At 72.5% G+C, this 57,524-nt stretch carries 48 protein-coding genes and 3 tRNA genes (1 of these 51 running past the window's edge); 42 read left to right on the top strand and 9 right to left on the bottom strand.

Annotated elements, in window-relative coordinates:
* The 4 genes in view from mreC to rodA are tightly spaced (at most 52 nt apart) and all read left to right on the top strand, a layout consistent with a single transcriptional unit that may run on beyond the window.
* On the top strand, window positions 1–569 hold the 3' portion of the coding sequence (gene mreC, locus ABT048_RS35080) for a rod shape-determining protein MreC (protein ID WP_350525650.1). Its footprint begins 367 nt before the window's first position; 569 of the gene's 936 nt are visible here — the last part of the coding sequence; the start codon falls outside the window, past its left edge; its stop codon occupies window positions 567–569.
* 3 nt (window positions 570–572) lie between these two features.
* The gene (gene mreD, locus ABT048_RS35075) at window positions 573–1,211 is read left to right on the top strand and encodes a rod shape-determining protein MreD (protein WP_350525649.1); all 639 of its coding nucleotides are present in this window, start codon (window positions 573–575) and stop codon (window positions 1,209–1,211) included.
* Window positions 1,212–1,263: 52 nt separating this feature from the next.
* Window positions 1,264–3,648, top strand: a complete 2,385-nt coding sequence (gene mrdA, locus ABT048_RS35070) for a penicillin-binding protein 2 (protein ID WP_350525648.1) — start codon at window positions 1,264–1,266, stop codon at window positions 3,646–3,648.
* Window positions 3,645–4,844, top strand: a complete 1,200-nt coding sequence (gene rodA / locus ABT048_RS35065) for a rod shape-determining protein RodA (RefSeq protein ID WP_350525647.1) — start codon at window positions 3,645–3,647, stop codon at window positions 4,842–4,844. Before mrdA ends, rodA begins: the two co-directional genes overlap by 4 nt.
* 138 nt (window positions 4,845–4,982) lie before the next feature.
* Here rodA and ABT048_RS35060 read toward each other — a convergent pair whose 3' ends face one another.
* Window positions 4,983–6,284, bottom strand: coding sequence for a M14 family zinc carboxypeptidase (locus ABT048_RS35060; protein WP_350525646.1), 1,302 nt, complete (start codon window positions 6,282–6,284; stop codon window positions 4,983–4,985).
* A 491-nt stretch (window positions 6,285–6,775) separates the two neighbouring features.
* Between ABT048_RS35060 and ABT048_RS35055 the strand changes: the two genes are divergently transcribed.
* Window positions 6,776–8,719 (top strand): TIGR03960 family B12-binding radical SAM protein, encoded by a 1,944-nt coding sequence (locus tag ABT048_RS35055; protein WP_350525645.1) that lies wholly within the window; start codon window positions 6,776–6,778, stop codon window positions 8,717–8,719.
* Between the two features lie 325 nt (window positions 8,720–9,044).
* Here the strand turns inward: ABT048_RS35055 and ABT048_RS35050 are convergent, their stop codons facing one another.
* From ABT048_RS35050 to ABT048_RS35040, 3 genes are all read right to left on the bottom strand, one after another.
* Window positions 9,045–9,857: an SAVMC3_10250 family protein gene (locus ABT048_RS35050; RefSeq protein WP_350525644.1), complete on the bottom strand. Its 813-nt coding sequence runs from the start codon at window positions 9,855–9,857 to the stop codon at window positions 9,045–9,047.
* A 169-nt stretch (window positions 9,858–10,026) separates the two neighbouring features.
* The gene (locus ABT048_RS35045) at window positions 10,027–10,740 is read right to left on the bottom strand and encodes a creatininase family protein (protein WP_350525643.1); all 714 of its coding nucleotides are present in this window, start codon (window positions 10,738–10,740) and stop codon (window positions 10,027–10,029) included.
* Window positions 10,741–10,765: 25 nt separating this feature from the next.
* Complete coding sequence (locus ABT048_RS35040; RefSeq protein WP_350525642.1) at window positions 10,766–12,040, bottom strand: NsdA family TPR-like regulatory protein; 1,275 nt, start codon at window positions 12,038–12,040, stop codon at window positions 10,766–10,768.
* 221 nt (window positions 12,041–12,261) lie between these two features.
* Between ABT048_RS35040 and ABT048_RS35035 the strand changes: the two genes are divergently transcribed.
* The 7 genes from ABT048_RS35035 to ABT048_RS35005 all read left to right on the top strand — a co-directional run bounded on the left by ABT048_RS35035 (window position 12,262) and on the right by ABT048_RS35005 (window position 16,170).
* Window positions 12,262–12,675 (top strand): ATP-binding protein, encoded by a 414-nt coding sequence (locus tag ABT048_RS35035; protein ID WP_350525641.1) that lies wholly within the window; start codon window positions 12,262–12,264, stop codon window positions 12,673–12,675.
* 208 nt (window positions 12,676–12,883) lie between these two features.
* Entirely contained in the window at window positions 12,884–13,147 is a 264-nt protein-coding gene (locus ABT048_RS35030; RefSeq protein WP_350525640.1) for a hypothetical protein, read from the top strand.
* Entirely contained in the window at window positions 13,144–13,431 is a 288-nt protein-coding gene (locus ABT048_RS35025) for a hypothetical protein (protein WP_350525639.1), read from the top strand. Before ABT048_RS35030 ends, ABT048_RS35025 begins: the two co-directional genes overlap by 4 nt.
* A 161-nt stretch (window positions 13,432–13,592) precedes the next feature.
* Window positions 13,593–13,877 (top strand): hypothetical protein, encoded by a 285-nt coding sequence (locus ABT048_RS35020; protein WP_350525638.1) that lies wholly within the window; start codon window positions 13,593–13,595, stop codon window positions 13,875–13,877.
* Window positions 13,878–13,988: 111 nt separating this feature from the next.
* Entirely contained in the window at window positions 13,989–14,309 is a 321-nt protein-coding gene (locus ABT048_RS35015; protein WP_350525637.1) for a hypothetical protein, read from the top strand.
* A complete protein-coding gene (locus tag ABT048_RS35010; protein ID WP_350525636.1) occupies window positions 14,309–15,664 on the top strand; it encodes a putative T7SS-secreted protein in 1,356 nt (451 codons plus the stop codon). Before ABT048_RS35015 ends, ABT048_RS35010 begins: the two co-directional genes overlap by 1 nt.
* Window positions 15,665–15,681: 17 nt before the next feature.
* Window positions 15,682–16,170 carry a SitI3 family protein gene (locus ABT048_RS35005; RefSeq protein WP_350525635.1) on the top strand — a complete coding sequence of 163 codons (489 nt, stop codon included), beginning with the start codon at window positions 15,682–15,684 and terminating at the stop codon, window positions 16,168–16,170.
* Window positions 16,171–16,665: 495 nt separating this feature from the next.
* Here ABT048_RS35005 and ABT048_RS35000 read toward each other — a convergent pair whose 3' ends face one another.
* Window positions 16,666–17,433, bottom strand: a complete 768-nt coding sequence (locus ABT048_RS35000; protein WP_350525634.1) for a GntR family transcriptional regulator — start codon at window positions 17,431–17,433, stop codon at window positions 16,666–16,668.
* Window positions 17,434–17,683: 250 nt separating this feature from the next.
* Here ABT048_RS35000 and ABT048_RS34995 point away from each other — a divergent pair, with 250 nt between their 5' ends.
* The 4 genes from ABT048_RS34995 (at window position 17,684) to ABT048_RS34980 (ending at window position 21,331) form a co-directional block, all read left to right on the top strand.
* Window positions 17,684–18,037 (top strand): SCO3933 family regulatory protein, encoded by a 354-nt coding sequence (locus tag ABT048_RS34995; protein ID WP_350525633.1) that lies wholly within the window; start codon window positions 17,684–17,686, stop codon window positions 18,035–18,037.
* A 201-nt stretch (window positions 18,038–18,238) separates the two neighbouring features.
* Window positions 18,239–19,546: an FtsK/SpoIIIE domain-containing protein gene (locus tag ABT048_RS34990; protein WP_350525632.1), complete on the top strand. Its 1,308-nt coding sequence runs from the start codon at window positions 18,239–18,241 to the stop codon at window positions 19,544–19,546.
* Window positions 19,546–19,737 carry a hypothetical protein gene (locus ABT048_RS34985; protein WP_350525631.1) on the top strand — a complete coding sequence of 64 codons (192 nt, stop codon included), beginning with the start codon at window positions 19,546–19,548 and terminating at the stop codon, window positions 19,735–19,737. Before ABT048_RS34990 ends, ABT048_RS34985 begins: the two co-directional genes overlap by 1 nt.
* Before the next feature lie 157 nt (window positions 19,738–19,894).
* Window positions 19,895–21,331, top strand: coding sequence for a replication initiator (locus tag ABT048_RS34980; RefSeq protein ID WP_350525630.1), 1,437 nt, complete (start codon window positions 19,895–19,897; stop codon window positions 21,329–21,331).
* Window positions 21,332–21,544: 213 nt separating this feature from the next.
* Here ABT048_RS34980 and ABT048_RS34975 read toward each other — a convergent pair whose 3' ends face one another.
* Window positions 21,545–23,158, bottom strand: coding sequence for a recombinase family protein (locus ABT048_RS34975; RefSeq protein WP_350525629.1), 1,614 nt, complete (start codon window positions 23,156–23,158; stop codon window positions 21,545–21,547).
* A 393-nt stretch (window positions 23,159–23,551) separates the two neighbouring features.
* On the opposite strand from ABT048_RS34975, the gene ABT048_RS34970 reads away from it, so the two are divergent.
* From ABT048_RS34970 to obgE, 5 genes are all read left to right on the top strand, one after another.
* Window positions 23,552–24,352 (top strand): TIGR03936 family radical SAM-associated protein, encoded by an 801-nt coding sequence (locus tag ABT048_RS34970; RefSeq protein ID WP_350525628.1) that lies wholly within the window; start codon window positions 23,552–23,554, stop codon window positions 24,350–24,352.
* Between the two features lie 395 nt (window positions 24,353–24,747).
* Window positions 24,748–28,296 (top strand): Rne/Rng family ribonuclease, encoded by a 3,549-nt coding sequence (locus ABT048_RS34965; RefSeq protein ID WP_350525627.1) that lies wholly within the window; start codon window positions 24,748–24,750, stop codon window positions 28,294–28,296.
* A gap of 228 nt (window positions 28,297–28,524) precedes the next feature.
* Window positions 28,525–28,842, top strand: a complete 318-nt coding sequence (rplU, locus tag ABT048_RS34960) for a 50S ribosomal protein L21 (protein ID WP_030233759.1) — start codon at window positions 28,525–28,527, stop codon at window positions 28,840–28,842.
* Window positions 28,843–28,856: 14 nt separating this feature from the next.
* Window positions 28,857–29,114 carry a 50S ribosomal protein L27 gene (gene rpmA, locus ABT048_RS34955; RefSeq protein ID WP_030058248.1) on the top strand — a complete coding sequence of 86 codons (258 nt, stop codon included), beginning with the start codon at window positions 28,857–28,859 and terminating at the stop codon, window positions 29,112–29,114.
* 117 nt (window positions 29,115–29,231) lie between these two features.
* Window positions 29,232–30,710, top strand: a complete 1,479-nt coding sequence (gene obgE, locus ABT048_RS34950) for a GTPase ObgE (protein WP_350525626.1) — start codon at window positions 29,232–29,234, stop codon at window positions 30,708–30,710.
* An 85-nt stretch (window positions 30,711–30,795) separates the two neighbouring features.
* Here the strand turns inward: obgE and ABT048_RS34945 are convergent, their stop codons facing one another.
* The gene (locus tag ABT048_RS34945) at window positions 30,796–31,614 is read right to left on the bottom strand and encodes a hypothetical protein (RefSeq protein WP_350525625.1); all 819 of its coding nucleotides are present in this window, start codon (window positions 31,612–31,614) and stop codon (window positions 30,796–30,798) included.
* 314 nt (window positions 31,615–31,928) lie between these two features.
* Here ABT048_RS34945 and proB point away from each other — a divergent pair, with 314 nt between their 5' ends.
* The 5 genes from proB to ABT048_RS34920 all read left to right on the top strand — a co-directional run bounded on the left by proB (window position 31,929) and on the right by ABT048_RS34920 (window position 37,011).
* Complete coding sequence (proB, locus tag ABT048_RS34940; protein WP_350525624.1) at window positions 31,929–33,065, top strand: glutamate 5-kinase; 1,137 nt, start codon at window positions 31,929–31,931, stop codon at window positions 33,063–33,065.
* A gap of 172 nt (window positions 33,066–33,237) precedes the next feature.
* Entirely contained in the window at window positions 33,238–33,762 is a 525-nt protein-coding gene (locus ABT048_RS34935; protein WP_502894108.1) for a DUF8830 family protein, read from the top strand.
* A 79-nt stretch (window positions 33,763–33,841) separates the two neighbouring features.
* Entirely contained in the window at window positions 33,842–35,164 is a 1,323-nt protein-coding gene (locus ABT048_RS34930; protein ID WP_350525623.1) for a glutamate-5-semialdehyde dehydrogenase, read from the top strand.
* 102 nt (window positions 35,165–35,266) lie between these two features.
* Window positions 35,267–35,839 (top strand): SCO2584 family spore wall biosynthesis protein, encoded by a 573-nt coding sequence (locus tag ABT048_RS34925; protein ID WP_502894109.1) that lies wholly within the window; start codon window positions 35,267–35,269, stop codon window positions 35,837–35,839.
* A 110-nt stretch (window positions 35,840–35,949) separates the two neighbouring features.
* The gene (locus ABT048_RS34920) at window positions 35,950–37,011 is read left to right on the top strand and encodes an SCO2583 family membrane protein (protein WP_350525621.1); all 1,062 of its coding nucleotides are present in this window, start codon (window positions 35,950–35,952) and stop codon (window positions 37,009–37,011) included.
* A 110-nt stretch (window positions 37,012–37,121) separates the two neighbouring features.
* Here ABT048_RS34920 and ABT048_RS34915 read toward each other — a convergent pair whose 3' ends face one another.
* On the bottom strand, window positions 37,122–38,219 hold the full coding sequence (locus tag ABT048_RS34915) for a M48 family metallopeptidase (RefSeq protein WP_350525620.1): 1,098 nt from the start codon (window positions 38,217–38,219) through the stop codon (window positions 37,122–37,124).
* 251 nt (window positions 38,220–38,470) lie between these two features.
* On the opposite strand from ABT048_RS34915, the gene ABT048_RS34910 reads away from it, so the two are divergent.
* From ABT048_RS34910 to ABT048_RS34875, 8 genes are all read left to right on the top strand, one after another.
* A complete protein-coding gene (locus tag ABT048_RS34910; RefSeq protein WP_350525619.1) occupies window positions 38,471–38,617 on the top strand; it encodes a hypothetical protein in 147 nt (48 codons plus the stop codon).
* A gap of 238 nt (window positions 38,618–38,855) precedes the next feature.
* Window positions 38,856–39,011: a hypothetical protein gene (locus ABT048_RS34905; protein ID WP_350525618.1), complete on the top strand. Its 156-nt coding sequence runs from the start codon at window positions 38,856–38,858 to the stop codon at window positions 39,009–39,011.
* Between the two features lie 146 nt (window positions 39,012–39,157).
* Window positions 39,158–39,790 (top strand): nicotinate-nucleotide adenylyltransferase, encoded by a 633-nt coding sequence (nadD, locus tag ABT048_RS34900; protein WP_350525617.1) that lies wholly within the window; start codon window positions 39,158–39,160, stop codon window positions 39,788–39,790.
* Window positions 39,791–39,804: 14 nt separating this feature from the next.
* A complete protein-coding gene (locus ABT048_RS34895; RefSeq protein ID WP_350525616.1) occupies window positions 39,805–41,676 on the top strand; it encodes an LCP family protein in 1,872 nt (623 codons plus the stop codon).
* A 205-nt stretch (window positions 41,677–41,881) separates the two neighbouring features.
* Window positions 41,882–42,340: a ribosome silencing factor gene (gene rsfS / locus ABT048_RS34890; protein ID WP_350525615.1), complete on the top strand. Its 459-nt coding sequence runs from the start codon at window positions 41,882–41,884 to the stop codon at window positions 42,338–42,340.
* Window positions 42,337–42,987 carry a histidine phosphatase family protein gene (locus ABT048_RS34885; protein WP_350525657.1) on the top strand — a complete coding sequence of 217 codons (651 nt, stop codon included), beginning with the start codon at window positions 42,337–42,339 and terminating at the stop codon, window positions 42,985–42,987. The genes rsfS and ABT048_RS34885 overlap by 4 nt, the downstream gene beginning before the upstream one ends.
* Window positions 42,988–43,295: 308 nt before the next feature.
* Window positions 43,296–43,368 (top strand) — tRNA-Ala (locus ABT048_RS34880).
* Between the two features lie 43 nt (window positions 43,369–43,411).
* Window positions 43,412–43,484 (top strand) — tRNA-Ala (locus ABT048_RS34875).
* Window positions 43,485–43,635: 151 nt separating this feature from the next.
* Here ABT048_RS34875 and ABT048_RS34870 read toward each other — a convergent pair.
* The gene (locus ABT048_RS34870) at window positions 43,636–44,535 is read right to left on the bottom strand and encodes a helix-turn-helix transcriptional regulator (RefSeq protein ID WP_350525614.1); all 900 of its coding nucleotides are present in this window, start codon (window positions 44,533–44,535) and stop codon (window positions 43,636–43,638) included.
* A 103-nt stretch (window positions 44,536–44,638) separates the two neighbouring features.
* On the opposite strand from ABT048_RS34870, the gene ABT048_RS34865 reads away from it, so the two are divergent.
* From ABT048_RS34865 to ABT048_RS34830, 8 genes are all read left to right on the top strand, one after another.
* Window positions 44,639–46,078 carry an MFS transporter gene (locus tag ABT048_RS34865; protein ID WP_350525613.1) on the top strand — a complete coding sequence of 480 codons (1,440 nt, stop codon included), beginning with the start codon at window positions 44,639–44,641 and terminating at the stop codon, window positions 46,076–46,078.
* 255 nt (window positions 46,079–46,333) lie between these two features.
* A tRNA-Ala gene (locus tag ABT048_RS34860) sits at window positions 46,334–46,406 on the top strand.
* A gap of 96 nt (window positions 46,407–46,502) precedes the next feature.
* Window positions 46,503–47,798 (top strand): NsdA family TPR-like regulatory protein, encoded by a 1,296-nt coding sequence (locus ABT048_RS34855; RefSeq protein ID WP_350525612.1) that lies wholly within the window; start codon window positions 46,503–46,505, stop codon window positions 47,796–47,798.
* A gap of 350 nt (window positions 47,799–48,148) precedes the next feature.
* On the top strand, window positions 48,149–51,037 hold the full coding sequence (gene leuS, locus ABT048_RS34850; RefSeq protein ID WP_350525611.1) for a leucine--tRNA ligase: 2,889 nt from the start codon (window positions 48,149–48,151) through the stop codon (window positions 51,035–51,037).
* Between the two features lie 383 nt (window positions 51,038–51,420).
* Complete coding sequence (locus ABT048_RS34845; RefSeq protein WP_350525610.1) at window positions 51,421–52,206, top strand: hypothetical protein; 786 nt, start codon at window positions 51,421–51,423, stop codon at window positions 52,204–52,206.
* A gap of 199 nt (window positions 52,207–52,405) precedes the next feature.
* Window positions 52,406–53,251 (top strand): DegV family protein, encoded by an 846-nt coding sequence (locus ABT048_RS34840; protein WP_350525609.1) that lies wholly within the window; start codon window positions 52,406–52,408, stop codon window positions 53,249–53,251.
* Window positions 53,252–53,558: 307 nt separating this feature from the next.
* On the top strand, window positions 53,559–54,653 hold the full coding sequence (locus ABT048_RS34835; RefSeq protein WP_350525608.1) for a ComEA family DNA-binding protein: 1,095 nt from the start codon (window positions 53,559–53,561) through the stop codon (window positions 54,651–54,653).
* Window positions 54,654–54,694: 41 nt separating this feature from the next.
* Window positions 54,695–57,349 (top strand): ComEC/Rec2 family competence protein, encoded by a 2,655-nt coding sequence (locus tag ABT048_RS34830; RefSeq protein ID WP_350525607.1) that lies wholly within the window; start codon window positions 54,695–54,697, stop codon window positions 57,347–57,349.
* Window positions 57,350–57,524: the final 175 nt, after the last annotated feature.

Genomic DNA, 57,524 nt, shown 5'->3' with positions numbered 1-57,524 from the left:
TCGCGATCGGCCCGGCCCAGGGCTTCTCCTGGACCATCACCATCGACGCCGGCAGCGACGACGGCCTCACCCGCGACATGACCGTGATCAACGGTCAGGGCCTGGTCGGCCGGATCACCACCGTCGGCCCGACCACGGCCACCGTGCTGCTCGCCTCCGACCCCGGCTTCTCGGCCGGCACCCGCCTGGAGGGCACCGGCGAGATCGGCTTCGCCTCCGGCGGCGGCGACAGCCCCATGAAGGTCTCCCTGCTCAACGGCAAGGCCCAGGTCAAGCCCGGCGACCGGCTGGTCACCTTCGGCTCGCAGAGCGGCCGCCCGTTCGTGCCCGGCGTCCCCATCGGCAAGGTCACCGAGGTCCAGGCCAACGCGGGCCAGCTCACCAAGACCGTCCTGGTCGAGCCCTTCGTCCAGTTCACCCGGCTGGACCTGGTCGGTGTCGTGGTCGTACCGCCGCGCGCCGACCCCCGCGACGCCGTGCTGCCGCCGGCCCCCGCCGCGCCCGCCCCGGGCCAGGCCCCGGCCACCGCGCCCGCCGCCCCGCCCGCCAAGCCCAATGGGGGGAACTGAGCCATGCGCCTCGCCCGCATCCCCGTCTCCGTCGGCCTGATCCTCTTCGGCCTGATCCTCCAGGTCAGCGTCTTCGGCCGGCTCCAGCTCCCGGGAGCCACCCCGGACATACTGCTGCTCGTCGTGGTCGGCCTCGCCATGGTCTACGGACCCACCGGCGGCTGCCTCGTCGGCTTCGCGGGCGGCCTGCTGGCCGACCTCGCGCCGCCCTCCGACCACGCCATCGGCCGCTACGCACTGGTGCTCTGCCTGATGGGCTACGCCGCCGGACTGCTGCGCCCCGAGCACGGCCGCCAGCGCTCCGTCTCCAGCGCGCTCCTGGTGGTGGGCGCCGCCGCGGTCGCCTCCACGCTGCTGTACGCCCTGGTCGGCGCCCTGGTCGGCGACACCGCCGCCCGGCACGTCGGCCTCGGCGGCCTGGTGATCAGCGCCCTGCTGTACGACCTGCTGCTGGCGCCGTTCGTGGTGCCGCTGGTGATGCTGCTCGGCCGCCGCTTCGGGCGCGACCCGGTGGCCGCCGCCGACGACGACCAGGGCGGCCCGGGCCTGGGCACGCTGGCCCGCTACCGCACCACCCGCGAGGTCTCCTCCGGCCCCTCCTACAAGAAGCGGCGCGTACCCGGCTTCGCCCGCCGCCCGTAACCGGTCCGGCCCCGACCTCCCGACCTCCCCCGCATCCTGGAGCGCACGAGACGTGAGCAACATCCCCGAGACCGGCCGCACCCGGCGGGTGACGATCCGTCTGGTGGTGCTGCAGATCCTGGTGCTGTCGCTGCTCGCCACCCTCGGCGGGCGGCTGTGGTACCTGCAGATCCGCAACGCCAAGGAGTACACCGCCAAGGCGACCGGCAACCACATCCGCGAGGTGGTCGAACCGGCCGTCCGCGGCGAGATCCTGGACGCCTCCGGGCGGGTGCTGGCCGGCAACGAGACCCGGCTGGTGGTCTCGGTCAGCCGCACCTCCCTGCTGCAGCAGAAGGACGGCGGCAAGGGGGTGCTGTCCCGGCTGGCCGAGGTCCTGGGGATGCCCGCCAAGGACGTGCAGGAGAAGGTCCGGCTCTGCGACGCCAAGACCCCGCAGCCCTGCTGGAACGGCTCGCCCTACCAGCCGATCCCGGTCACCAAGGAAGCGACCACCCAGCAGGCGATGCAGATAATGGAGCGCCGCGAGGACTTCCCCGGGATCACCGCGCAGCCCACCGCCGTGCGCCGCTACACCGGCGCCGAGGGCGCCAACATGGCCCAGGTGCTCGGCTACCTCTCGCCGGTCACCGACGAGGAGGTCAGCAAGACCGCCGACAAGAGCGGCCTGGACCGCTACCTGCCGGCCGACCAGATCGGCCGGGCCGGCCTGGAGTCGGTGTACGACCGCGACCTGCGCGGCACCGCCGGGATCACCAAGCTGGAGGTGGACAACCTCGGCCGGGTGATCGGCACCGCCGGCGCCGTCGCCCCGAAGACCGGCGACAACCTGGTCACCAGCATCGACGCCCGGGTGCAGAAGGTCGTCGAGGACAACCTGGCCCAGGCCATGTCGGACGCCCGGAACACCTTCGACAAGGTCACCAACCGCAACTACGAGGCCGACTCCGGCGCCGCCGTCGTGATGGACGTGCACACCGGCCGGATCATCGCCATGGCGAGCGCCCCGACCTACGACCCGAACCTCTGGGTGGGCGGCATCACCGGCAAGGACTACCAGTCGCTGACCAGCAAGGACTCCAACTTCCCGCTGCTGAACCGCGCCATACAGGGTCAGTCCGCCCCCGGTTCGACCTTCAAGGTCATCTCCACCACCGCCGCCGTGCAGGCCGGCTACCCGCTGGACGGCACCTACCCGTGCCCGAAGAGCATGACCATCGGCGGTCGCGAGTTCAAGAACTTCGAGAGCGAGAGCTTCGGCTCCATCACCCTGGAGAAGGCGCTCGAAGTCTCCTGCGACACCGTCTTCTACGGCCTGGCGAACGACCAGTGGCTGAAGGACGGCGGCATCAAGCCGAAGAAGGACCCGGCCGACTGGTTCTTCAAGACCGCCCACGAGTTCGGCCTCGGCGCCAAGACCGGCATCGACCTGCCGGCCGAGGTGACCGGCCGCGTCCCGGACCGGCAGTGGAAGCAGTCCTTCTTCGACAACAACAAGGACGCCTGGTGCGCCCAGGCGAAGAAGGGCGGCAACAGCTTCTCCGACCAGATCGCCAAGGAGAACTGCGTCGACGGCTACCAGATGCGCGCCGGTGACGCCGTCAACTTCGCGATCGGCCAGGGCGACACGCTCGTCACCCCGGTCCAGATGGCCCGGATCTACTCGGCACTGGCCAACGGCGGCACGTTCTACCGGCCGACCATCGCCAAGGCGGTGATAAGCCCGGGCGGGGAGCTCGTGCGCGAGATCGCCCCGCAGGCGGACGCCAAGTTCCCCGGCGACCAGAAGCTGCTCAGCTACATCGACCAGGCCACCGCCGGCGTCATCACCAGCGGCACCGCCGCCTGGAAGTTCGCCGGGGCGGGCTGGCCGCAGGACAAGATCGCGCTGCACGCCAAGACCGGCACCGCCGAGGTCGAGGGCAAGCAGACCACCTCCTGGCTGACCACGTACAGCAAGGACTACGCGATCGTCATGACGATAAGCCAGGGCGGCACCGGCTCCGGCGGCTCCGGCGACGCCGTCCGCCGGATCTACCAGGCGCTGTACGGCGTGGACGACAAGGGCAACGTCGACAACGGCAAGGCGCTGCTGACCGCGCCGCAGGCCGAGCTGCCGAAGTTCAACCCGGACGGCACCGCGATCATCAAGCCGGCCGCCTTCACCGCCGGCACGACCCCGGCCGTCGGCGCCCCGGTCGGCCCGGTCACCGTGCCCGCCGGGGCCACCGTGCCCGCCGCGTCGGCCTCCGCGCCGGTCCCGGCCTCCGCCACGGCCTCCGCGCCGCTGCCGACGCTGCTCGACCCGGCGCAGGCCGCCCCTGCCCCGGCGGCGGCCTACCTCGACCAGGCACCGCCGACCGACCGCCCGGCGTCGTACACCGCGGCCGACGCCGCGCTCGAACCCGGCCGCGGCCCGGGAAGGGGACGGGCATGACCTCCTACGGCTCCTACCGGCAGCTGCGGCTCGCCCCGCAGCGCAACGGGGTCTCCAAGGCCCTCGCCAAGGACTCCACGCTCTGGCGGCTGGACTGGATACTGCTGCTGGCCGCGCTGGCCCTCTCGGCCGGCAGCTCGCTGCTGGTCTGGTCGGCCACCCGCGGACGCGACTCGCTCACCCACGGGGACCCGCAGTACTTCCTGTACCGGCACCTGACGAACTTCGTGGTCGGCCTGGTGCTGTGCTCCGTGGTGATAGCGATAGGGAGTCGCCGCTTCCGCACCATCGTCCCGTTCCTGTACGTCGGCGTGCTCATGCTGCTGCTGGCGACGCTCAGCCCGCTGGGCTCGACCATCAACGGCGCGCACTCGTGGATCCAGCTCGGCGGCGGCTTCTCCATCCAGCCCGCCGAGTTCGCGAAGCTCGCGATCGTCCTGGCGATGGCGGTCGTGCTGTCGGACCAGGTGGACGCGGGGGAGCGGGAGTTCCCCTCGCACCGGGCCGTGTTCCGCGGCCTGCTCTGGGCCGGGGTGCCGATGGGCATAGTGCTGCTGATGCCGGACGCCGGCTCGGTGATGGTGATGGCCGCGATCGTGCTGGGCATCCTGCTCGGCTCCGGGGCAGCGAACCGCTGGGTCCTCGGACTGCTGGTGGCGGGCGCCGCCGGGTGCGTGGCGATCTGGAAGTTCGGGCTGCTGAGCAAGTACCAGATCGACCGCTTCGCCGCCTTCGCCAACCCGCAGCTGGACCCGAACGGCGTCGGCTACAACACCGCGCAGGCCCGGATCGCGATCGGCTCGGGCGGGCTGACCGGCAAGGGCCTGTTCCACGGGACGCAGACCACCGGGCAGTTCGTGCCGGAGCAGCAGACCGACTTCGTGTTCACCGTCGCCGGTGAGGAACTGGGCTTCGTCGGCGCGCTGGCGATCATCCTGCTGGTCGGCGTGGTGCTGTGGCGGGCCTGCCGGATCGCCCGGCAGGCGACCGACCTCTACGGCACGATCGTGGCGGCGGGGATCATCGCCTGGCTGGCCTTCCAGGCCTTCGAGAACATAGGGATGTGCCTGGGCATCATGCCGGTCGCGGGCATCCCGCTGCCGTTCGTCTCGTACGGCGGGTCCTCGATGTTCGCGAACTGGATGGCCGTCGGGCTGCTCCAGGCGGTTCGCAGCCAACGGCCGATAGCGGCCTGAGCGGGTGCACGGCGGGGCCGGTCCGGGGACTCCCGGGCCGGCCCTTCGTCTTGCCCTTCGTCTGCCCGCGCGGCGCTCGGCGGCGGTCGACGGCGATCGGGGTGGCCGTGAGGGCGGCCGACGGCGGTCGGCGGCGCCTCAGGGCGTCTGGAGCAGGCAGTCGGCGGCCGTGAGGACGGCCCTCGACTGGTGCGCCAGCTGCTCCTGCACCGGCACCCAGCGGGCGCCGAAGCGGTGGCGCAGCCGGTCCAGGCTGTCGGCGACCACGGCGCGGGCACGCTCGCGGGCCGCCTCCGCGCCCGGGCCCCGGGCGTCCGCCAGCAGGCGCAGCAGGATCGACCCCGCCCGCAACGGCAGCCGGGCCGCCACCAGCCCGGCGGTCGTCACCCGCGAGCAGGAGAGCGGCTCGGGACGCCAGCGCTCCAGCCACTCCTGTGCCACCCGCGGTGCCACCGCCAGGCTGAACTCCGCGGTGCGCAGCAACGGGCCGTACGCCTCGTGGCCGTGCGCGGGGACGCGGGCGAGCAGGGCGGTGAGCTCCTCGGCGCGCGCGGTGAGGTCGCGGGCGGCGGAGGTGAGGGCCTGCGGCCCGGCCGGGTGGGGGCGGGCGTCACCGACCGCGTCCACGGCCCACATCGGGACCTCCAGGACGGCGGTGACGGCGCCGAGCCGGGCGGCGTAGGCCCAGGTGGACAGCTCGGGCTCGTCCGGCAGCGCCCGGGAGACCCCGGCGCTGTCCGGGGCCGGCATCAGGTACGTGCCGGGGGCGGGGCTGGCCCAGCCGATCGCGTCGTAGGAGTCCACGTCGAGCGGGAGGCCGGCCCGTTCGGCGGAGCGGGCGAAGCGCTCGGACAGTCCGGGCACCGGGCCGGTGAGCTGGACGAAGGCGCCGCCGAAGTCCACCCCGTGCAGCGAGCACTGCAGGAACGGGCGCAGCTCGTCGATGAGGTCGGTGAGCGCCAGGCTCTCCGGCATCGGCGGGCGGCCCGTGCCGGGGGCGGGCAGCAGCTCGGGCTGCTCCTCGAAGGCCGGGCGGAAGAAGTGCTCGTAGTGGCGGCGCATGGTGAGCGGGCCGTCCAGCCAGCCGGCGTTGAGCGCGGCGCCGTCCGGGTCGAGGCACAGCAGCAGGTGCCAGGAGAGGCCGGGGCGGGCGGGGCGGTCCAGCAGCAGCTCGGCCAGCCGGACCGCCCCGGCGGTGCCGACCGGCTCGTTGGGGTGCGGGCCGCCGACCACGAGGACGGCGCGCGGGCCGCGGTCGACCGAGAGCAGCAGCAGCGGTCGCCCGGCCCGGGAGCGGCCCACCTCGCGCAGCCGGCAGCGGTCCGGGTGGCGCAGGGCGAGCCGCCGGGCGGCGCACTCGGCCTGGGCCGGCGTGGGGTAGCGGGCCGGCCGGGCGTCGAGGGTCCGGAGGGGGCGGATCCGCCGACCGGTGTCGGTCATGGTTCTCCTTGCGCCGGTCGCACGGCTCGCACGGCCGCCGGAGCGCGGGAACGCCGGTGCGCCGCCACGCACGGGGTGCGGGCGGGGGACGGGGCACCGCGGGCCGGGGACGGCGGCCGGGCGGACACGGGACGGGCCTGGTGAGGGTGGACTGGGCCGTGTGCGGGGGGAGGGAGAGGGCAGCGCCGGGGGAACTCCGACGAGGGCCGAGCGTACGACCCAACTCCCTTGTCCGGAAGGGGCACAGGGCTTCTTGGCGGAGCCCTGTCAGTACCGCACGGGCCGTCCGGGCGTGTCAACGGCGGACGGTACCGGGCGGCGGGCGCGCACTGCGCGTGCCGGGGCGGGCGCCGAAATGCCGGGTCGCGCCGGAGCGCGGAGGGCCCGTGCTCCGGGGCAGACGGCCCGATCCCCGGATTGGGCTACCCTTGAGGGTCACCCCTCCCGTGCCGACTCGCGGCACCGAATCACGTCGTAAGGGTTCCTAGTACATGACTGTCGAATCGGTCTTCCCACGCCTGGAGGCCCTCCTCCCGCACGTCCAGAAGCCGATCCAGTACGTCGGCGGCGAGCTCAACTCGACCGTCAAGGACTGGGACGCCTGCGACGTCCGCTGGGCGCTGATGTACCCCGACGCCTACGAGGTCGGGCTGCCCAACCAGGGCGTCATGATCCTCTACGAGGTGCTGAACGAGCGCGAGGGCGTGCTCGCCGAGCGCACCTACAGCGTCTGGCCGGACCTCGAAGCGCTGATGCGCGAGCACGACGTCCGGCAGTTCACCGTGGACGCCCACCGCCCGGTGAAGGCCTTCGACGTGTTCGGCCTGTCGTTCTCCACCGAGCTCGGCTACACGAACATGCTCACCGCGCTCGACCTGGCCGGCATCCCGCTGGAGGCCAAGGACCGCACCGACGAGGACCCGATCGTCCTGGCCGGCGGCCACGCGGCCTTCAACCCGGAGCCGATCGCGGACTTCCTGGACGCGGCGGTGGTCGGTGACGGCGAGCAGGCCGTGCTCGACATCACCGAGATCATCCGCGCCTGGAAGGCCGAGGGCCGCCCGGGCGGGCGCGACGAGGTGCTGCTGCGGCTGGCCCGCACCGGCGGCGTGTACGTCCCCAGGTTCTACGACGTGGAGTACCTGGCCGACGGCCGGATCGGCCGCGTCGTGCCGAACGCCCCGGGCGTGCCGTGGCGGGTGTCCAAGCACACCGTGATGGACCTGGACGAGTGGCCGTACCCGAAGCAGCCGCTGGTCCCGCTCGCGGAGACGGTGCACGAGCGCATGTCCGTGGAGATCTTCCGCGGCTGCACCCGCGGCTGCCGCTTCTGCCAGGCCGGCATGATCACGCGCCCCGTGCGGGAGCGAAGCATCACCGGCATCGGCGAGATGGTCGAGCGCGGGCTGAAGGCGACCGGCTTCGAGGAGGTCGGCCTGCTGTCGCTGTCCAGCGCCGACCACACCGAGATCGGTGACATCGCCAAGGGCCTGGCGGACCGCTACACCGAGGACAAGATCGGCCTGTCGCTGCCGTCCACCCGCGTCGACGCCTTCAACATCGACCTCGCCAACGAGCTGTCCCGCAACGGGCGCCGCTCGGGCCTCACCTTCGCCCCCGAGGGCGGCAGCGAGCGCATGCGCAAGGTGATCAACAAGATGGTGTCGGAGGAGGACCTGATCCGCACCGTCGCCACCGCGTACGGCAACGGCTGGCGCCAGGTGAAGCTGTACTTCATGTGCGGCCTGCCGACCGAGACCGACGAGGACGTGCTCCAGATCGGCGAGATGGCGAAGAACGTCATCCAGAAGGGCCGCGAGGTCACCGGCCAGAACGACATCCGCTGCACCGTCTCCATCGGCGGGTTCGTGCCCAAGCCGCACACCCCGTTCCAGTGGGCCCCGCAGCTGTCCGCCGAGGCCACCGACGCCCGTCTGGCCAAGCTGCGCGACTCGATCCGCGGCGACCGCAAGTACGGCAAGAACATCGGCTACCGCTACCACGACGGCAAGCCGGGCATCATCGAGGGCCTGCTCTCCCGCGGTGACCGCCGGGTCGGCGCGGTCATCCGCGCGGTCTACGACGACGGCGGCCGCTTCGACGGCTGGCGCGAGTACTTCTCGTACGACCGGTGGATGGCGTGCGCCGAGAAGGGCCTGGCCGGCACCGGCGTCGACGTCGACTGGTACACCACCCGCGAGCGCACCTACGAGGAGGTGCTGCCCTGGGACCACCTGGACAGCGGCCTCGACAAGGACTGGCTCTGGGAGGACTGGCAGGACGCGCTGGAGGAGGTCGAGGTCGACGACTGCCGCTGGACGCCGTGCTTCGACTGCGGCGTGTGCCCCCAGATGGACACGACCATACAAATCGGCCCGACGGGCAAGAAGCTGCTCCCGCTGACGGTCGTCGGCGGCGCTGACCAGCAGAAGTAGGCGGCGCGTGAGTGACACGGTGAGCGAGCTGTGTGACTTACTTCACAGCCTCTCGGAGGGTGAGCGGGAGCTCGTCCTGGGTGCGCTCGGCATGACGCGCGCCCCGGGCGGGCCCGCCCTCGCCCTCAGGGAGGCCCGGCAAGGCGGTCAGAGGACCCCTCTGCCCGCCGCCCGGAGTGCCCCGGGCATCGAGTCCTCGATCGAGTGGGTCTGAGGCCTTGAGAGCACGCGTAGAGCCCTCCCCGAATCTTTCGGGGAGGGCTCTACCGGCTTGCGGGTGGGGAAACCATGGAGACAGGGGTGCACCACCAACCGAGGACGACGCCTACCGTCGCGGCCGCCAGCGTTGCCACCACCGGGATGGCAAGGCTCTCTGCGAAACGGAAGCTGCCGGGGTGGGACGCGTGCCGGCTTCAACGAACAGCGGTGTTGCCACGATCATTCGGTGCTGCCACTGATCAGGCGGGAAGTTGCACAGCACACGGGCATACCCGTGCAGATAGGCAGGACCGTCCAGATGCCACGACAGCATCGAGTAGCAGGAGCGAGCTGCGAACTCTTGATCGCTGAAGCGCGTGGAGGCCAACCTATCGGGAAACGATGTGTCACCTCGGGCCTCCCTCTCCACGAGTTCAGCCGCAAGATCGTGGAGCCAGTCCGAACCCGATCCCGTGCGGGTGGCTCTTGCGTCGCGATGCTCCAGGACATGCTGGATAGATCCACACAGGATGAGCTCCACACCAGAGCAGGGTGCGCCTCTTTGCTGGTGGCAAGGCTCGTCCTCGATCGAGACGTACGCATACACCCCGCAATCCCTGAGACCGACGTCGCTCAGACCTCGCCCGAACCGAAAGCGCCCGGTGAACTCCATCCAGTCTCGGGTCATCAGCGACTCGCAAGAGTCGGGCACCTTGTTGTACGCCCAAGTCTTCTCCCGGAGGTGGGCCACCACTTCCTCCAGGCTGGGGGTAGCTGGAAGGTCGTTTGCTGCCCTCTCTCCCACAGACAGACGGGCGCTGGCACCAAGCATTGATGCTTCTGCTTCAACCGCCCTCCCCGTACCTCCGCGCGGGAGAGTCCTCCGAAACTCTGCAAGTTTCGCGGTCGACAGGTAGTGGAGCTCGTGAAGTTCCTGCATCGCCCCTCCACGGTTTGTAGCCGCGTCCGCCTGGCGCAGGAGGTTCCTGTGCCAGGCGGGCGATGACCCGTATGGGTCTGGTTACTCAACGATGTGGGCGGACTGAGGCTTCGGGCGGACGCGATCCCTTTGGCGGGCTCTCCCGCCTTCGGGTGGTGGCTTGCAGCTGCTAGCTACCCCGAATGAGTGACAGATGGGCGGCGGCCGACTTGGACAGGCTCTCCAAGAGGGCTTCGCCCTTTTCTGCCGTTCCGAGCGACGGGCGGCCAATGATGCCGTTCCGGGTGTAGCCGGCCATACCCAGGGTGAGGAGGTGAGGGCGTTCCGGGGCGTCGTGGTCGTCGCCCTCGATGCCGTCGCGGACGAGGTGCGGCGCGCCGTGAAGGAGGAGGGACACCTCCAGCTCGCCGCCGTGCATGTCCTCGGCGCCGGTGCTTTCCAGGGCGGCGGCTTCGCGGGCGCGATGCCAGTCCTCGCGGACGGGGAAGAGAGCGACGCGCGGGCCGGAGGTGTTGGCCTCCTGGACCACATTCGAGAGGACGTAGTTCCCGCCGTGCCCGTTCACGATCAGCAGGCCGGGGACGCCGGACGCCCGGAGGGACTCCCATGTGTCGTTGATCACGGCGTAGAGCGTGGCCGCGCTGATGCTGACAGTGCCCGGCATGTGGGCGTGCTCGTGTGAGCAGGACAGCGTGATGGGCGGCAGAAGGAACAGGTCGTGGTCGGTGGCGATCCGCTGGGCGATCAGGCTGGCGACGATTGTGTCGGTCGTGAGCGGCAGATGATCGCCGTGCTGCTCGAAGCTGCCGACCGGTAGTACGGCGATCTTGGCGCCGCGCCGGCGTTCGTCCGCGGAGGTAGCGGCCGTGATCAGTGCGTCCATGGGCTCAGCCTCTCTCATCAGGTCATCAGCGGTCGAGAGGGGTCCCGCTGCTCATCAGGGTCAAGCGGCTGGTGAACGTGGCTACTTCGGGCACGGCGCTCCATCGTTGGAGGGCCTTGCCCGCGGCGGAGAGCTCGGACATCGCACGCGCCGACTCGGTGTCGATGGCGATCGACAGCGCGCGGTCGGCTGCAGCGGCCGCTTGCTCGGGTTCACCGGACACGGCGTAGGCCCGCGCCAGCCGGGAGAGATAGACGCCCTGGTCGTTGCGGTAGACCGGCGGCAGAACCCGGAGCTCCGCCTCGAACATGCCCACGGCCGTGTGTGGGTCGCCCAGCTCGATCAGGCAGTTCGCACGCTGCATCTCGATGTAAGTCGGCGTGCAGTACGCGAGATCAAGAGCGTCGTCGGCGTGTGAATCGTCCGGCGCGGCGGCGACCTCGTGAGCCTCGTCGAACTTCGCCTGTGCGAAGCGCGGGTTGCCCATCATCGCGTGGCCCTGCGCCTCCTGCTGCGCCGCCAGCGCCCGGATCCGGTGCGTGGCTCCGACCGACCGTTGAGCGGCGCGGGCGAGACTGACGGCCTTCTGGGCGTTGCGCTGTGCGGTGGCCTGGTTGCTCTTCCGGAAGAGCACGTAGGCGGCCATGACGTCGTCGCCGGCCTCCTGTGCCCACTCCATCGCGCGGTCCGACCAGTACAGGGCCTGCTCGAAGTGCCCGAGGTCCTGGTTCAGCCAGCCCAGGAACTCGGCGGTGCGGGCACCGATGGTGAGGAGTTCGTCGCGGGCGCTACCTCCGCTCTCCTGCTGGAGACGGTCGAGCAGCTGGACGTGCCGTGTCACCGCGTCGAGAGCGTGGTGGGAACCGAGAAGGTTTGCGGCCTTGTAGTGGCCAGGCATCGCACCGCGCAGATGGCTGACGAAGAGCTCGGGGTCGATCGGAGCATTGAGGCTCCGTCTGTCGGCAGACGGCTCGGGCAAGCAACGGCGAGGCCGCGGGATCGGCGCTTCCTGCTCCCACGGTCGGGAAGCCAGACCGAGCATGCTGCCGGGGAGACGTAGACCGTCCGCGATCCGCTCGATGAGGTCGATCTTTTCGATTCGGCGCTTCCCGGACATGACCTCGCCGACTCGGCTCGGTGTCATGTCACAGGCACGAGCGATGAGCGACGGGTAGATCCCGGCGGACTTGAGAAGTCGGAACACGGCGGGGAAGTCGCGTGCTAGACACGCAGCGATCATCTCCGGGTTGGACAACAGGCCCGCGGGAAGCCGGTCCGGTACACGTGCCTCGGCCACCATTGCCCCCGGCTGTCGATCCGTAGACGCTGCAAGCAAGTTGATTGCCTGTGAGTTTACCCACATTGGGTAATCAGCTTGGGTACGAAGTCCGCATTCCCTCCCGGCAACCTGGCGTCAAGGGCCGGAACGTCCAGGTTCGGGCCGCCCTTTGGCCATCGGGAGGCGTGCACGTGATCAGCTCGGGAGACTCCCGCGGCAGCTCCGAACCCTACGGTCCGGCCGTGGCGATACCCGCGTTCAAGGTCAAGCTCGCGCGGCACCGGAAGTCCGCCGCGGTAGCCAGAAGCCACCTGCGCGACTTCCTTGAGGACGTCCCGGGTGACGAGGCCTTCACGGGTGGCGGCCAGCTCGTGCTGAGCGAACTGGTGGCGAACGCGGTTGTGCATGCGCGGGTTTCGCCGGGGCGCGAGATCGCTGTCCGGTTCGAGATGGTGTGCGACCACCTGCGCATCGAGGTGCACGACGCGAGCAGCGAGAAACCGGCTATCCGGCGCGCCACCGGCTCCGGCGACATCTCGGGACGCGGGCTGAACCTGGTGGAAGCCCTGTCCCTGGAGTGGGGCCATTCGCCTCGGCTCGAAGGCATCGGAAAGATCGTTTGGGCCCTGATGGGCCCGGAAGGCGGTGTGGAATGAGCAGGAGGGCGTCCGGGGCGGTGTCGCGGTGCTTCTACTGCGGTGCGGGGCTGAGCAAGGCGCTGACCCGGTCCATCGTGGTGAACGGTCAGACGGTCGGCGTCCACAGGTGGCACCCGCGGCGCTCGGGGGAGGTGTCGGGTAAGTGATGCCGCTCGATGAGCACGGTGGGTCGGAGGCTGAGGCGGCCTCCCCGTATCCCTTCCCGGTGATCGCGGAAGTCCGCGGCGTCGCGGCGCCCGCGTACTTCAGCAGGCTGCCGGACGCGATGGCCGCGCTGCTGAAGACGCTCGACGCGCTTCCGCTCAGCCCGGACCAGCACGGCTACTTTGCCGAGCTGTTCGGGCCGTCGGAGACGCAGTCGGTCGGGCGCCGGCTCGCGACGCACGGCGAGGTGCGGGCCCTGGCCTTCCTCGACCTGACCCCGACCGTGGTCCGCCTGTACTCCGTCGGCCCCGGGACGTCCCGGTGATCCGGCACCTGCGGGCCTGGTGGGACCGGGTCTCGACCCGGTGGCTGCTGTACGGCCAGTTCTCCTGGCCGGCGCGGGCCGTCTCATCGAGCCGGCGGGCTGCGCACCGTGACGCGGTGGCGTGGTTCGCGGAGCCCGGGTTCGCCGAGGAGCAACGGTTGCTGCTCATGCGGCAGATCTGGCGGGAGAAGACCGGCGATGACGATCCGCTGCTCGACTTGACCGAGGCGGAGCTGTTCCGACGGATCTTCGCCTGCGAGGAGCCGAACTGGGACTGCACCTGACCTGATCAGGGACAACTGAAGACGTGCCGGACCACCCCGGAACCTTGGCGGGAGAGGGGTGGTCCGGTGGGTCGGAACCCGATGCCGATGGTATCGGGCTCCTCGGCATGTCTGTGCACGGATGGCCGGTTCGGTTCTTGACCAGGGGAGTTGAAGAACAGTTGGACGGGGACGACGACTTCGGTGCGGAGTTGGCGGCTAGCCTCGACCCGGACTCGTGGGTGTGGCTGCCGGGAGTGGACTACGCCGCGGGCTGGCGGGTCGCGAGACGGATGGCGGACGAGCTGAACTCCCTGTTTGCCACGTGTGGTGTGGACCGCCTGCAACTGCGGGCGATCGCCGATACCGATGCGCATGGTGGTGCGTTGGTTCGCCTGGAGGGCGTGCTAGAGGGGCGGATGAGCCTGCGCTACATAGCGGCGCACGTGCGCGCTGAGTCGGTCTGACCAGGGCCAGGGATGGCCATAGGCTTGTCTGCTGCCTTCTGCCTAAATCCGTCGGGCAGGTCGGATACGGTTGGTAGTCAGTTCGACGCCATCAGTTCACGGGGAGGGTCCATGGCGGCGGAAGGTTTCAAGGTCGACCTGGAGGCGCTGAAAACGGCCTCGTCGGGGATCGCCGACACGATGGTGAAGCTGAAGGTCAAGAAGGTCAGCGACCTCGACTCGAAGAAGGGCGACATCGGACACGGCCACCTGGCTGATGTCCTTGAGCACTTCTGCACCCGGTGGGAGATCGGTGTGGAGAACCTCGCAAAGGATGCGCAGGCCGTCTCAAAGCGGCTGGACGCATCGGTGAAGGCGTACCAGTCGATCGAAGGCGCGATCGTGGACGGCATGCTCGGGACTAGCAGCGGCGAGGATCCGGGGGCGAAGTAGTGGCAAAGGAACTGGGCCAGACGTCAGACCCCCACGAGCTCATTCCGGGGAACCCGGACGCGATTGATTCGACCTGCGCCTGGCTCACGGGCTACGGCGATACTCTCCACTCGGCCGGAATGGGCCTGAAGCGGATCGACACCGTTGAGGGGTGGTCGGGGCCGGCTGGTGAAGCATTCCGGAAGGCGTTCAAGGGGACACCTGGGAAATGGCTGGAGGCCGGTGACTGTTTCCATGCCGCTGCCAACGCACTGACTTCCTACCAGCATGCCCTGACTTGGGCCCAGGGGCAGGCGGCGGACGCGATCAAGCAGTGGGATGAGGCTCAGGCGGCGACAAGCACGGCTAAGGTCGAGCATGAGGAAGCCGAGAAGAACGCCGGCCACCCGGTGCAGTTCAACGACCCCGGCGACAGCAAGCGGGACGCCGCGCGACATACACTCGACAATGCGCGCAGCCAGCTCAAGACCGCTGGTGACAACGCGGCCAACAAGATTGCCAAGGCTCGCGACAAGGCGCCGGAGGAACCGGACTGGCTGGACGATGTCGGAGACTTCCTGTCCGACGCCGGCGACTTCCTGATGGACGTGGGCAAGACTGCCGCTGAAGACCTGGCTTCTGTTGGCAATGCCATGATCCACGATCCGGGGGCGACGCTTGAGGTCGCGGGGGGTCTAGGACTCGCGTTACTCGGCGCTGGCGGCGAAGTGGTGGGCACAGCTCTCGATGCCACGGGTGTGGGTGCGGTGATCGGCGTTCCGGCCAATGTGGTTTCCGCAAGTGCCATTGTCGGAGGGCTCTCTCTCGCCGGCGCCGGCATGGAACAGATCATGCAGGACGCGTCTGGGCCCGACCGGGTCAATATGCAAAGCAATGGCGGTGGCGGTGGCGGAGGGGGCATATGGAGCTCGACGCCGCCCGGGGAGACACCGCCCTCCGGGGCCGCTGATCCAGCGGCAAAGCCTACCGGGCGCGTCACCAATATTCCGAAGAATGCTGACGCCACGACACAGCGGTCCCTCGGCCGGGAGAACGAGTCGGCCGAGATCCTGGCACGGAACGGCTACAAGGTCGAACAGAATCCGAACGTCCCCGGTGCCAAGAATCCGGACTATCGTGTCGAGGGCGAAATCATGGACTGCATGTCACCCACGTCTGATAAACCCATCAATGTCACGACGGAAATGCAAAAGAAGGTCAACAAGGGCCAGGCCGACCGTATCGTCCTGAACATGCAGGACAGTCCCCTATCTCAAGCTGACATTCTGCAAGCACTGAAGGACAAGCCGGTCAATGGCCTCAGGGAGGTTAAGGTGATCGACCAGGCCGGCAACGTGGTTCACCTTTACCCCTGACCAGTAGAAGGACGAACATGGCTCTCTCTTACAGCCTCGAACTGGCGACCCCACTCTCCGTGAACGAGGTCGCCCAAAAGCTCAATGAGGTCGGCCAGTCGCTGCGACTGCTCGGCCCGACAATCGCCACCGCGGCGCTCGTCGGTGACGGCGTCGAAACGGCATATGGCACCTTGGTCTATGTCACCCCGATGACGCCGCTGCCCTGGGGCACCCCGCAAATTGGTGAGCACACCTTCTTGCCCACCATCATGGTGTCCTTCGACCTTGGGAAGGAAGGCGACATCATCGGCCAGCAGGACGACATGACACGTTTCGCTGTTGAGTTGCTCGCCCAGATCCCCGGCGACGCAGTCCTGCACTACGAATCGGAGGCCGTCTGGCTCGTGCGCCTGAACGGCGAACTGAGCTTGAGTGAGCACGGTGATATCTGGCCGCCGAACCGCCTCTCGGGTATTTCGGGGCCGTATCGCCGAAAGAACTACGAGTACTCTGTTCAGGACTGAGCGCCCGTTGTGCCCTGGGAGGGGGGCTTGTCGACCCTTTTTCCTCCTGAATAAGGCCCCCCGACACGGCTGATCTGGACACCGGGCTCCAGGGCGGTGGAGCGGTTTTGGCCGGTGTCCTGCCTGGTTTGGGGTCGAGCATGATCGGGGGGCCGTAAGCTGCTGCGACTCGGTCAGGGCTTTTGGGCCTGACCGCAGTTTGGCCGAGTGGCCCCCCGTTCTTGCTCGACGCGGGTCCCGGGCCAGGGAGGTGGGTAAAACCGTGGAGCCGCCCGGCATCAGCCATGGCGCGGCAGCCGGCGGACCGAGAGGCCGGTTTGTGCGGGTGGGCCAGGCGCCCGGCCCGGAACGGCCGCAAGGCCGCATGCCCGGCCGGGGCGGCTGGGGCCGCCCCGGCGGCGCGAATGCGCCGCCGCTTGAGTAAGTAGAGAAGGTATGCGACAGCCCCCGCGCCCGGTGTGGACGTGGGGGCTGGGTCGTGTTCGGGGCGGGTGACTAGCGGGTGGCCGTCGCGGTCCGGGGCTCGATGTCGTAGGTGAGCGCGGCGGTTTCGGCGCCGAGCCGGGTCTCTTCGAGGATGAGGGGTCGCCCGGTCGCCCGGTCGTAGGTGATGCGGTGGGCGACCAGGAGGACCGCGGCTTCCGAGAGGCGCAGGGCTTCGCGCTCGTCGGGTTGAGGGATGCGGGCGCTCACTCGCTCGTGCCAGGCGATGTCGTGTCCGGCACCGGTGAGCAGCGTGTAGGCCTCGGCCGGGGTGACGTCGGGGTGCTGGGCGAGTGGCGTGGCCTCGATGTGTTCCATCGGGAGCAGGAGGCGGTGAAGGGCGCGGCCGTCGCCGGTGGGGTCGGTGATGAGGCGGTCGCAGCCGAGCATCAGTTCGTCCTGGTCCATCTCCAGCAGCGGCGCGGTGATGGCGTCGGTGCGGGTCCGGTAGACGGTGGGCTCTTCGCCCTGCCGGAACCACGCGTCGATGGGGGTCTCGTACGCGTCGGCCTGGCAGGTGACGGTGCGTTCCAGGGAGCCGCTGGGTCCGTGGACGGCCGTACGGACGAAGGTGCCGCGGCCCTGCTTCACGTCCAGCTGGCCTTCGCTGCGGAGGGCGGCGACAGCAAGCCTGACGGTTGGTCGGGAGACGCCGTACTTCTGGGCGAGGTCGGTTTCCGTGGGCAGCTGCGTGCCGGGCGGCCACTCGCCGGCGGCGATGGACTGTCGCATCGCCGCCGCCACCTGCTTGTGCAGTGCCTCGTTCCGGATGATCGCCATAGTGTTGACCCCTTGTGCGGGCGCCGGGGGAGGGGGCCCGCCTCGTGTCGCGTGGTTGTCGAGAGTTCGTCTGTGGTCGTTTGCCCAGCTCGGGCCGCGTGTCTAGGTCAGTCGTCAGTCGGTAGCCGTTAAACGTAAGCATGAATCGCTTGCGCCGGGGCGTCAAGGAAGGGCATCATCTCGGGACCAAAGGTAAGTACGTTTGACGACTGACGTCAGATGGCCTTTGGTGCCAGAGGAGTGTGCGCTCATGCAGTCCATTCCCGTTGACGGAACCCGGCTCGGCACGATGACCTGCATCGTTGCCCCCGAAGCCCGGATCGCGAACCGCGACACCGGGGAGGTGCGCAAGGACCGGGAGGGCCAGACCGTCTACACGGTCGGGGTCGCGGTCCGCCAGGACGGCCGGCGGGCCTCGATCATCGAGATCAGCGTGTCCGGCGAACCGGTCGGAGTCGTGGAGGGCGTGCGGGTGCGCGTCACCGGCCTGACCGCCTTCTCGTGGGCGATGGGGGACCGGCACGGCCTGTCCTTCCGCGCCGACGCCATCACCCCCGTTCCGGCGGTGGCCCCGGCGGCCTCCCGCAAGGGCGGCGACGCCTGATGAGCAGCGCGACGCGCGTGAAGCTGCGCGGCATGCTGCGCGAACTCGGGGACCTGGCCAAAGAGGTCGACCCGTTCGGCCGGGACGACGAAGGCGCCCCGCTGTTCGACCACATCGCCACCATCGCGACCAGGGCCGCCGGTCAGGCCCGCGACCTGGAGACCGAGGTTCACAACACGGCCATGGAGAACGGGGGCGGCGGTGATCGTTCTCCAGCTTCTCTGGGTGGTGCTGCTGGCTGCGGTGCTGATCCTGCTCGCCACGGCTCCGGGCCTCCGGCGCAACTACCCCTACGTCTGGTGGTGCCTGCTCGGCTACCCGGTCGCGGTCGTCCGGGTCCGGGTGACGTGGCGGCGGCTGACCGTGAACCTCGGCCTCGCGGTGGCCAGGCGTCCCGGGCGAGCGCTGCTCGGAGACATGGTGGTGCGCGGTGATCCGCTGCGGCCGGTCCCGCCCCGGCTGGGCATCCCGAAGCTGAGGCGCGGCGGCCTGGACGTCGCGGTGCGGCTGCACCCGGGGCAGGTGCCGGAGCACTTCATCTCGGCCGTGGAAGCGCTCACGCACGCCTGGCGGGTCCATGCGGTTCGAGTGGCTTCGGACGAGCGCGGGTTCGTGACCCTGTCCGCGCTCGCCTGGGACCCGCTCCGGGCACCGGTCGTGCCGTACCAGCTGAAGCAGCGCGTGTTGCGGGCGGTGGTCGGCCTGCTGGAGGACGGCCGCGCCTGGGCGATCGACTTCCGGCGCGCCCCGCACTGGCTGATCGTCGGCGCGACCCGCTCCGGCAAGTCGACCCTGATCGCCTCATTGGTGAAGGAACTCGCCCCGCAACGGGTCGCCCTGTTCGGCATCGACCTCAAGGGCGGCATGGAGCTGTCGCTGTTCGAAGACCGGCTGTCGGCTCTCGCCTCCACCCGGGCGCAAGCCGCCAACCTGCTCGCGGAACTGGTCGCGGAGACCGAAGCGCGCATGGAACTCTGCCGCTCGGTCGGCGCCCGCTCGGTCTGGGACCTGCCCGCCAAGCTCCGCAAGATGCCCGTCGTCCTGATCGTGGACGAGGTCGCGGAGCTGTACCTGGTCGCGACCAGGGACGACAAGGCCGAAGTCGGGGAGATCTCCACCAACCTGCTCCGGCTCGCCCAGCTCGGCGCGGCCCTCGGCGTTCACCTGGTCATCGCCGGACAGCGGGTCGGCTCCGACCTCGGCCCCGGTGTCACCGCCCTCCGAGCCCAGTTGGCCGGCCGCATCTGCCACCGGGTGAGCGACCCCGCGACGGCGGAGATGGCGCTCGGGGACCTCAACAGGGACGCCCTCGAAGCCGCCCAACGGATCACCCTCGCCGAACAGGGCGTCGCCATCACCGCCGACACCGACGGCAGGTGGACGAGGGCCCGCTCCATCCACGTCACCCCCGACCAGGCCCGCCGAACCGCCAGGAAGCACGCCCGGCTCGCGCCCACCTGGCCCGGCCTCCACCAGACGGACGAACCGAGTGAAGGGGTCTACGTCTGATGGACATGACCGCGGTGCTGATCGCCTTCCTCGCCGTCGTCACCTATCTCCTGGTCCGCTCCGGCGAACTGCGCACCTGGCACATCGTCCTGGTCGGCCTCCTCGGCATCTACCTCGACCGCATCGGCTGGACCGACCCCGTCGTCCACGCCGTCACGTGGATCCTCCAAGGCCTCACCCACACCGCCTGAAAGACGTGATCACCGTGCCACCCCACCCAACCCCCACCGGCGGCCTGATCCCCGACCGCCGGACCGGTTCCACCCGTCCCATCGCTGCCCCCGGCCGAGCCGCCACACCCGTGGCCCGGCCGGGGCCCGGCAACCCCTGGCCCTGGAGACACCCACCATGACCCGCACCAACCCGCACAACGACCCCGCCGCACGCCGCGCCCTCCTCGACCGGGAAGCGCGGTTGCGCCAACTACCCATCATCGACCGCGATTTGGTTCGTCTCGGCGAGATGCCGGACGTCCGTCGCTGGCTGGAACAGATCCGCGCCACCGGTGGCTGCGCCGAACCCGTCTACCTCGCTGGGCACACCACCACCCTCGACTCCGCCACCGGCGAAGTCCTGCGTCACTTCACCACTGCCACCGAGCCCGGCGGCCGGCTCGCGGTCCGCTGCCGCAACCGCAGGGCCACCCGCTGCGCGCCCTGCTCGCGTGAGCACAGCGGAGACACCTTCCACCTCGTTCGCTCCGGCCTCGTCGGCGGAAAGGGCATCCCCGAGACGGTCCGGAGGCACCCGCGGCTGTTCATCACTCTGACCGCCCCCTCCTTCGGACCGGTCCATCGCGGCGGCGACTGCCACCCGGCCCGGCGCCGCCGCTGCGAACACGGTGGCCGGCATGGCTGCGGCCGAGCCCACCCGGAGACGGACCCGCTCATCGGCCAGCCGCTCTGCGCCGACTGCTACGACTACCCGGGCCACATCCTGTGGAACGCCATGGCTCCGGCGCTGTGGAAGGCCTTCCGCGACAACCTCTACAACCACCTCGCCGCCCGGGTGGGCGTCGGCAGGTCGGAGGTGCGCACCTTGGTTCGGGTATCCGCTGCCAAGGTCGCTGAGTACCAGAAGCGCGGCGCCGTCCACTTCCACGCCGTCGTCAGACTCGACGGACCCGATGGGGCCACCAGCCCACCTCCGCTGTGGGCCACGGGCGCCCTTCTCCTGGAGACCGTCCACTCGGCGGCTGCCGCTGTGGCACTGCCGGGTCCCGACTCGGATGCCTACAGCGGCGGGCGGCTCAGCTTCGGCACCCAGCTCGACGCGCACCCCCTCACCAACGGGGACGGCGGACGACTCACCGACGACGCCGTGGCCGCTTACGTAGCCAAGTACACGAGCAAGAGTGTGGAAGCTGCCGGTGCGGTCGACCGGCGCATCGAGTCCATCGCCGATATACGGGCCCTGCGAGTCAGCCGGCACGTTCGGGCGCTCATCGCCACCGCCTGGCGCCTCGGGGGGCTGCCAGAACTCCAGCACATGCGGCTCCAGGCCTGGGCTCACATGCTCGGGTACCGAGGACATTGCCTCACCAAGACCCGGGCCTACTCCACTACATATGGGCAGCTCCGGGCGGCCCGTGCCGAACACGCTCGCGGTCTGTACGCCGACTGGGACAGCGAGACCGTGGCCGAAGGCGCCTGGCGCTTCGTCGGGACCGGCCATTCCCCGGCCGAAGCACTCATCGCGGCCGGCATCGCCGAAGACCTCGCCACCAACCGGGAAGTCGCCCGCGAAGAGGCGGGCACGGTGGATCGGGACAGGGGGAGAGCGTGACAGCCCAGCGCGCTGATCTCCGACCGACGGCCGAGCCTCGGACGGCAGGATCGGTCCCGCGGCGGCAGACGGTGCCCCGGGCCCTGACCATCGAGAGCGAGATCGTCATCGTGGACGATGAGGGCCACGAAGAGCCGTACGACCGGACAAAGCACTGAGCGAATGGAAGCCCCCGGCCTCGATGACCGGGGGCTTCCGCATGGTCGCCGCTCGTCAGAGCTTGCTGGCGAAGTCGTCTTCCTTGACGATCAGCCGGTCGCGGTAGTCCTTGGGGATCATGAGCCGCAGCTTGATCGCGGGAGCACGCTGACCCTTGACCTTGGTGCGGGTGACTTCACAGCGGATTCCCACCCTCAGGAGGTCCGCGGCCATGGCCTCGGTGCCGCCCTCCTCCCACTGCTGCCGGAACGTCTTCCCGTTGGCCACGTTCACCCACCGGTCCTCGGTGGTCTCGGGATCGATCTCGCCGAGTTCAGTGATCAGCTTGTCCAGCGTCTCCTCCGCCTGCTCACGCGTGAAGCGGGTCTTGGCGTACCGGCCGCCGGGCTCCAGCTCCTTCATGTAGTAGGAGACGGACTCCTCAAGCTGCGCCACCTGGGCGCGTGCCTCTGCACCCCGGGCGTACTCGCGCACCTGCACGGGCTCATCGCCGAGGACCGACAGCACGTCGAGGACGAGCTTGGCGTTGATCACGTCGGGGTTGGGAGCGCCCAAGCCTCCGCCCTTGCAGCCCTGGCACCGCAGGTACTCGTACATCCGATCCTTGACGCGGTTCCGCTGCTCCAGCATGTTCGTCCCGCAGTCGACACAGAAGAAGACCCCGAGGAACGTCGTGGCACCACCGGGCCTGCGCTGCGGCTGGTTCTTGCTGCGCTTGTCGAGATCCGCCTGGAGCTCGTCGAACTCCTCGTCGGCGAAGACAGCCTCCGCGACCTTGATGGGCTTCCCGGCCTTGTCCAGGACGAGCTTGGACCGGCGGGCGCCGCCCTTCTTCTCCTCTTCCACCCGGTAGCCCATCAAGGCGGGGTTGCGGAGCTGGCGCAGGAGGGTCGTAGCCGTGAGGCCGTCGCTGACGAGGCTCGCGCGCTTCAACAGCCTCACCATGCGGGTAGCGGAGACGCCTCGACGGGCCATGCGTCGGCACCAGTGCAGGGCTATGTGCGCGTCGGCCTCGATGACAAGGACGACATTCCCGTTCTCGTCCTCGGCGGTGGTGTATCCGAAGGCCGGCTTGCCGACAAGCCAGGCGGACTGGGTCTTCGCGTAGTCCCAGAGGCTCGCGACGCGTGTGCTCGTGTTGGTGGCCTCGATCTCCGCGATGCCGCCGATCAGCGTCACCAGGATCTTGCCGACGACGGTGGTCAGATCGATCGAGTCGTGCTTGGAGACCAGGTTCTTCCCGTACTTCAACGCCCAGTCGATCATCGTGTGCAGGTCGGACAGCCGACGGATGAACCGGTCGAGCTTCCAGAACAGCAGCACGTCGAACTCCGGCGCCCGGTTGTTGAGCCAGTCGCCCAGCTGCTTCCGCTTCCACGGGGGCACCTTCGTGGCCGATACGTTCAGGTCGCTGGCGACGCCGACCACGCGGCAGCCCCGGTTCAGGGCCTCGCGGCGGAGGTCGAGCTCCTGGCGGACGGGGGAGGTGGTGTCTTCCGTCAGTACGGACAGCCGGACCGAGAGCAGCGCCCGTGGCGCGTCCGTCGGAAGGGTGGCCTCTGCTTTCTTCAGCTGCTCCAACAACGCCAGATCCGCGGCGGTCCATTCGGCCTCGACCGTGTACGCCTTCTGCTGCGTGGCACGTGCCGTTCGGGTGCGCTTCGCCATGTCGGTGACCCCCTCGCCAGTTTTGGGACTGCCTCCATTTAGCCGCAGATGGACACCCACATCCAGATCGGCCCCACCGGCAAGAAGATGCTGCCGCTGACGGTCGTCAACAAGTAGCCGTCGGTCGGCGGCGGCGACGTCGGCGAGTGACGGTCCCCACACCCCGGGCCCCCGGTCGGAACCTTCCGGCCGGGGGCCTCCGGTTCGCGGCTGACCACCGGCTGACCAGGCGCTGACCAGGGGCGGAGCGAGCGGGCCGGCGGGGCGCGTACCCTTTGAGGTGACAGAGTCCGGACAGTGGCGGGAACACGTCACGCCGGACGGGGACAACTGACTAAGGACTGAGCGACCCTGGCACGCCGTACGCCCGACGGTCCGCCGCCCGCGCCGACGGTGCAGCGGATCCGTCTCCGCTACACCAAGCGCGGCCGGCTCCGCTTCACCAGCCACCGCGACTTCCAGCGCGCCTTCGAGCGCGCCCTGCGCCGGTCCGCCGTTCCGATGGCCTACTCGGCCGGCTTCACCCCGCACCCGAAGGTCTCCTACGCCAACGCCGCCCCCACCGGGGTGGCGAGCGAGGCAGAGTACCTGGAGATCGGCCTGGCCGCCGTCCGCGACCCCGAGCAGCTTCGGGCGCAGCTGGACGAGTCGCTGCCGGCAGGCTTGGACGTGATCGACGCGGTCGAGGTGCGGACGCCGAACTTCGTGGAGCGCCTGGAGGCCTCCGAGTGGCTCGTCCGGCTCGACGGCGTCGAGCCGCAGCAGGCGGCCGACGCGGCGTCGCGCTTCCTCGCCGAGGAGCGGGTCGAGGTCGAACGCCTCACCAAGAACGGCGTGCGGGTCTTCGACGCGCGCGGTGCGGTGGCGGCGCTCGACGTCCTCCCGCCCCAGGTCGACGGCGGTGCGGACACGGCGACCGGAACCGACCGCGATGTTCGGACCGGCCGTCCCTGTGCGATACTGCGCCTGGTAGTACGACACGCCACACCCGCCGTACGACCCGACGACGTATTGTCCGGTCTCCGTGCGACGGCCGACCTGGCGCCGCCGGTCCCCGCAGAGGTGACCAGGCTGGCGCAGGGGCCGCTCGACGAGGGGACCGGCACGGTGACCGACCCGCTGGCGCTCGACCGCGCCGCGGCCCAGGCCGGCTCGGAGCCGGGCGCCGGGCCGCGCGCTACCGCGCCCGCCTAGCGGGCGGAGGCCGGGTCCAGTGCCTCACTGGGCCCGACGGTCCTCCAGGGTTCCCGCGGCTCCCCAGGGGAGCGAGCGTCGTCGCAGCACAGGCCTGCCACCCGGGGCCTGCCGGCAAGAAGGCCGGCGGGCCCGGGGCCCGGTCCGGGAGCCACCCGGGGTTGGGGGACGGCGCAGCTTGGGAAAACCTCAGAAGACTGGTCAGACCAGAAGACTTTCGACACCCCGCCGAGCGCGGGGCGCCGAGCGAGACTACGAGCCCCTGTGCGGCCTCGCGTCCGCACGGCGGCACCGTGAATGGGTCCGGCCCGAGCATCGTCGCGATGCCGGCCGCCCACCGGTGCCGCGCCGTGCCCGGATGCGGAGCCCGGGGGCCTGACGGGAGATCCACCCGCATGCTCGATAACACCGATCCGCAGCAGACTGCGGCCACGGAACACGACGAAACCGCCGCGACCGGCAGCGAGGGCGCGTCCGCCGCGCCGCCGCGCCGCCGTCGCCGCGCGGTCTCCCGCCCGGCGGGCACCCCGCAGGGTGCGGCCGCCGAGGCGGCCGAGACCGTCCTGCCGGCCGAGACGCCCGCGGCCGAGGCCGCTCCGGCGCCGGCCGCCGAGCCGGTCGCCGAGAAGCCCGCCCGGGCCCGTCGGACCCGCAAGCGGGCCGAGGCCCCGGCCGGGACGCCGGAGGCGACCCCGGCCGCGGTCACCGCGCCGGAGGCCGACCAGGCCCCCGCGGCCGAGGCCGCCGCCGAGACGCCGGCCGAGCCGGTCGCCGAGAAGCCCGCCCGGGCCCGCCGGACCCGCAAGCGCGCCGAGGCCCCGGCCGGTGCGCCCGCCGCCGAGGCGCCCGCTGCCGAAGCCCCCACCGCACCGGCCCCGGCCGTCGAGACCCCGGCCCCCGCCGCCGCCGAGCCGGCGGCCGAGGAGGCCCCCGCCGCTCCGGCTCGCCGCCCCCGCCGCCGTCGCGTGGTCGAGGCCGCGCCGGTCGTCGAGGCCCCGGTCGAGGAGCCGGCCGCCGAGCAGCCGCAGGCCGAGGAGCCCGCTGTCGAGGAGCCGGAGGAGGAGGCCGCCGAGGCTGCCGCTCCGGTGGCCGAGCCCGCCCCCGCTCCGGCCGCCGAGGCCGAGCCGCACCACCGGGTGCGCCGTCGCGCCGTGCGCCCGGCCACCGCGGTCTTCCAGGCCCCGGTCTTCCAGGAGCCGGCCCCCTACGTCGCGCCGACCGCGCCGCAGCAGCCCGCCGCCGCCCCGGCGCCGGTCGAGGCTCCGGCTCCGGCCCCGGTCGAGGCCGAGGCCGGGCACGAGGAGGACGAGTACGAGTACAGCGGTGTCGGCCGCCGCCGCCGGGTCCGCACCCGGGTCGAGCCGGGCCGCCGCAAGGCTGCCGCCGCCAAGCAGGCTGCCGAGAAGCCCGCCGCCAAGCCCGCCGCCGCCGCCAAGCCGGTCGCCGAGGCGCCGGTCGCCGCCGCTCCGGTCGAGGCCCCGGCCGTCGAGGCCCCCGCCGCCGGTCCGGAGACCGAGGGCGACTGGGAGGACGACGGCCGTCCGTCGCGCCGTCGTCGCCGGGGCGGCCGTCGCCGCCGCCGTGGCGAGGCCGAGGACTTCGAGGCCGCCGAGGCCGAGCAGCCCGTCGCCGAGGAGCCGGCCGAGGCCGACGACGAGGAGGGCGAGGAGGACGACGAGCTGGCCGCGGGCCTGTCCTCGTCCCGTCGCCGCCGTCGCCGCCGCCGTCGCAGCGGTGAGGCCGGCGCCGTCGAGGCCGCCGAGACCACCGAGGACGGCGTCCGCACCGTCGTGAAGGTGCGCGAGCCGCGCCGCCGCTCCACCGAGCCGTCGTTCGACCCGGACGAGGTGCAGTCCATCAAGGGTTCGACCCGTCTGGAGGCGAAGAAGCAGCGCCGCCGCGAGGGCCGCGAGCTGGGCCGCCGCCGGGTGCCGATCATCACCGAGGCCGAGTTCCTGGCCCGCCGCGAGTCGGTCGAGCGCGTCATGGTGGTGCGCCAGAACGGCCAGCGCACCCAGATCGGCGTCCTGGAGGACGGCGTGCTCGTCGAGCACTACGTCAACAAGGAGCAGGCCACCTCGTACGTCGGCAACGTCTACCTGGGCAAGGTCCAGAACGTGCTGCCGTCGATGGAGGCCGCCTTCGTCGACATCGGCAAGGGCCGCAACGCGGTGCTGTACGCCGGTGAGGTCAACTTCGGTGCGCTGGGCCACGGCGGCCCGCGCCGGATCGAGTCCGTGCTGAAGTCCGGCCAGTCCGTGCTGGTGCAGGTCTCCAAGGACCCGATCGGCCACAAGGGCGCCCGCCTGACCAGCCAGATCTCGCTGCCCGGCCGCTACCTGGTGTACGTGCCCGAGGGCTCGATGACCGGCATCTCGCGCAAGCTGCCGGAGAACGAGCGCGCCCGCCTGAAGCAGATCCTCAAGAAGATCGTCCCGGACGACGCGGGCGTCATCGTGCGCACCGCCGCCGAGGGCGCCTCCGAGGAGGAGCTGACCCGCGACGTCCAGCGCCTCCAGCAGCAGTGGGAGGACATCCAGAAGAAGGCCGCGACCGGCAACGCCCCGGCGCTGCTGTACGGCGAGCCGGACATGACCGTCCGGGTCGTCCGCGACATCTTCAACGAGGACTTCACCAAGGTCATCGTCTCCGGCGACGAGGCGTGGAAGACCATCCACGAGTACGTCTCCAACGTGGCCCCGGACCTCGCCGAGCGCCTCCAGCGGTGGACCTCCGAGGTGGACGTCTTCGCGACCTACCGGATCGACGAGCAGCTGATGAAGGCGCTGGACCGCAAGGTCTGGCTGCCCAGCGGCGGTTCGCTGGTGATCGACCGCACCGAGGCGATGGTCGTCATCGACGTCAACACCGGGAAGTTCGTCGGCCAGGGCGGCAACCTGGAGGAGACGGTCACCCGCAACAACATCGAGGCGGCCGAGGAGATCGTGCGCCAGCTGCGGCTGCGCGACCTCGGCGGCATCATCGTGATCGACTTCATCGACATGGTGCTGGAGTCCAACCGCGACCTGGTGCTGCGCCGTCTGCTGGAGTGCCTGGGCCGGGACCGGACCAAGCACCAGGTGGCCGAGGTCACCTCGCTGGGCCTGGTCCAGATGACCCGCAAGCGGGTCGGCCAGGGCCTGCTGGAGTCCTTCTCCGAGGCCTGCGTGCACTGCAACGGCCGCGGTGTGATCGTCCACATGGAGCAGCCGAGCGCCCACGTCCACGCCCCGTCCGCCCCGGCGGGCGAGGCCGGCAGCGGCAAGCGCCGTCGCCGGGGCAAGGGCGGCGCGGGCCACGAGGAGGCGCAGGTCGTCGAGGCCGTCGTGACCGAGTCGGTGGCCGAGATCGCCGAGCTGCCGGGCGAGCCGGTGCGCGAGGAGATCGAGGGCCAGCTGGCGCTTGAGGTCCCGGGCGCCGAGGCCGAGGTCGAGGCTCCGGCCGTCGTCGAGCCGGTCGTGGAGCAGGCCCCGCCGGCCGCTCCGGCGGGCCGTCCGCGCCGCCGCGCGGTGCGCAAGGCCACGGCTCCGGCGGGCTCGCCGGACACCGCCGAGATCGTGGTGCTGCAGGCGAAGGCCGAGGCGGCGCTGGAGGCGGCCCTGGAGGCCGCATCCCCGGCCGTGGCGGAAGCCGCCGCCGAGCCGGTCGTCGTCGCGCAGGCCACGGTCGTCGAGGCCCCGGCCGAGGAGGCCGTCGAGGCTCCCGCCGCCGAGGCACCGGTCGCGGAGGCCGCCACCGAGGAGGCCGCCACCGAGGAGGCCGCCGCCGAGGAGGCGCCGGCACCGAAGAAGCGGGCCGCCCGCAAGACCGCCGCGAAGAAGACCGCCGCCAAGAAGACGACCACGGCGGCCAAGAAGACCACCGCCCGCAAGACCGCGACCAAGCGGACGAGCGCGGCGGCCAAGAAGGCCGCGGCCGCCGAGGGTGATACGGCAGCCGAGTAGTGCCCACGCCCGGGGCGGGAGCGATCCCGCCCCGGGTCGTACGGGCCGGTTTGCCCCCCGGGCGGCCGGTCCGTATTCTTGACCATCGGCGTGTCTACGCCATGCTCCCGAGCACATCACCTTCCCGAGGTCGCCGCGTCCGCGCGGAGAGCCGGGGAGAGGCTCCTGTGTCCGTACCCAGGTGGCTGGCGTCGGGGGTTCCGACCGAGCAAGGAAAGCAGGTACCGCATGTACGCGATCGTTCGCGCAGGCGGCCGCCAGCACAAGGTCGCCGTCGGCGACGTGCTGGAGATCGACCGTATCGAGGCCAAGCCGGGTGACTCGGTCGAGCTCTCGACCATCCTCGTCGTCGACGGTGACGCCGTCACCTCCGACCCGTGGGTCCTGGCCGGCGTGAAGGCTCACGCCGAGGTGGTCGACCAGACCAAGGGTGACAAGATCGTCATCCTGCGTTACAAGAACAAGACCGGCTACCGCCGTCGTCAGGGCCACCGCCAGAAGCACACCGCGGTGCGCATCACCAGCATCGACTCGGTCAGCAAGTAAGGGGATAGCGAGATATGGCACACAAGAAGGGCGCAAGCTCTACCCGTAACGGCCGTGACTCGAACGCCCAGCGCCTCGGCGTGAAGCGCTTCGGCGGCCAGGTCGTCTCGGCCGGCGAGATCCTCGTCCGCCAGCGTGGCACCCACTTCCACCCGGGTGCGGGCGTCGGTCGCGGTGGCGACGACACCCTGTTCGCGCTGACCGCCGGTGCCGTGCAGTTCGGCAACCGTCGCGGCCGCAAGGTCGTCAACATCGTGGCCGTCGAGGCCTGAGTCCCAGCGGACTCCCGAGTCGTATGACTCACAGTGAAGGGTGGGCCGGAATTCTCCGGTCCACCCTTCACGCTTTACGCAGGTAGAAGCAGACTCTCGCGCACTGGAGGCACACCCATGACCACCTTCGTGGACCGCGTCGAACTTCACGTCGCCGCGGGTAACGGGGGCCACGGCTGCGCCTCCGTGCACCGCGAGAAGTTCAAGCCGCTCGGCGGCCCGGACGGCGGCAACGGCGGTGAGGGCGGCAGCGTCATCCTCACCGTGGACTCGCAGGTCACCACCCTGCTGGAGTACCACCACTCGCCCAAGCGCAAGGCCACCAACGGCAAGCCGGGCGCCGGCGGCAACCGCACCGGCGCCGACGGCCAGGACCTCGTCCTCCTCGTGCCGGACGGCACCGTGGTGCTGGACCGCAAGGGCGAGGTGCTCGCCGACCTGGTCGGGCACGGCACCAGCTTCATCGCCGCCCAGGGCGGCCGCGGCGGCCTCGGCAACGCCGCGCTGGCCTCGGCCCGCCGCAAGGCGCCCGGCTTCGCGCTGCTCGGCGAGCCCGGCGAGGCCCGTGACATCGTCATGGAGCTCAAGTCCGTCGCCGACGTGGCCCTGGTGGGCTACCCGAGCGCCGGCAAGTCCTCGCTGATCTCGGTGCTCTCCGCCGCCAAGCCGAAGATCGCGGACTACCCGTTCACCACCCTGATCCCCAACCTGGGCGTGGTCACCGCGGGCGAGACTGTCTACACCATCGCCGACGTGCCCGGCCTGATCCCGGGCGCCAGCCAGGGCCGCGGCCTGGGCCTGGAGTTCCTGCGGCACGTCGAGCGCTGCTCGGTGCTGGTGCACGTGCTGGACTGCGCCACCCTGGAGCCCGGCCGCGACCCGCTGACCGACCTGGAGACCATCGAGGCCGAGCTCGCCGAGTACGGCGGCCTGGAGGACCGTCCGCGCCTGGTCGCGCTCAACAAGGTGGACGTGCCGGACGGCCAGGACATCGCGGACCTGACCCGCGCCTCCCTGGAGGAGCGCGGCTACCGGGTGTTCGAGGTCTCCGCCGCCTCCCGCAAGGGCCTGCGCGAGCTGAGCTTCGCGGTGGCCGGGATCGTCGCCGAGGCGCGCGCCGCCAAGCCGGCCGAGGAGTCCACCCGGATCGTGCTGCGGCCCAAGGCCGTCGACGACGCGGGCTTCACCATCACCGAGGAGGACGGCGCCTACCGCATCCGCGGCGTCAAGCCGGAGCGCTGGGTCCGCCAGACCGACTTCTCCAACGACGAGGCCGTCGGCTACCTCGCCGACCGGCTGGCCCGCCTCGGTGTCGAGGACCAGCTGTGGAAGTCCGGGGCGCACGAGGGCGACACCGTCATCATCGGCCCGGACGAGAACGCCGTCGTCTTCGACTGGGAGCCGACCATGGCCGCCGGTGCCGAGATGCTCGGCCGCCGCGGTGAGGACCACCGCTTCGAGTCGCCCCGCCCGGCGGTCGACCGCCGCCGCGAGAAGCAGAAGGGCCGGGACGCGGCGGAGGCCGAGTTCCTCGCATTCGAGGCGCTGTCCAGCGGCCGCCAGGCCGCCATCGAGGGCGACGACGACGAGGACTGAGCCCGCTCGGACCGGCTGACGCGAACGGCCCCCGCCACCTGTCGAGGTGGCGGGGGCCGTTCCCGTGCTCAGGGCCGATGGTGCGTCACTTCGCCCAGGAGGCCTGGATCTTGTTGATGTCGGTCGCGTCCCCGTAGCCGACCAGCGCGGGGGTGGCACCCGCCGGGAAGCTGAAGATGTCGCAGCCCTTGAACTCGACGCCCTTCGTGGCACCCGAGAAGCTCGGGGTGCTGCACTTGGCGATCGGAGTGCCGGCGGAGTTGGCGAAGTTGGCCGGCTTGCCGTCCGTGGCGTAGAGCCGGAACTTGGAGTTCGGGGCGGCGAAGGTCAGCTTGGAGTCGCCGAGGTTCTTCATCGTCCAGCTGACGTAGAAGATCGAGCGGCCTTCCAGGCCGACGGTGGAGGCCTTGGCGTCCTGGAAGTCCTTGATGGAGCCCGGAACGATGCCGGTGACGTTGATCTCCAGCTTGGCGGCGGCCTTGAAGTCCTTGTCCGCGAAGTCCACGGTGGCCGGCTGGCCGAACTTCACCGCGGTGGGAGCCTGCGGCAGGCCCTGGCCGCCGCCGGCGCCGCCGCCGGTCGCGTCGGCCCCGCCGGTCGCGGCTCCGCCCGTGGCAGCACCGCCGGTGGCAGCACCGCCGGTGGCAGCGCCGCCCGTGGCAGCGCCGGCGGCACCGCCCGTCGGGGCGGCGGTCGAACCGCCGGTGGCGCCGCCGGTCGCGGCACCCCCGGTCGCGGCACCGCCGGTGGCGCCCGGAGCGCCCGAAGTCGGCGCCGGAGCGGCACCGGTGGAACCGCCCGACGGAGCGGCCGGGTCGGCGTTGTCCGGGCCACAGGCCGCGAGCGACAGCGCGGTGGCCGCCGCCAGGGCGGCGACGGTCAGCTTGGTGGTGTACGAACGCATGATGCGCTTTTCTCCCGGGCGCGCGACCGCGAACCGTTGCCGGCCTGCCCAGTGCGGCGCCGCCCTCTCGTGACAGCAAGGGTCGAAGACGAAATGGGTCCAGCGGGCAAGAAGCCGTCCCCCGATCTGGCTTTCGGTCAGGGACCATACCAGCCATCCGGATTGCCGGACCGGCTGTGGCAGGCCCGTGACCAGCCCGGGTCCAGCCGGTGAAACTCCCTGCGGGAGACCTGCGCGGATCGCGTAGATTTCGGGAGTGACGGCCGGGCCCGGGCCCGCCGTACCCGCACCACACCGGAAGGGCGTACAGCGAGATGAGCGAGGACTCTCTGCGGGAGGAGGTGCTGACCGCACGGCGGATCGTGGTCAAGGTCGGCTCCTCCTCACTCACCACGGCGGCCGGCGGCCTGGACGCCGACCGCGTCGACGCCCTGGTCGACGCGATCGCCAAGGTGCGCAGCCGCCCCGACGCCCCGGAGGTCGTGCTCGTCTCCTCCGGTGCCATCGCCGCCGGACTCGCCCCGCTCGGCCTGGACAAGCGACCCAAGGACCTGGCCCGCCAGCAGGCCGCCGCCAGCGTCGGCCAGGGACTGCTGGTCGCCCGGTACACCGCCTCCTTCGCCCGGTACGGCATCCGCGTCGGCCAGGTGCTGCTCACCGCCGAGGACGCCAGCCGCCGCGCCCACTACCGCAACGCCTACCGCACCCTGGACCAGCTGCTGGCGATGGGCGCGATGCCGATCGTCAACGAGAACGACACCGTCGCCACCGCCGAAATCAAGTTCGGTGACAACGACCGGCTCGCCGCGCTCGTCGCCCACCTCGTCCGGGCCGACCTGCTCGTCCTGCTCTCCGACGTGGACGGCCTCTACGACGGCGACCCCTCCCGCCCCGGCACCAGCCGGATCGCGCGGGTGAGCGGCCCGCACGACCTCGACGGCATCGAGATCGGCAGCGCGGGCAAGGCCGGGGTCGGCACCGGCGGCATGGTCACCAAGGTCGAGGCGGCCCGGATCGCCACCGGCGCGGGCATCCCGGTGGTGCTCACCGCGGCCAGCCAGGCCGCCGACGCGCTGGCCGGCCGACCCACCGGCACGCTCTTCCTGCGCACCGGCGCCCGCACCTCCGACCGGATGCTCTGGCTCGCCCACGCGAGCAGCCCGCGCGGCACCCTGCACCTGGACGCGGGCGCCGTCGAGGCGGTCGTCTCCGGCGGCGCCTCGCTGCTGCCCGCCGGGGTCACCAAGGTCGACGGGGACTTCGCCGCGGGTGATCCGGTGGACCTTCTTGCCGAAAACGGCCACATCGTGGCTCGCGGACTGGTCAACTTTGATGCGAGGGAGTTGCCCCGCCTGCTCGGCCGGTCCACCCGCGACCTGGCCCAGGAGTTCGGCGCCGCGTACGAGCGCGAGGTCGTCCACCGCGACGACCTGGTCGTTCTGCGCGGCTGACCGCTCGGCGGGCCGGCACCGGCCGCCGGCCGATCGGCGCAGTGCGGACGGCGGGCCGCTCCGTACCGGGAGCGGCCCGGCCACGGGCGAGGAGGGGCGCAGCCGTACCGGTCGGCCGAGAGGCCGACGGGGCGGTGGGGACGACACGAGATCGCCGAACAGGAGGCCGCCGGTGGAACGCAGGCGCGAGGCAGCGCTGACCGGAGGGACGGCGGGCCGGCGGCTGACCAGCATCGACGGCGGACGCGGGGACGGCCCCGCCGAGCCGACCGGTCGGCCGCCCCAGGGGCCCGCCGGGATGCGCAGGCTGCGGACCCAGCGCGCGGACGCCGCGGAGCCGCCCACCGTGCCCGAGCAGGCGCGGCTGTGGCACGTGGTGCTGAGCGTGTCCGGGGAGGCCACCCAGCTGTCCTCGCTGCGCGCCTCACTGGAGAGACTGGCGCACGACCACTCGTTCTTCCTGACCGCCCGCTACGCGGCCGACCACGCCGAGATCCGCTACTGGGAGCAGGCCCGGGACCTGCACGACGCGGCGGCGATCGCGCTGCGGCTCTGGGGCGAGCACAAGGTCACCGCGAACCTGCCGCCGTGGGAGATCGTCGGGCTGGAGGTGGTCGACCGGGCGACGTACCACAAGCGGGTGGCGGAGGGCTTCGGCGATCCGCCGCCGCACCTGGGCGGCGTGCACCCGTACTGACCGGACCGTCCCGGGCGGCCGCTGTTCGCCATGCGGAACGCGGGAGGCCCGGGCGGGCGCAGTCGCTACCCTTGGCGGCATGACCAGCGACCTCGCCACCGCCGACAGCCCCGTCCTCGCCGTAGCGCGCCGAGCCCGGGAGGCGGCCGCCGCGCTCGCTCCGCTGCCGCGCAGGGCGAAGGACGCCGCGCTGCTGGCGATCGCGGACGCGCTGGTGGCCCGCAGCGCGGAGATCGTCGCGGCCAACGCCGAGGACGTCGCCCGGGCCCGCGAGGCCGGAACGGCCGAGTCGGTGATCGACCGGCTGACCCTCACCGGGGAGCGGATCGCCGCGATCGCCTCTGACGTGCGCGACGTGGCCGGCCTGCCCGACCCGGTCGGCGAGGTCGTCCGCGGCTACACCCTGCCGAACGGCCTGGACGTGCGGCAGGTACGGGTGCCGCTCGGCGTGGTCGGCATCATCTACGAGGCCCGCCCGAACGTCACCGCCGACGCCGCCGCACTCTGCCTCAAGTCGGGCAACGCGGCGCTGCTGCGCGGCTCGGCCTCGGCCTACCGCTCCAACACCGCGCTCGTCGCCGTGGTGCGGGACGCCCTCGCCGCGGCCGGGCTGCCCGCCGACGCGGTCCAGCTGGTGCCGGGGGAGAGCCGCGACTCCGTGCAGGAGCTGATGCGCGCCCGCGGCCTCGTCGACGTGCTGATCCCGCGCGGCGGCGCCTCGCTCATCCGCACCGTGGTCGAGGGCTCGACCGTCCCGGTGATCGAGACCGGCACCGGCAACTGCCACGTGTACGTGGACGCCGACACCGACCTGGCGATGGCCGTCGGCATCCTGCTCAACTCCAAGGCGCAGCGGGTCAGCGTCTGCAACGCGGCCGAGACGCTGCTGGTCCACCAGGACGTCGCGGACGCCTTCCTGCCGCTCGCGCTGGCCGCCCTGGCCGAGGCCGGGGTGACCGTGCACGGCGACGAGGCGGTACTCAAGGCCGCCGAGGGCGGTCCGGCGACCGTGGTGCCCGCGACCGACGAGGACTGGGGCGCCGAGTACCTCTCGTACGACCTGGCCGCGGCCGTGGTGCCCTCGCTGGACGCCGCCGTCGCGCACATCCGCCGCTGGTCCTCCGGCCACACCGAGGCGATCGTCACCACCTCGCAGGCCGCCGCCCGGCGCTTCACCCAGCTGGTCGACTCGACCACGGTGGCCGTCAACGCCTCCACCCGTTTCACCGACGGCGGCGAGTTCGGCTTCGGCGCGGAGATCGGCATCTCCACCCAGAAGCTGCACGCCCGCGGCCCGATGGGCCTGCCCGAGCTGACCAGCACCAAGTACATCGTCACCGGTGACGGGCACGTGCGGGGCGAGGCGACGCAGACCGTCGGCGGGGACCCGAACGCCCGCTGAGCCGCGGCCCGCGAGCCGGCCGTCACACGTGTGACGGACCAACTGCCGGGAGCCACAGACAAAACGCCCGGCCGGTAATACGCTGAATCCGTGGCTGAGGATGTGGGGGGCTTGCCGTACCCCGACGGCGCCGACCACGGTGGTGCGGACGACGAGTTCGCCACCGTGGTCTTCGATGAGGCCTTCGTCCGGTCCGCCGCCGTGCACGAGCCGACTGCCAAGGAGCGGCAACTCGCCGCCGCCGAGGCCCGGTTCGAGCCGGACACCGCGGGCCCGGGCTGGGGCTACGACGTCTCGGCCGGGGAGGGGCTCCCGTTGGAGCTGCGCCCGTACCCGAGCGGACTCGACGAGGACCACCACTACCCGGACCCCTGGTCGGGACCGGGCCGGACGACCGACCGGCGCAGCCGGCGCCGGTGGCGGCGCGGCTACGACCCGGTGCGCGCCCGCGGCCGGTACGTGGCCCAGCAGCGCTGGCACCGGCCGGTGGCCTGGGTGCTCGCCGTGATCATGGGCGTGAGCCTGGTGGCGGTCGCGGTCGCGGCGATCTACCAGGGCGTGGGCGGTTCCTCGGACACGCCCCGCAGACCGGAGTCGGGCAGCAGCAGCGCCGGGGTGGACCCGCGCCCCGCGCCCGCCGAGCCGTCGTTGGTGGTCACCGCACCGGCGGGCTAGCCGCCGGACGCCGCACGGGCGCACGCCCCGGGGCGGGTGGTCACGGAGCGTCCCCGGGAATCTGCGCGGGGACCCTCGTGGCAGCGCCGGTGTCCGCCTACCCTGGTGTTGTGGGTGACCCGCGAGAACCTCCTGAGGGTACGCCCGAGGGCGGCTCCGGCAACGAGGACGAATTCCGGTCCGTCGTCTTCGACGAATCGTTCGTCCGGGCTGCCCGGATCCAGGAGCTGTCCGCCCGGGAGCGGCTGGCGGGCTCCTTCGGCAAGGCCACCCGGCAGCGGGTGCGGCTCGGCCCGCTGGGCACCGTGCCGCGCCAGGCGCTCGCCCTGCTGCTGCTCATCCTGCTCGCGTTCGGGGCTGCGGTGTACTTCGGGGTCAGCTCGCCGAGGGGGATCCCGGCCCGGCCCGAGGGCAGCCAACTGACGGTCAGCCTGGTCGCATTGAGCCCGGCCTCGGCCGTCCACCCGGTCGCCGACCCGGCGAACCCCTTCGCGGTGCTGCCACCCGGGTACGGGGACGGCACGGTCGGGCTGAACACCCCGACCGGGGCGGCCACCGAGCACTTCAGCCGGGTCGAGGTGACCAAGGCGCTCGACACCGTCCAGCGCTACCTGGTCGCCTCCTCGCTGGCCCCGGCCGCCCTCGTCCAGGGCGCCACCGCGGACGTGCGGGCCTTCGTCACGCCCGGCGAGCAGGCGGAGTTCGACACGGGCGTGGCGCAGCCGGTGGACGACCGGCACCACGCGGTGACCGGCTGGATGGTCCGCTTCGACCCGGCGCAGGTCGCGCTGGCCTCGGACACCGTGAAGGTGGTCGGTGCGATGCGGATCGACGAGGCGGACAGCGGGACGCTGCAGATCACCACCGACCACACCTTCGTCTACGCGCTGAAGCCGGCCGGGGCCCCGGCCGGAGCGCCGGTCACCCTGGAGACGGTGCGGCGGCAGCTCACCTTCCAGTTCGACCGGGTCGACCTGGCCTCGGCGCAACTGCGGCTGGTGGACTCGGTGCTCCAGGCCGGTCCGGCGCCCTGCGGCACCTCGATGGCGGGCTACCTGCAGCCGGTCCTGGCCACGGCGCAGGGCACGGCGGTCACGCCGCCGGCGGCCGTCGACCCCGGCAACCACGCCCGGCCGGCCTGGCAGGTGTGCGGGGTGCTGGCGGGGAGCTGAGGGCTCCGCGACGCGCGGACGGCCGGTGACCCGGGCGGGTCACCGGCCGTCGTCGGCGCTCCTCGGCGGCCATCGGCGTTCGCCGGCGGGCGGGGCCCGGGTGCCGGGGCTCAGCTGTTGTCGCGGTCGGTCCTGCCGTCGGAGCCGTTCGAGCCGTTCGAGCCCTCGGCGCCGTTCGAGCTGCCGCGGCCGGCGCCGGTGAAGGTGTCGCGGAGCTTGCCGCCCACGGTCACGGCGCCGCCGGCGACGTCCCGGATCAGGCCCATCAGCGGGTCCTTGCTCTCCTTCACCGAGGTCGCGTAGTGGTCGGCGGCCGCCTTCCACTGCTCACCGACCGAGGTGTCGGGGTCGTCCGCGCGGCGCGGGTAGGCGCCCGTCATGATCGAGCGGTACTCGTCGCTCTCCGCCCACTTCTTCAGCTGGGCGACCCGGACCACCGCGAAGGGGTGGGTCTGCGGCAGCACCTGGAGCAGCTTGAGGACGCCGTCGCGCAGGTCGCCGGCCTTCTCGTACTCCTCGGCCTGCTCCAGGAAGGCGTCGACGTTCATCTCGGCCAGGTTGTGCCCGCCGGCCAGCTTCATCAGGGCCCGCATGGACGCCTGGAGGTCCTGCCCGGCGAGCAGGCCGGCCCGGTCGCTGGACAGCTCCGCCTTGCGGAACCACTCCTTGAGCGCGGTGATGACGGCCGTGATCGCCAGGTTGCCGAGCGGCACCCAGGCGATCCGGGTGGCGATGTTGGTGAGGATCATCAGCATCGTCCGGTAGACGGCGTGGCCGGACATCGCGTGGCCGACCTCGTGGCCGATGACCGAGCGCAGCTCCTCCTCGTCGAGCAGCTCGACCAGGCCGCTGGTGATCACGATGATCGGAGTGTCGATGCCGATGGTGTACGCGTTGACCGCCGGGTCCTGGGTCACGTACAGGTCGGGGACCTGCTCCAGGTCGAGCACGTAGGCGGTGTCGCGCACCATGTCGTACAGCTCGGGGAACTGGCGCTCGGAGGTCTTCACCGCGGTGGCCAGGAACATCAGCCGGATCGCGCGCTCGGAGACCAGGCCGGCGAGCTTCTTGAGGACGTCGTCGAAGCCGGACAGCCGCCGCAGGGCGACCAGCGCCGAACGGTCCGCCGGGTGCTCCCAGGCCCGGGTGGAGATCCCGGGGAAACGCTCGCGGCGGCGGCTCGGGGTCTTCGCGGTCGTGTCGGTCATGGTGTGAGTACCCTCCTGGTCGACGGCGGCTGCGGCCCACTGGCCGGCCCCCCGCTGGTCTTCGCCTGAAACGACTGTCTGTGCAACGTCCGTGGTTGCGTACTCGTCCCCGGGCGACAGCGTACGTGCGGCCCCGGCCGCGCCGCGGGGGCCGGTGGGCGGCGCCGGTGTGAGGCCGGTTTACCCTGAATGCCCTGGACCACCGAGACCGGACCCGGCCGCGGTACCGAGCAGTTCGAGGAGCCCCGCAGATGTCCACCGACACGCTTGTCAGCCTGGCCACGCCCATCTCCGACGAGGCCGGTCCGGGCCTCTTCCTGCGGATCATCGTGATCGCGTCCTTCGTGGGGATCGGCCTGCTGGTCTGGCTGATGGCCCGCGCCTTCCGCGGCAACTAGCCCCGGGACCCGGCGTCAGGCCCTCGCCCGGCCGCCGGGACCAGGCCCTTGGGACCCGGCTTCCGGGTCCCGACCAGGCCCGCGGACCCCGGCCCGGCCCCTGCGCGCTCACGCCCGGTCAGCGGCGGTGGGCCGCCGAGCGGTTGCCGTGTAACCCCCCGTACGATGACGGGTGGGCCCCCACCGGCCCGGAACCACCCCCAGGTCCGTTCACCGAGCCGAGAAGGTCCCGCCGACCATGAGCACTGCCGCCGCACTCCCCGTCCTGAACCTGCTCGCCGAGGGCGAGGGGGGCAACCACGACAGCCTGAACCCGCTCCTGACGGGTGGCGCCGCGCTGTTCATCCTGCTGCTCCTGCTCTTCATCACCACCCGCTTCAACCGGGACCGCTGAGCCCGCTCCGCGGACCTCTCCGGGGAGCGTCCGGCCACCGGCCGGACGCTCCCTGACGCGTCTGCGGGGAACCCCCACCGGGTCTGCGGGCAACCCCCACCCGGGCGTTCCCGCACCGTAACGGGCGTCGCGTAAGGTGTGGCGGCATGGGAGAGCAGGCCGGGAATCCCGGCGGACCGGAACCGGTGAAGAAGCGCCTCGGCGTGATGGGCGGCACCTTCGACCCGATCCACCACGGCCACCTCGTCGCCGCCAGTGAGGTCGCGAGCGCGTTCCACCTGGACGAAGTGATCTTCGTGCCGACCGGGCAGCCGTGGCAGAAGAGCGACCGGCACGTCACCCCGGCCGAGGACCGCTACCTGATGACGGTCATCGCCACCGCGGAGAACCCGCAGTTCTCGGTCAGCCGGATCGACATCGACCGCGAGGGCCCCACCTACACCGTCGACACCCTGCGCGACCTGCACGCCCTGCACCCGGACGCCGACCTCTTCTTCATCACCGGCGCCGACGCGCTCGCCCAGATCCTGTCCTGGCGCGACTCCGACGAACTCTTCTCGCTGGCCCACTTCATCGGATGCACCCGCCCGGGGCACACTCTGTCGGACGCCGGGCTTCCGGTGGGCGGGGTCTCCCTGGTGGAGGTCCCGGCGCTGGCCATCTCCTCCACGGACTGCCGCAACCGGGTCGCCAAGGGCGAGCCGGTCTGGTACCTCGTCCCGGACGGCGTGGTCCGCTACATCGACAAGCGGGCGCTGTACGCGCCGCGCGGGACCTGAGCCAGGAGCGGCGCATGACCGATCGCAGCGGCGGCCAGCAGCGGCCGGAGGACTGGTCCGGCGGGCAGTACCAGCAGCCGTACCAGGGCCAGGGCCAAGCCCAGGGGTACCAGCAGCAGCCGTACGAGTCGTACGAGCAGCAGCCGCAGTACGACCAGTACGGGCAGCCGGTGTACACCCACGACCCGTACGGCTACCAGCAGCAGGGGCACCAGGGGCAGCAGGGGTACGAGGGCTACCAGCAGCCGTACCAGGGCCAGGGCCAAGCCCAGGGGTACCAGCAGCAGCAGCCGTACGAGTCCTACGAGTCGTACGATCAGCAGCCGCAGTACGACCAGTACGGGCAGCCGGTGTACACCCACGACCCCTACGGCTACCAGCAGCAGGGGGAGCAGGGGTACCAGCAGCCGTACCAGGCCGCCGGCCCGGTCGTCGCCGAGCCGCAGGCGCAGCCCGAGGCCGCCGCACCCGTCACGCCCGCTGCGCCTGCCGCCGCCGCGGCACCGGCCGCACCCGCCCCGCCGCGCCCGCGGGTGCCCAGGCCGGCCGCCGAGGCGGCGCCGGCCAAGCCCGCCGCGCTGTCCGAGCAGGTCGCCGGGGTGCGCGGGGGCAAGTCCGGCGGCAAGGCGCCCAAGGACAGCTACACCACGGGCGAGTTCACCTTCGTCGACGAGGAGGCGGAGGAGACCGAGGACGTCATCGACTGGCTGAAGTTCGCCGAGTCCCGCAGCGAGGTGCGCGCCGAGCGCCGCCGCAAGCTGCGCAACCGGCTGATCGGCCTCGGTGTGGTGGTGGCGCTCGCCGCGGGCGGCGTCGGCGGCTACCTGTGGTTCACCGGCGACAAGCCGACCGCGGCCGCCGCGGCCGGCGGGCGCCAGGTCAACGTCGTCCACCTGCGTGACCTGCAGGGCAAGGTGTCCAGCGCGCTGCTGGTCGACGACGTCTCCGGGAAGAAGGGCACGGTGCTGCTGCTGCCCGACAACCTGCGGCTGCCCGGCCCCGCCGACCCGCCGGTCACCACCGTCGGCCAGGCCATGGACACCATCGGCGCCTCGGCGACCCGCGACGGCCTGTCCACCGTGCTCGGCGCCCCGGTGGCGGGCACCTGGCGGCTGGACACCCCGTACCTGGAACTGCTGGTCTCCCAGCTCGGCGGCGTCCGGGTGGACACCAACGCCGAGACCCACGAGGGCGGCAAGCCGGACGGCAAGCTGCTGTCCGCGGCCGGGAAGAACACCATGCTCAACGGGAAGGCCGCGGTCGCGTACGCCACGCTGCAGAACCCCGGCGAGAGCCGGGACGTCCAGCTCGCCCGGTTCGGGCAGGTCATGGAGGCGGTGGTGCGCACCATGCCGACCGAGCTCAAGGACGCCAAGGACGACGTGCACCGGATGAACGCGGTGCTCGACCCCTCGCTGCCCGAGGACGCCCTCGCCGGGGTGCTCGCCCAGCTCGCCCAGCAGGCGAAGGACGGCCACGTCGGCACCACCGCGCTGACCGTCAAGCCGGACGGCAGCCTGGACGAGGCGACCGCGGGCAAGCAGGTCAAGGACGTGCTCGGCGGCACCGTGAAGTCCGCGGCCGCCGGAGACGCCCCGGCCCGGGTCGCGCTGCAGGACGCCAGCGGCAGCGACGCCGCGGCCGCCGCCGCGCAGGTCCAGATCGTCAACTCGGGCCTGACGTTCATCCCCGGCGGGGCCAAGGCCGCCGCACAGGCCACCAGTGAGATCCGCTACACCGACGACGCCCGGCAGGCCGCGGCGAAGTCGCTGGCGACCAGCCTCGGCCTGCCGGACAGCGCGGTGAAGAAGGTGACCGGGGACACCCAGAACGCGGACCTGCTGGTCGTGCTCGGCAAGGACTACCAGCCGCCGAAGCCCCAGTAGGCCGACGGCCGGGCCGGCCGTCGGCCCGGCCCGGGACGGGACGACCCGCCGTGGCGGGCGCGCCGCGGCGGGGTGCGCGGTCGCACGGCGGCGCGGGCGGGCGCGGAAAACGGTTCCGGGCCCGCCCGGGCGGCGTGAGATCCTGGAAGGCGACCCCGGCCGAGCGCCGGGGCGCCGCCCCAAGCCGCCGAGCCGGAAGAACACCGTGACCGTCACCGACCACAGCCAGCAGCTCATCACCGTCGCCGCGCAGGCGGCGGCCGACAAGCTTGCGCACAACATCATCGCCTTCGACGTCAGCGAGGTGCTGTCGATCACCGACGCCTTCCTGATCGCCTCCGCGAACAACGACCGCCAGGTCCGCGCGATCGCCGAGGAGATCGAGGACCAGCTGCGCGAGCAGCTGGACATCAAGCCGGTGCGCCGCGAGGGCGAGCGCGAGGGCCGCTGGATCCTGCTCGACTACCTGGACATCGTCGTGCACGTCCAGCACTCCGAGGAGCGCTCCTTCTACTCGCTGGACCGGCTCTGGAAGGACTGCCCCGAGCTGCCGCTGCCCGAGGACGCCCTGGCCTCGCGCAACCGCCCCGACGCCCACACCGACGAGGCCGGCAACGCCGTCGCCCCGGCCGACGACTTCGGCAAGCCCGAGGACCTGCACTGAGCCGCGGCGCGCGAGGCCCGCGCATCGTCTTCTGGCGGCACGGCCAGACGTCCTGGAACCTCGAATCGCGCTTCCAGGGCAGCACGGACATCGAGCTGACGGGCCAGGGCGTGCTGCAGGCGCAGCGGGCGGCCCGGCTGCTCTCCGGGCTCCGCCCGGACCTGCTGATCTCCTCGGACCTCGAACGCGCCCGGCGCACCGCCGAGGAGCTCGCCAAGGTCACCGGGCTCGACGTGACCCACCACGAGGGCCTGCGGGAGACCTACGCGGGCTCCTGGCAGGGCCTGACCAACGCCGAGATCCGCGAGCGCTTCCCGGAGGAGTACGAGGCCTGGTCGGCCGGCGAGCCGGTGCGGCGCGGCGGTGGCGGCGAGCTGGCCACCGAGGTCGCCGACCGCTCGGTGCCGGTGGTGCTGGAGGCCGCCGCCAAGCTGCCGGAGGACGGCACCCTGGTGGTGGTCAGCCACGGCGGGACGATCCGCACCATGCTCGGGCGGCTGCTGGACCTGGAGCCGGCCCAGTGGGAGCGCTTCGGCGGACTGTCCAACTGCTGCTGGTCGGTGCTCGGCCAGGGGACGCGCGGCTGGCGCCTGCTGGAGCACAACGCGGGCACGCTCCCGCAGCCGGTCATCGGCGACGACACCTGAGCGGTCCCGGCACGGGCGTCCCCTGCGGACGTCCGGCGGGGCCGTCCGGCCGGACGTTCGGCGGGGTCGTTCGGCGGGGGGAGTGCGGGGCGCGCGGGGTGCCCGGCAGGCGCGCGGGGGCGTCCGCGCCGGGGCGCGCGGTCGTCCGGCGCGTGGGTGCGGGGGCGTTCGGCACGGGGGTGCGGTGCGGGCCCGAAGGGGCCTCGAAGGATCGGATTTCGCAGTTCCGGCCCTGACCAGCTAGAGTCTTCCTCGTTCGCACGGAAGAGAACGCGGCCCGGAAGGGAAGCGGAGGATCCGGTGAGTGCGGGGCTATAGCTCAGTTGGTAGAGCGCTTGCATGGCATGCAAGAGGTCTGGGGTTCAATTCCCCATAGCTCCACTCCGCATCGGCGGTCGTGGTCAGCCAGGGTCGCCCGTGTCGCGGGGCTATAGCTCAGTTGGTAGAGCGCTTGCATGGCATGCAAGAGGTCTGGGGTTCAATTCCCCATAGCTCCACAGCAGTTCGGAAGGCCGTCACCCAACGGGTGGCGGCCTTCCGGCGTTCGGGGGCTCCGGCGTTCCGGCCCTCCGGCGTTCGGGCCCTCCGACGTCGACGTCGGCGCAGCGTCGTGGCCGGCCCCGGCACCGCCGCGGGAGCCGGCGCCCCTCACGGCTCGCAGCTGTGCCTCCAGCCGCCCGGCGGCAGCGAGTCGAGCTGCTCCACCCGCTCCTGGTCCTGCGGATCCACCGGCACGTACACCACGATGTAGCACTCCGGCACGCCCGGCATCGTCAGATACGTGGCGTTCAGCCGCAGCACCCCGAGCCGCGGGTGGCGGAACCGCCGCAGCCACGTCTCCGGCGGCGCGACCTCCTGGCGGTCCCACAGCTCCCGGAACAGCTCGCTGCCCGCCGACAGCCGCCGCACGTGCTCCTCCCAGGCCGGCTCGCCCACGTGCTTGCCGTAGGCCGAGCGCAGCACCGCCACCATCCGCGGCAGCGCCTCGTCACGGTTGTCGCACGGGTTGCAGCACAGCGGGGCGGTCAGCATGCACCAGAGACTGTTGAAGACGACCCCGCGGGACGGGCGGATCTGCTCGGCACCGAACAGCGAGCGGTACGGCCGGTTGTAGCTCAGCACGTCGAAACGGGTGTTGGAGACCGCCGCCGGCAGCGGGGCGAGCGAGTCCAGGATCACCTGGATCGACGGGCTCAACTCCGGTGCGGCCGCCTGCGCGTGCGGCGACGGCGACACCCCGGCGAGCCGGAACAGGTGCTCGCGCTCGGTGCCGTCCAGCCGCAGCGCCCGGGCCACCGCCAACAGCACCTGCTCGCTCGCGTTGATCGGCCGCCCCTGCTCCAGCCACGTGTACCAGGTGACGCCCACCCCGGCGAGCTGCGCGACCTCCTCGCGGCGCAGCCCCGGCGTGCGGCGGCGCAGACCGGGCGGCAGCCCGACCTCCTCGGGGGTGACCCGCGCGCGGCAGGCCTTCAGGAAGCGGGCCAGCTCGGTACGGCGGCGGTCCCGCCCGCCCGCGGCGGTCGGCAGTTCCTCCAGGACGGTCATGGCCACCATCGTGCCGCAGGCCCGCCGGGCGATACAGGTGCTGCCAGTACCAGGATCAGCAGGCTCTAACCACCAGTACCGGTACCGCCGCAGGCTGATGACCATGACGGACCTTCAGATCCGGCCCGGCGTGGCCGGAAGTACCACCGGGGCCCCGGCCGTACGCCCCGGGCTGCTCCTCGCGCTCGTCCTGTGCGGGCAGTTCATGGCCGTGCTCGACGTCTCCATCGTCAACGTCGCGGTACCCACCATCCGGACCGACCTCGGCGCCTCCGGCGCCGCCCTGCAGCTGGTGATCGCCGGCTACACCATCGCCTACGCCGTGCTGCTCATCACCGGGGCCCGGCTGGGCGCCCGGTACGGCTACAGCCGGCTCTTCCAGCTCGGCCTGGCCGCCTTCACCGCCACCTCGCTGGCCTGCGGCCTCGCCCCGACCACCGGCTGGCTGATCGCCTTCCGGCTGCTCCAGGGCGCCGGCTCGGCGCTGATGGTGCCCCAGGTGATGAGCCTGCTGCAGCGCACCTTCACCGGCGCCGCCCGCACCCGGGCGCTCGGCCTCTACTCGGCGGTGCTGGCCGGCGGCATGGCGCTCGGCCAGGTGCTCGGTGGCGTCCTGGTCAGTGCGGACCTGTTCGGCAGCGGCTGGCGGCCGGTGTTCCTGGTCAACGTGCCCATCGGCGTACTGCTGCTGGCCGCCGGCGCCCGGCTGCTGCCCCGGCTGCCCGGCGACGCCTCGCGCGGCTTCGACGTCCCCGGCCTGGTGGTGCTCGGCGCGGCCCTCGGCCTGCTGGTGGTGCCGCTCGTCCTCGGCCACGAGCTCGGCTGGCCCGCCTGGGGCTGGGCGATGATCGCGGCCGGCGTGCTGCTGTTCGGCCTGTTCGTGGTGGTCGAGCGCCGGATCGCCCGCAGCGGCGGGCAGCCGCTGATCCACGGGCGGGTGCTGCGCGCCCCGGGGCTGCGCCCGGCGGCGGCCGGACTGTTCTCGATCATGGCGGCCTTCGCCGGCTTCATGTTCTCCTTCGCCCTGCACCAGCAGGCCGCGCTCGGCCACACCGCCCTGAAGGCCGGTCTCTGCTCGGCGCCCGTCGCGATCGGCTTCGGCCTGTCCAGCATGCACTGGCACCGGCTGCCCGGGCGGCTGCACGCGGCCCTGCCGACGGTCGCCGGGGTCGGCCTCGGCGGCGGCTACCTGCTGCTGGGCGTGCTGCTCGGCGGCGGCGCCGGGATCGGGACCGGCGCGCTGCTGGAGATGGCCGCGCTCGGACTGGTCGCCGGCTGCGCGTACGCACCGCTGTTCGCCCGGGCCCTCGCGGGGGTGGCGCCCGAGGACGCGGCCGACGCCAGCGGGGTCATGGTGACGGTCATCCAGCTCGGGCAGGTGGTCGGGGTCGCGGTGCTCGGCTCGGTGTTCCTCGGGCAGGTCGACCTGCCGGCGCCGGCCGTCGAGTCCGGCCACGCGTTGCGGACCACGCTGCTGGTCAACGCCGTCGCGGTGGCGGCCGCCGCCGGCTTCGCCGCCCGCAGCCGACGGCCGGCGCGGTAGGCCGGGGGTGTGGGCGGGGCCGGGCCGGGTCTGCGGGTGGGGTCCGGCCCGGCAGATGTGGCCGGGCTTCACAGTGGGGCCCGGCCCGGCGGGGAGGGGCCGTCCGGAGGGCTCCGGGGACGGCTCCCCGGTGCCCCGGCCGGGGACCTCGGGAAACGGATTTCAGGAGCACGCCCCGGACCGTGTAAAGTAGTCGATGTCGCCGAGGGAAACCGGACGGAAACGGCCGAAAGCCCCGGTGACATCGCAGGTCAAGGGGCTATAGCTCAGTTGGTAGAGCGCTTGCATGGCATGCAAGAGGTCTGGGGTTCAATTCCCCATAGCTCCACAGTGGTCGAGAGCCGCCTCCCGTTCCGGGAGGCGGCTCTCCGCCGTTTCGCCCGCCCACCGGCGGGAGGGCCCGGAGTCCCGCTACCGTCGTGTCATGGCCGATCTGGAGCGAAGGCGGAACGAGGAACTGGCCCGGATACTCCACCAGCTCGGCTGGAGTCCGGAACGGCTCGCCCGCGAGGTGAGCCTCGCGCTGCCGCCGGGCCTGGCCATCAGCTCCACCGCCCCGTACAAGTGGCGCGACCGCGGCATGGTCCCGCGCAGCCCGCACGACCAGGCGGTGTGCGAGGTGCTCAGCCGCACCCTCGGCATCGCCGTCACCTACGAGCAGCTCTGGGGCCGGATGGGCGGCCACCGCGGCGCCAAGATCCTCTCGCCCCGGCTGCTCACCGACCCGTGGACCGCCGACACCGCCCAGACCGCGCTGCGCGAGGCGGCCACCGACGCCGGACCCGTCCGCCTCACCGACCTCTTCCGCAACGCCGACCTCGACCAGGCCGCCGCCCGGCTCGCCTCACCGCCCCCACCCGTCGGCGGCGGCGAAGGCGCCCTGCGCGTCGAGGCCGCACTGGTCGGCGAACTCGGCCTCTCCTACCGCAGCAAGCAGCGACTCGAACGCTCCTGCGGCGGCGGCCTCGTCCTCGGCCCCGCACGGGCCGAACTCGCCATGCTCGCCAAGCTGCTGGAACTGGGCTCCTACGACGAGCGGCTGGGCCGCGAGCTCTACGGCACGGCCAGCCGCCTCGCCCGCCTGGCCGGCTGGGCGGCGTACGACCTCGGCCACGACGCGGCCGCCCAACGCGCCTTCGTCGCCGCGCTGCGCGCCGCCCACGTCAGCGGCGACCCCCGGCTCGGCGTCGCCGTCCTCGGCGCGCTGCTGGTGCTCGCCACCCAGGGCCCGGGCGGGCGCGGCCTGGACGCCGTCTCCGCGCTCGAAAGCGCCCTGGAGACCCACGGCGCCGCACTCGGCCCCACCGGCCGGGCCCGCCAGCTCGGCCGGCTCGCCCGCGCGTACGGCCGCCGGAACGAGCCGGAGCGGGCCGAGGCCGCCGCCGCCCGGGCCTTCGCCGAACTGGACGGCGTGCCCGGCACCGAGGAGGCCCGCGCCTCCCTCGCCGGGATGGTGGGGGAGGGGCGGCTGGCGCTCGGCCGGAACCGGCTCGCCAAGGCCCTGCTCGCCGAGGCCGTGGCCGGACTCGGACCCGGCCGGGCCCGCTCCAAGGCCCTGCTGATGGTGAGCCTCGCCGAGACCCACCGGCGGCTCGGCGACCAGCGGGAGGCGGCCCGCACGGCGGCGCTGGCGCGCTCGCTCGCGGCCGGGATGCAGTCCGAGCGGCTGGCGAAGGCGCTGCGGGACTTCGACGCGGCGGGGCGCGCGCCGACGCGCTGAGGCTGTCGGCGGGCCGGTGCGTGGACCCGGCCGAGGTGCCGGTGCGTCGACCCGGCCGCGGTGCCGGTGCGGCAGGCCCGGCCGCGGTGCCGGTGCGGCAGGCCCGGCGGTATACCCGGGAGCGCGCAGAGTCGCTTGCGGTACCCTGAGCCCATGCGAACCGTGCGCCTGCTCCTTAGCCGGCCGCGCTGACCAGGACCGGCTGCGCCCTCGGGCGGTGCCGGAGTCGGCGTGGCGTCCCCTCCTGCGAGGGGATTTTTTGTTTTCCGCCCCCGACCCCGTCCCGGGCGGGGCCACGGGCCGGCCGCCTGCCCGGTTCGCCAACCGACATCGATGGAGCTTGAAGGACCATGAGCGAGACGACCCCTGCGTCCGGCGCGGCCGAGACCGCGACCGAGCCGTTCCGGTACAGCGCCGCGCTGGCGGCCGAGATCGAGTCCCGCTGGCAGGACATCTGGGAGAAGGAGGGCACCTTCCACGCCCCCAACCCCACCGGTGCGCTGGCCGACCCGTCGGCCGGTGACGTCGCCGCGAAGCCGCACAGCTTCATCATGGACATGTTCCCGTACCCCTCGGGCGCGGGCCTGCACGTCGGCCACCCGCTGGGCTACATCGCCACCGACGTCTTCGCCCGCTACCAGCGGATGACCGGCCACAACGTGCTGCACACGCTGGGCTACGACGCCTTCGGCCTGCCCGCCGAGCAGTACGCGGTGCAGACCGGCACCCACCCGCGGGTCTCCACCGAGGCCAACATCGCCAACATGCGCCAGCAGCTGCGCCGGCTGGGCCTGGGCCACGACCCGCGCCGCTCGATCTCCACGATCGACCCGGACTACTACCGCTGGACCCAGTGGATCTTCCTGCAGATCTTCAACTCCTGGTACGACGAGACCGCCCGCAAGGCCCGTCCGATCACCGAACTGGTCGCGCAGTTCGAGTCCGGTGACCGCCGGACCCCGGACGGGCGCCCCTGGGCCGCACTGTCCGCCGCCGAGCGCGACGAGGTCCTGGGCGAGTTCCGCCTGGCCTACTCCAAGGAGGTGCCGGTCAACTGGTGCCCCGGCCTGGGCACCGTGCTGGCCAACGAGGAGGTCACCGCGGACGGCCGCTCCGAGCGCGGCAACTTCCCGGTGTTCAAGTCCAACCTGCGCCAGTGGATGATGCGCATCACCGCGTACTCCGACCGGCTGATCGAGGACCTGGACCTGCTGGACTGGCCCGAGGCCATCAAGCTGCAGCAGCGCAACTGGATCGGACGCTCCGAGGGCGCCCGGGTCGACTTCGCCGTCGGCGCCGACGAGCGGATCACCGTCTTCACCACCCGCCCCGACACCCTGTTCGGCGCCACCTACATGGTCCTGGCGCCCGAGCACGGCCTGGTCGACTCCATCGTCCCCGCCGCGTGGCCGCAGGACGTGCCCGCCGAGTGGACCGGCGGCGCCGACACCCCCGCCGAGGCCGTCGCCGCCTACCGGGCCGCCGCCGCCGCCAAGTCGGACGTCGAGCGCCAGGTCGACGCCAAGGTCAAGACCGGCGTCTTCACCGGCGCCTACGCGACCAACCCGGTCAGCGGGGAGTCCGTCCCCGTCTTCATCGCCGACTACGTGCTGATGGGCTACGGCACCGGCGCCATCATGGCCGTCCCCGCCCACGACCACCGCGACTTCGCGTTCGCCCGCGCCTTCGCCCTGCCGATGCGCTGCGTCGTCGAGCCGACGGACGGCCGCGGCGAGGACCCGTCGCAGTGGGACGACGCCTTCGACACCTACGACTCCGTCATCGTCAACTCCGCCCGGGAGCAGGGCGACCTGTCGCTGAACGGACAGAGCGTCGTCGACGCCAAGGCGCACGTCACCGCCTGGCTGGCCGAGCGCGGCATCGGCGAAGGCACCGTCAACTACCGCCTGCGCGACTGGCTGTTCAGCCGCCAGCGGTACTGGGGCGAGCCCTTCCCGATCGTCTACGACGAGGACGGCGTCATGCACGCGCTGCCCGAGTCGATGCTGCCGGTCGAGGTCCCCGAGGTCGACGACTACTCGCCGCGCACCTACGACGCGTACGACTCCAACTCCTCGCCCGAGACCCCGCTGTCCCGCAACGAGGCCTGGGTCAACGTCGAGCTGGACCTGGGCGACGGGCCGAAGAAGTACCGCCGCGAGACCAACACCATGCCCAACTGGGCGGGTTCGTGCTGGTACGAGCTGCGCTACGTCGACCCGTCCAACTCCTCGGCGGTCGTCGACCCGGCCAACGAGCAGTACTGGCTGGGCCCGACGGCGACCAAGCCGGCCGGCGGCGCCGACCTGTACGTCGGCGGTGCCGAACACGCCGTGCTGCACCTGCTGTACGCGCGCTTCTGGCACAAGGTGCTGCACGACCTGGGCCACGTCTCGTCCGTCGAGCCGTTCCACAAGCTGTTCAACCAGGGCATGATCACCGCCGACGTCTACCGCGACGAGCGCGGCTTCCCGGTGCCCGCCGCCGAGGTCGAGGAGCGCGACGGCCAGTACTCCTGGCAGGGCGAGCCGGTCAAGCGCGAGGCCGGGAAGATGGGCAAGTCCCTGAAGAACGCCGTCGCGCCCGACGACATCGCCGACGAGTACGGCGCCGACACGCTGCGCCTGTACGAGATGTCGATGGGCCCGCTGGACGTCTCCCGCCCGTGGGACACCCGCGCCGTCGTCGGTTCGTACCGCTTCCTGCAGCGGCTGTGGCGCAACATCGTCTCGGAGACCACCGGCGAGCTGGTCGTCACCGACGAGACGCCGGACGAGGCCACGCTGCGCGCCCTGCACAAGGCCATCGACGGCATCCGCGCCGACATGGCCGGGCTGCGCTTCAACACGGCCGTCGCCAAGGCGATCGAGCTGAACAACTACCTGGTCAAGCGCGGCTCGACGCCGCGCCCGGTGGCCGAGCAGCTGGTGCTGATGGTCGCGCCGCTGGCCCCGCACGTCGCCGAGGAGCTGTGGCGCCGCCTGGGCCACGGCGAGTCGCTGGCGCACACCGACTACCCGGTCGCCGACCCGGCGTACGTGGTCGACGAGTCGGTGACCTGCGTGGTGCAGATCAAGGGCAAGGTGAAGGCCCGCCTGGAGGTCGCGCCGAGCATCTCGGACGCCGAGCTGGAGGCGCTGGCGCTGGCGGACCCGGCGGTGGTCGCGGCCATCGGCGGCGCCGAGGTGCGCAAGGTGATCGCGCGTGCTCCGAAGCTGGTGAACATCGTCACCGGGTGATCCCGGCCTGGGGCTGATCGGGCGGGCGTCCTTCGGGGCGCCCGCCCGGTGTCGTGTTGGGCGGTCGGTCGGTGTCGCGTGGCGGGCGGTTGGTGTTGTGCGGGCGGGCGGCCGGTGTTGTGCGGGCAGGGGCCCGGTGTTGTGCGGGCGGGCTCGGGGTGGGCGTCCGGCTCGGGCGGTCGGCGGTTGCGCGGGATCCGGTACATCCCGGGTGAGCGGCCCCGGGTCCCTCGGGGAGATCCCGGATCTGTCCCTGATCCGGGGCCGTGGGGCCCGTTCGAGCCGCCCCGCAGGGCGTTCGGGGGATACCGTGGAACCCTCGGCAGTACGGCCCGCGTTGGGCCCGGTGGGGGCCGAAACGGGTGGCGGAAGGTGGCGCGGCGATGGACGTGTTCGGCGTGATGATCGGCCTGGTCCTGCTGTTCGGGATCGCGGCGGCCGTCCTGGCGGTGGTGGGCACGGTCAAGGCGGCCAAGGCCGTCGGCGCGAAGATCGAGAAGCACGAAGCCAACGCCCGGCGCGCCGTGGAGACCGTCACCCTCAAGGCGAAGACGTACACCAAGGTCGGCCCGCCCGCGCAGATCGCCTCCGTCCGGCTCGGCCTGCGGACCTCGCTCGACGGCACCCGGCAGGTGTTGGAAGGAGGGCTCGCGCAGGACGGGCAGCTCGGCGAGTCGCTCGCCCTGCTGACCCGGCTCGACGCCCACGCGGCGGAGCTCGACGGAGAGCTGCGGATGCTCGAACGCGAGCCGGACACCGCGCGGATCGCGGCCAAGCTGCCCGAGTTGCGCGAGCGGGCGGAGCGGATCACGCGGTCCGCGGAGACCATGCGCTGGGCCGCGCAGGACCGGATGCACCGGTTCGCCGACGACGAGTTGAGCCGGCTCAGCCAGGAGTGCGAGAGCGAGGCGGGGGCGCTGCGGCACTGGGACGGCTCGGGGCCCGGTTCCGCGGGTGCGGGTGCGGGGTCCGGTGCGGGTGCCGGTGCCGGTGCCGGTGCGGGTGCGGCCGCGGGGTCCGGCGGGGCTGCTGCCGGGGGCGCGGCTCGGGCCGGGCTGACGGACGGGAAGGGGCGTCCGAGCGCGGAGGAGCTGCTGGGGCTCGCCGATCCGCTGGCCAAGCTGGCGCAGCGGCTGCGGAAGCCGTCGGCGGGGTCCTCGGCGGGCTGACTCCCCGGCGCTCGACCGGGCTCGGCACAGCGGACCGTCCGGGGGTGGTCCGCGGGTGGTCCGGGGGGTGGGTCGCGGGCGGAGCGGGACAGGTCGCCGGCGGGTTCGCGCCGCGCTCCGGCGGGCTCCTATTGGCCTGGCCCGGCCGTCCGCCGCCGGGCGCTGTCCTCGCGCACGAACGGGGAGTAACCTCCGGCTCATGCCCTCCGACCTCGCGCTTGTCACCGATTCCACGGCCTATCTGCCGCAGGAGGCCCTCGACCGGCACGGGATCACGGTGGTCCCGCTGAGCGTCGCGGTCGGTGACTCGGTCCTGAGCGAGGGCGTCGAGATCTCCCCGAAGGACGTCGCCGAGGCGCTGCGCGGCAAGCAGCGGGTGACCACCTCCCGGCCGAACCCGGAGACCTTCGCGGCCACCTACCGGGCGGCCGCCGAAGCCGGGGCGAAGGGCATCGTCTCGGTCCACATCTCGGGCGAGCTGTCCGGCACCGTCGAGGCCGCCCGGCTGGCCGCCGCCGAGGCGCCCGTACCGGTGCGCGTGGTGGACAGCCGACTGGTCGGGATGGCGCTCGGATACGGCGTGCTGGCGGCGGCCGAGGCGATCGCGGCCGGGCAGGGCCTGGCCGAGGCTGCCGAGGCCGCGGGTCGTCGGACGGCCGGGACCAGCGGGTTCTTCTACGTCGACACCCTGGAGCACCTGCGCAGGGGCGGGCGGATCGGGGCGGCGCGGGCACTCCTCGGCTCGGCGCTGGCGGTCAAGCCGCTGCTGCACCTGGACGGGGGGCGGATCGAGCCGCTGGAGAAGGTGCGGACGGCGTCGCGGGCGATCGCGCGACTGGAGGAGATCGCGGTCGAGCGGTCGGGGGAGCGGGAGGTCGACATCACCGTGCACCACCTGGCCGCCGAGGACCGGGCCGAGCCGCTCGCGGAGCGGCTCCGGGCGCGGGTGCCGGGGCTGCGGGAGCTGTACGTCGGCGAGGTGGGGGCGGTGATCGGTGCGCACGTCGGGCCGGGGCTGCTCGCGGTGGTGGTCGCGCCGCGCTGACGGTCGGGCTGTTGGCCCACCCGGCGTGCTGTCGGCCCGTGGGCAGAATGCCGGCCGACGGGCAGGACGCGGCCGACCGGCAGGACGCGGCCGACGGGCAGGACGCGACCGACCGGCAGGGGCTGCGCCTGATCGGTCGGCAACGGTGGACCGCCGCGGTCGGACCGGTGCGCCGAGCCCCCTTCGGTCAACTCGCGAAGGCCATGCCCACTCGTGTGAGTGACAACTCCTGTCCACACCCCCCGGGTTATCCACAGGGTTGCGGTAGTTTCCGCGCGTCCGCCGCAGGCCTCCTACCGTCCTCGGCATGACGACCATGGGCCTGGGCGCGGCGAAGCGCCAAGCGATCAACGAGACGGTGCGGCTGCGGATGGCGGCGCTGCTGCCGACACTCGACGAGCCACCCCGTGAGCCGCCCTACGAGCCCGCCGACGGGCCGATGGGTGTCCGGGGCGTCGGGGCGGGCGGAGGCGGAGGCGGTTCCCCGGGGCGGGCGCCGGGATCGGCCTCGTCCGCGACGGGCGAGCGACGGGCCACGGGGCCGCCGACAGGTGGGGCGCCGTCGCCACCGGGTGCCGACGGCGGCACCACTGCGGCTGCCTTCGCGGATCCGCCGGGTGCTCCCGGGGACCCTCCCGGCGTCGGGGTGCGCCTGCGGTCCGCCTCGTTCGGTTCGGCGGTGGCGCTCGACCGGCGCGCGGTGGCCGGGCTGGTGATCCTGCTGCTGTTCGCGGTCGGCTACGCCGTCCAGCACTTCTGGCTGGCCAGGCCGGAGACGGTCGCCGTTCCCGCGTTGGCGGCCGCCTCAGCGCTGCCGGGGACGGACGGGCAGACCCCCGTCGATGCGGCGTCAGGGGCGGGTGCGGCCGGGGCCGGCACCGCCGTGCCAGGCGAGGCCGCGCCCGGCGCCGCGGTGTCCGGTGGCGCCGTGTCCGGTGGCGCTGCCGGTGCGGGCGTCGTCATCGATGTCGGCGGGCGGGTCCACGTCCCCGGCCTGCACACCCTGCCCGGCGGCTCACGGGTGGCCGACGCCCTGCGGGCCGCCGGCGGAGTGCTACCGGAGACGGACACCCGGAACCTCAACCTGGCCAGGGTCCTGACGGACGGTGAGCAGTTGCTGGTCGGCGAGCAGGCCGGCCAGGCCCCTGCCCCGGCCGTCGGTTCCGGGCCCGGCAGCGGAACCGGGCCGCCGGGCCCCGCAGCACCCCGACCACCGGTCAGTCTCAACCGCGCCACCCTCGAACAGCTCGACACCCTCCCCGGCGTCGGTCCCACCCTTGCCCAGCGCATCCTCGCCTACCGCGCCTCGCACGGCTCCTTCCGCTCCCTCGACCAGCTCCGGCAGGTCAGCGGCATCGGCGTCCGTACGTACGCGGAACTCCGTCCGCTGCTCACCCTCTGACGCCCCTGCCCGTCCCCCTCACTGCGAAGGGAGGCCCTGCCGTGTCCGCGGCCACCGCATCGATCCCGCACGCCCGTTCCACGGGCGCCGACTTCCGGCTGCTGCTGCCCGCCGTCTCGGCCTGGGCGGTCACTGCGGCGCTCCTGGGCCTGGAGCCGGGGCACGAGGTCCCGGTGTTCGCGGCGGCGGGCGTCGCCGCGCTCGTGGCCGTCCCGCTGCTCGCCCGGCCGGGCGCCCTGCGCAGGCGCGGGGCCGCGGTGACCCTGGCCGCCGTCCTGCTCACCGGTGCGGCGGCTGCGGTCGCGACCCCGCTGCACACTCTCGACCTGCACCGGGGGCCGCTGCCCGAACTCGCCCACGCGGCCGAGCGCGCAGCGCCGGGTGCTTCAGCTGCCCCAGGTGCGCCGGTCGTGCCCGCCCGGGCGGTCGAGGCGGAGCTGACCATCGCGGGAGACCCCGAGGTCCACACCTCCCGGGGCGGAACCACCGGCGGGCAGACGCTCCTCACCGTGAACGCGGTGGTCGACCGGGTCGTCCTGCTCCCCGACGGGCCGACCACCCGGACACGGACACCCGTGACCGTCATGGTCCGGGGCGCGGCCGGCGAGCCCTGGCAGCGGGTGCTCCCGTCCGAACGACTCGCCGTGGAAGCCGAGGTGCAGCCGGCGGGGGAGGGCCACGGCACCGAGTCCGCGGCGCTGCTGGTCGTCCACGGCCCCCTGCGGCAGCTGGCACCGCCGAGCCTGCCGCAGCGGATCGCCGGACGGCTGCGGGAGGGCCTGCGCACGGCCACCGACAAGCTCCCGCCGGACGCGCGCGGGCTGCTCCCCGGCCTGGTCGTCGGCGACACCTCACGCCTGCCCGACGACCTCGAAGAGGCCTTCCGGGCCACCGACCTGGTCCACCTGGTGGCGGTCAGCGGGGCCAACCTGGCGATCGTCCTCGGCGCGCTGCTGGGCGCACCCGGCCGGGCCGGCACCCCGGAACGGCACGGGCTCGCCGCGATACTGGGGCTGTCGCTGCGCACCGGCGCCCTGCTCGGCACCGGGCTGACGCTGGCCTTCGTCACGGTCTGCCGCCCCGAACCCAGCGTGCTGAGGGCGGCCGGAACTGGGCTGATCGGCATGCTGGCCCTGGCCACCGGCCGTCCCCGCCAGGCGGTGCCCGCGCTCGCCGGAGCCGTCCTGGTGCTGGTCCTGCTGGACCCGTTCCTGTCGCGCTCGTTCGGTTTCCTGCTCTCGGTGCTCGCCACGGCCGGGCTGCTCGTCCTCGGTCCGCACTGGGCCGAGGCCCTGCGGGCCCGGCGCTGGCCGCACCACCTGGCGGGCGCGGTCGCGGCGACGGCGGCCGCGCAGGCGCTGTGCGCGCCGGTGACGGTGCTGCTGTCCGGGCACATCAGCCTGGTCGGCATCCCGTGCAACCTGCTCGCCGAGCCGGCGGTGGCCCCGGCGACGCTGCTCGGCTTCGGGGTGCTCGTCCTGCAGCCGTTCCTCCCAGGCCTGGCCCGCCTGCTCGCGGTACCGGCGGGGGTTCCGGCCGGCTGGCTCGCCCTGGTCGCGCGACGCGGAGCCGAGCCTTCGGGCGGCCAACTCGCCTGGCCGGGAGGCTGGTTCGGAACGGTGACGGTCGCGCTGGCCGTCCTGGCGCTCTGCTGGGCGACGCCACTCCTGCTGCCCCGGCGGGCGGAGCCGGGCATTCGGGCGCCCGCCCGACGCCGCGGGGTGCGGGTGCTGGTGACGGGGGCACTGCTGGTGGTCCTGGTGGCCGTCCTGCTGCGCCCGCCGCAACTCGCCCGGGTCGCCACCGGCTGGCCACCTCCGGGGTGGCGTCTGGCGATGTGCGACGTCGGCCAGGGCGACATGTTGGTCCTGGCGGCCGGTGGGCGGGACAGCGCGGTGGTGATCGACGCCGGGCCGGATCCGAACGCCGCCGACAGGTGCCTGCGCGACCTCGGCATCACGACAGTGCCGCTCCTGCTGCTGACGCACTTCCACGCGGACCATGTCGAGGGCGTGCCGGGGGTGTTGAGGGGCCGCAGGGTCGGCGCGGTCGAGGGCACGACGCTGGACGAGCCGCCCGGTGAGGCGGCCCGGGTCGCGGGTTGGGCCGCCGGGGCCGGTGTTCCGTTGCTGAGGGCCGGCCGTGGTGAACGGCGGTCGATGGGAGCGGAGTTGGCCTGGGACGTGGTCTGGCCCGATCCCGGGGCGGGCGTCGAGGCGCCCGGCGCGAACAACGCGAGCGTCGCACTGATGGTGACACTGACAGGAGGACTACGGATGGCACTGCTCGGAGATCTCGAACCGCCGGCCCAGTCGGCTCTGTCGGGCCGCCTGGGGCGGGTCGACGTCCTGAAGGTCGCGCACCACGGCTCGGCCCACCAGGACTGGGGCCTGGCCGGCGCCCTGCGGCCCCGACTGGCGCTCATCTCCTGCGGGGAGGGCAACGCGTACGGGCACCCGTCGCCGAAGACGGTCGACCGGCTGCGTGCGCTCGGCGCGACCGTGCTGCGGACCGACCGGGCGGGTGACATCGCCGTGACCGGCGATTCGCCGGCCACCCTCGGTGTGGCCGTCCATCCGCAGCCCGCCCACGCGGCCCAGAAGGCCCACAAGCCGCGCGCCCTCGGCGCGACCGACCCGGCCGCGCTCACCCGCCCCGAGCAGTCCCCGGGCACACCGCGGGCCCCGCCCGTGTGACCCCGGCTCTCCTCCTCCCAACCCCGAAGTGGGGGAAGGGAAAAGGGTTGGGGGTTGGGGTTGGAGGAGGAGTGGAGGGGCGGGGGCGGGGCCAGGAGAAACGTTTCGGCGCGCGGCTTGTGGGCCTACTGGGCCGCGTGGGCGGGCTGCGGATGTACGGCCACACCGAGGGTGG

It is taken from the genome of Kitasatospora sp. NPDC096140 (assembly GCF_040303045.1).
Taxonomy (GTDB): domain Bacteria; phylum Actinomycetota; class Actinomycetes; order Streptomycetales; family Streptomycetaceae; genus Kitasatospora.
The sequence above is the reverse complement of the archived record's forward strand: the minus strand, read 5'-3'. Positions and strand labels throughout refer to the sequence as shown.

Bases quoted from the DNA above. Each gene is read 5' to 3' on its own strand.
- obgE (WP_350525626.1), top strand. From the start codon at position 29,232: ATGACCACCTTCGTGGACCGCGTCGAACTTCACGTCGCCGCGGGTAAC.
- ABT048_RS34945 (WP_350525625.1), bottom strand. From the start codon at position 31,614: ATGCGTTCGTACACCACCAAGCTGACCGTCGCCGCCCTGGCGGCGGCC.
- rplU (WP_030233759.1), top strand. From the start codon at position 28,525: ATGTACGCGATCGTTCGCGCAGGCGGCCGCCAGCACAAGGTCGCCGTC.
- ABT048_RS35060 (WP_350525646.1), bottom strand. From the start codon at position 6,284: ATGACCGACACCGGTCGGCGGATCCGCCCCCTCCGGACCCTCGACGCC.
- ABT048_RS35050 (WP_350525644.1), bottom strand. From the start codon at position 9,857: ATGCAGGAACTTCACGAGCTCCACTACCTGTCGACCGCGAAACTTGCA.
- ABT048_RS34870 (WP_350525614.1), bottom strand. From the start codon at position 44,535: ATGACCGTCCTGGAGGAACTGCCGACCGCCGCGGGCGGGCGGGACCGC.
- rodA (WP_350525647.1), top strand. From the start codon at position 3,645: ATGACCTCCTACGGCTCCTACCGGCAGCTGCGGCTCGCCCCGCAGCGC.
- ABT048_RS34835 (WP_350525608.1), top strand. From the start codon at position 53,559: ATGACGACCATGGGCCTGGGCGCGGCGAAGCGCCAAGCGATCAACGAG.
- ABT048_RS35040 (WP_350525642.1), bottom strand. From the start codon at position 12,040: ATGGTGGCCGAGGCACGTGTACCGGACCGGCTTCCCGCGGGCCTGTTG.
- ABT048_RS34910 (WP_350525619.1), top strand. From the start codon at position 38,471: ATGTCCACCGACACGCTTGTCAGCCTGGCCACGCCCATCTCCGACGAG.
- rpmA (WP_030058248.1), top strand. From the start codon at position 28,857: ATGGCACACAAGAAGGGCGCAAGCTCTACCCGTAACGGCCGTGACTCG.
- ABT048_RS34855 (WP_350525612.1), top strand. From the start codon at position 46,503: ATGGCCGATCTGGAGCGAAGGCGGAACGAGGAACTGGCCCGGATACTC.
- ABT048_RS34965 (WP_350525627.1), top strand. From the start codon at position 24,748: ATGCTCGATAACACCGATCCGCAGCAGACTGCGGCCACGGAACACGAC.
- ABT048_RS34840 (WP_350525609.1), top strand. From the start codon at position 52,406: ATGCCCTCCGACCTCGCGCTTGTCACCGATTCCACGGCCTATCTGCCG.
- leuS (WP_350525611.1), top strand. From the start codon at position 48,149: ATGAGCGAGACGACCCCTGCGTCCGGCGCGGCCGAGACCGCGACCGAG.
- ABT048_RS34995 (WP_350525633.1), top strand. From the start codon at position 17,684: ATGCAGTCCATTCCCGTTGACGGAACCCGGCTCGGCACGATGACCTGC.
- ABT048_RS34865 (WP_350525613.1), top strand. From the start codon at position 44,639: ATGACGGACCTTCAGATCCGGCCCGGCGTGGCCGGAAGTACCACCGGG.
- ABT048_RS34985 (WP_350525631.1), top strand. From the start codon at position 19,546: ATGGACATGACCGCGGTGCTGATCGCCTTCCTCGCCGTCGTCACCTAT.
- mreD (WP_350525649.1), top strand. From the start codon at position 573: ATGCGCCTCGCCCGCATCCCCGTCTCCGTCGGCCTGATCCTCTTCGGC.
- ABT048_RS34905 (WP_350525618.1), top strand. From the start codon at position 38,856: ATGAGCACTGCCGCCGCACTCCCCGTCCTGAACCTGCTCGCCGAGGGC.
- ABT048_RS34975 (WP_350525629.1), bottom strand. From the start codon at position 23,158: ATGGCGAAGCGCACCCGAACGGCACGTGCCACGCAGCAGAAGGCGTAC.
- ABT048_RS34980 (WP_350525630.1), top strand. From the start codon at position 19,895: ATGACCCGCACCAACCCGCACAACGACCCCGCCGCACGCCGCGCCCTC.
- ABT048_RS35055 (WP_350525645.1), top strand. From the start codon at position 6,776: ATGACTGTCGAATCGGTCTTCCCACGCCTGGAGGCCCTCCTCCCGCAC.
- nadD (WP_350525617.1), top strand. From the start codon at position 39,158: ATGGGAGAGCAGGCCGGGAATCCCGGCGGACCGGAACCGGTGAAGAAG.
- ABT048_RS34930 (WP_350525623.1), top strand. From the start codon at position 33,842: ATGACCAGCGACCTCGCCACCGCCGACAGCCCCGTCCTCGCCGTAGCG.
- ABT048_RS35000 (WP_350525634.1), bottom strand. From the start codon at position 17,433: ATGGCGATCATCCGGAACGAGGCACTGCACAAGCAGGTGGCGGCGGCG.
- ABT048_RS34895 (WP_350525616.1), top strand. From the start codon at position 39,805: ATGACCGATCGCAGCGGCGGCCAGCAGCGGCCGGAGGACTGGTCCGGC.
- ABT048_RS35045 (WP_350525643.1), bottom strand. From the start codon at position 10,740: ATGGACGCACTGATCACGGCCGCTACCTCCGCGGACGAACGCCGGCGC.
- ABT048_RS34845 (WP_350525610.1), top strand. From the start codon at position 51,421: ATGGACGTGTTCGGCGTGATGATCGGCCTGGTCCTGCTGTTCGGGATC.
- ABT048_RS34915 (WP_350525620.1), bottom strand. From the start codon at position 38,219: ATGACCGACACGACCGCGAAGACCCCGAGCCGCCGCCGCGAGCGTTTC.
- ABT048_RS35015 (WP_350525637.1), top strand. From the start codon at position 13,989: ATGGCGGCGGAAGGTTTCAAGGTCGACCTGGAGGCGCTGAAAACGGCC.
- ABT048_RS35005 (WP_350525635.1), top strand. From the start codon at position 15,682: ATGGCTCTCTCTTACAGCCTCGAACTGGCGACCCCACTCTCCGTGAAC.
- proB (WP_350525624.1), top strand. From the start codon at position 31,929: ATGAGCGAGGACTCTCTGCGGGAGGAGGTGCTGACCGCACGGCGGATC.